This is a genomic window from Nonomuraea sp. NPDC049378 (assembly GCF_055586745.1).
The window spans coordinates 14,035-64,346 of record NZ_JBVJHP010000040.1 but is presented as its reverse complement, the minus strand read 5'-3'; the positions used below and the strand labels follow the sequence as shown (position 1 = coordinate 64,346).

Below are 50,312 nucleotides of genomic sequence, written 5' to 3'. Positions count from 1 at the left end.
CATCGAACTCGACATCGCCTATCCAGGCCGCATCCGGTAAAGACCGGCCTCAAGCCATCAGAAACGATCTTTACACACCTGAAGTGACAACCTCCCTCGGACACCTCCGCGTCGCCCTCGGCGACGGCGAACGACCAGATGTTCGGCCCGTTCACGTGCAGGGACAGGTTGGGATTGGTGCGGACGTGGCGGGCCTTGAGCCGGCCGTCCGTGGTGGAAACCCGAATGATCCGCTCGGCGGGGTTCCAGTTGTACAGGACGGTGGAAAGGTGGGGGTGGCCGCTGCGCTTGACGGTGGCAAGGACGCCGAACTGCTGGGCGGCGAGCAGGCTGCTGAGTTCCGCGTCGGTGAGGGTGCGGGGTTCGGCGGGGCCGGAGTTCGTATCGTTGTCGCTCATGTGAATCGAATCCTGTCCGTGCTGGTGGGGACGGTTGGTCAGGCTACGGGGGTGGGCTGGGCCGCCTGCTGGGGAGTGGCGGTGTCGTGCTCGGGCTGGCGCAGGACGAGGAGGGCGACGGTGAAGGCGGCCACGAGCAGGGCCGCGGCGATGGCGAAGGCCACGCGGTAGCCGCCGGTCAGCGCGGCCGCCTGGCTCTGGCCGGCGTCCAGCAACTGCTCGGTGCAGGTGGCGGCCAGCGTGGACAGTACGGCGACGCCCAGGGCCATGCCGATCTGCTGGGTGGTGTTGAACAGTCCCGAGGCCAGGCCCGCGTCGTCGGCCTTGGCGCCGGACATGCCGAGCGCGGTGAGCGCGGGCAGCACCAGGCCGCCGCCGGCGATGAGCAGCATCACCGGGAGCAGGTCGGTGACGTAGTCGGCCCGCACGGGGACGCGGGCCAGCCAGCCCATCGCGCCGAGCAGCAACGCCAGGCCGGCCAGCAGGACCGCGCGCTCGCCGAAGCGGGTGTTGAGCCGGGCCGAGACGAACAGGGAGACCCCGCCGATGGCCAGCGCCGCCGGGAGCATCGCCAGCCCGGTCTCTAGCGCGCCGTAGCCGAGGACCTTCTGCATGTAGAGGGCGACGAGGATCTGGAAGGCGAACATGGCCGACAGTGTGAGGATCTGGACCAGGTTGGCGCCGGACACGTTGCGCGAGCGGAAGATCCGCAGCGGCATCAGCGGCGCCTTGGCGCTCGCCTGACGCAGGACGAAGGCGGCCAGCAGGGCGAGCGAGACCGCGCCGAGGGCGAGGGTGTGGGTGGCGAGCCAGCCGTACTCCTCGACCTTGACCACGGTGTAGATGCCCAGCATCAGCCCGCTGGTGACCAGCGCGGCGCCGAGGACGTCGGCGCCGCCCGCGAGCCCGGCGCCGCGGTCGCCGGGCAGCGCCCGGATCGCCAGGGCGACCGTGGCCAGCCCGATGGGCACGTTGATGAGGAAGATCCAGTGCCAGCTGAGCAGGTCGGTCAGGACCCCGCCCAGAACCTGGCCGATCGAGGCGCCGGCGGCGCCGGTGAAGCTGAAGACGCCGATCGCCTTGGCACGCTCCCTGGCCTCGGTGAACAGGGTCACCAGGATGCCCAGCACGACGGCGGAGGCCATCGCGCTGCCGACGCCCTGCAGGAACCGGGCGGCGATGAGCGTGCCAGGTCCGGTGGCCGCCGCGGCCAGGACCGATGCCGCGGTGAAGACCGCGTTGCCGGCGAGGAACATCATCTTCCGGCCGATCAGGTCGCCCAGCCGGCCGGCCAGCAGCAGGAGACCGCCGAAGGCGATCAGGTAGGCGTTGACGGTCCAGCTGAGGCCGGCGGGGGTGAAGCCGAGGTCTCGCTGGATGGCGGGCATCGCCACGGTCACGATGCTGCCATCGAGGATCGTCATCAGCATCGCGGCGGACAGCACGCCGAGTGCGAGCCAGGGCGATCGGGGTGTGGTGGGTGACATGACGTTTCTCCTGCTCCTTGAGGACAGGAGAGAACATAGCAGATAGTTTCGTTGCAGACTATCTGCTATGGATCGACTTACGCCTTCTGTCGAGCCCGCCGCACGGCCTGCGGAGCCTCCGCGGGGGTGGCCAGGTGTCCGGTGACCAGGCGGTTCATCGCCCTCAAGAGGACTTCGCGCTCATCGTCCGGCAGCGCGCCCAGGACGGCCTTGTGCACGCCGTCGACGATCTCCTGGCTCCTTCTGGCCACCTCCTCGCCCTTCTCGGTGACCGCGATGATCCGCGCTCGCCGGTCGGCACTGGACGGGCGGCGCTCGGCCAGGCCGGCCTTCTCCAGGGCATCGACCGTGACCACCATGGTGGTCTTGTCCATGTCGCCGATCTCGGCGAGCTGGATCTGCGTGCGCTCTTCCTCCAGGGCGTGGACGAGCACGCAGTGCATGCGCGCGGTCAGTCCGATCTCGGCCAGGGCGGCGGCCATCTGGGTTCTCAGGACGTGGCCGGCATGGTCCAGCAGGTAGGACAGGTCCGGTTCTGTGCGGGCGGGCGCCATCGCGGTCATTCGTCCAGCCTAGCAACTAGGTCCATTCCGGATTATCCGCTTCCTTTCCACCTGGCGGCTCGGCGAGCGAACCGCGCCGCTCGGCCACGGCGCCCGCGCGGGCCCCATCACCCGGCGGTGTGGGCGAGGATGGCGGCGGCCAGCTCCTCGTGCACCTCGGGCGGCAGGGTGTGCCCCATGCCCGCAACGATCATCAGCCGCGCCCCAGGGATCTGCTCGGCGATGATCGCGCTGTGGCCCGGCTTGGCCGGCTCGTGGCTGCCCTCGATGACCAGCGTGGGGGCCTTCACCCGATGGAGCACGCCCACCGGCTCGAAGTCGGGCTTGGCCATGGCGGCCAGCCGGTGGTTGGCCACCGCCGACAGGTCGCGGGCCCGGTCGTAGATCCGCTCCTGCAGCCGCCGCGCCGCGTCCTCGTCGAACGGCAGCCCGGTGCCGTGCAGCAGGCGCTGCTCGGCGATCATGCCGTCGATCCGCGCGCGCCGGTCCGCCGGCGGCGGGGCGGCCATCGACGTACGGTAGAACGCCACGAACTCCGCCGTCGGCTCCGGCAGGCTGCCCTCGGGCTGCGGCTGTCCCATCAGGGCCCGCATGATCACCTGGCCCTCGCCGCCGCCGAGCGGGGAGGAGCCGATGACGGTCAGCGAGCGCACCCGCTCCGGCCGCTCCACGGCGACGAACTGGCCGAGCAGGCCGCCCGCCGAGTGGCAGACCAGGTGCGCGCTCTCCAGGCCGTGGGCGTCCATCACGCGGTAGACGTCGTTCTTGATGGCGTCCCACGTGTACGGCTCCGCCTCGAAGTCGACCGTGCCCGACATGCCGGTGTCGCGGTGGTCGTACCGGATCACCCGGCGGCCACCCGCGGTCAGCCGGCCGACGAACTCGTCCGGCCACAGGATGCCCTGCGACATCGAACCCATGATCAACAGGATCGGCGCGTCCGTCCCGGCGCCGAACTCTTCACTCCAGATGTTCACGTTCTGCATGCCTCACAGCATGCCGTCGCCGGCTACAGGCGCCTTCTGTAGAACTACTAGCCGCGCCAGATCCGTACGGGAGCCGATGCCCAGCTTCGGATAGATCTTGTACAGGTGATACTCGACCGTGCGCGGGCTGAGGAAGAGCCGGGCGGCGATCTGCTTGCTCGACAAGCCATCGGCGACCAGGCCCGCGATCCGCAGCTCCTGCGGGGTCAGCGCGTCGAGCACGGCCGCGGGCGGGGCCTGCCCGCTCTCGCCCGCCGCCCGCAACTCCTCCTGCGCGCGCCGCGCCCACGGGCGGGCGCCCGCCCGTTCGAACGTCTCCCACGCTGTCCGCAGATGGGCCCGCGCCTCGCCCGGCCGCTGCGTCCGGCGCAGGCGCTCACCCAGCAGCAGGGCCGTCCTGGCCGCCTCGAACGGGTTGGTGTGCAGCCGCAGCGCCTCGCCGAAGGCGTCCTCGGAGGACTCGACCAGGCCCCGGCAGCGGGCCCGCAGGGCGTGCGACTCGGCCGTGGCGGCGTTCGCCGACCACTGCTCGTACGCGGCCATCGCCACCCGCGCGCCCTCCTCGTCGCCCGCGCCCATGGCGGCCTCGACGCGGTCCGGCGCGGTCCGCCCCACCACGATCGGATGTCCGGCGCCCGGTCCCGCCGCGGCGATGGCGGTGAAACGGTCGTGCGCCGCGGCGTAGCGGCCCAGGCACAGGTCGAGCAGCGCCAGCGCGTACGACGCGACGCCGGCGCGCAGCCCCACCCGGTGGGGGATGGCGATGGCCAGCGCCTCGCGGGCCTGCCGCTCACAGAGTTCCTCCTCGCCCCGCAGCGCCGCCAGCACCGCCAGGTTGGCCAGGTGCGCGGCCACCGTGTTCTCGTACCCGGCCTCACGGGCCAGCTCCAGGCCCTCCTCGGAGACGGCCTGGCTGCGCGCCGGCCGCCCCGCGAAGCGTTCGGCCGTCGCCACGAACTCCAGCACGACCGGCAACTGCCCGCGCATCCCCGACACCCTCGCCACCCGCCCGGCCCGCTCGGCCAGCTCGCCGGCCAGGTCCGGCTCGCCCAGAGCGCTGGCCGCGGCCGCCGCCCACAGGTATCCCGCCGCGTCCTCCAGTTCGCCGGTCCGGGCCAGTGCCCACCGCAGCAGCACCGGCCCGCCCGGGTCGCCGTCCAGCGTCAGGCCGATCCCGGCCACCGTGTTCCGCAAGAACCCCTCGGGGTGCGCCGCCGCCCGCCGGCCGAGCTCGGCCATGGCCGCCGCGTCGCCGACGTACGAGGCCGCCTCCACGGCGTCGGCCAGCATGTCGAGGCTGTCGCCCGCCGCCAGGATCCGTACGGCCTCGGCGGCGTTGCCCGAGTTCAGCTCGAACCGGCCGCGGAGCTGGGCGATCTCCATGGCGAGCGTGCTGTCCCCGCCGGCCCCTTCGCGCGCCTCGGCCAGCAGCGACTCCGCCTGCCCGGGGCGGCCGCCGAGCCAGGCCGCGACGGCGGCGTCCTTCAGGCGGACGGCACGGGCACGCGGCTCGGGGGTCAATTCGGCGGCCCTGGCCAGGGCGGTGGCGGCGGCGCCGTACCCGCCCCGGTCACGCGCCCGCTCAGCCGCGGCCACCAGCGCGGCGGCGACCTGCTCGTCCCGCCCCAGGGCGGCTCCGGCCAGGTGCCAGGCGCGGCGGTCATCCGCGGTCAGCTCCGCGAGGACGGCGTGCACGCGGCGGACGTCGTCGGGGGCGGCCGCCTCGTGCACCGCGGACCGGATGAGCGGATGAGCGAACCGCACGCTCGTGCCCGACACCTCGACCAGTCCGGTCCTCTCCAGCTCCGCCAGCGCGACCCGCCCGGCCCCGGCCTGCGTCCCCGGCCCGGAGGGGAACGATCGGGCCACGTGCGCGCCGGGCTCTGCCGGGTGCCCGGCGAACAGCCACTCGCCGGCGCGCAGGACCAGGCCGAGGTCGGCCTCCACGGCGGCGACCAAGGCGACCAGCCGGGCAGCAGCGGACAACACACTCACCCGATCGCCGAAGAGCCGGCTACCCACGGGCAGGGGGTCGGGCAACGGCTCGCGGCCGGTGAGCTGCGCGGGCGACAGGCGGGCGGCGATCTCGCCCAGGGCGAGCGGGTTCGCGCCGGTCAGCGCGACGAGCTCCCGTTTCACCCGTTCGGGCAGAACGCCGTGGCGGGACTCCAGCAGTTCGGCCGCGGCGGACTCGGGCAGGCCGCGCACCTCCACCGTCAGCGGCACACCCTTGACCGGAGCCTCCCCTCGTACGGCGAACACCATCGCGATCCGTTCGGTCCCCAGCCGCCTGGCGGCGAACAGCAGCGCGTCGGCCGAGGCCCGGTCGACCCACTGGAAGTCGTCGACCACGCAGATCAGCCCGTCCGGCGCGGCCGCCTCGGCCAGCAGCGAGAGCACGCCGGCTCCCACCAGGAACCGGTCGCCGGCACTGCCCGCGGCGAGCCCCAGGGCCGCGCGCAGGGCGTCGCGCTGCGGCTCGGGCAGCGCGCCGAGCGAACCGGCCGCCGGCCACAACACCTGGTGCAGCGCCGCGAACGCGAGGTCGGACTCGGACTCGACGCCGGTGGCCCGCAACACCCGCATCGCACCACCGCGCGCGGCCGCCGCGTCGAGCAGGGCGGTCTTGCCCGCGCCTGCCTCGCCCCGCACCACCACCGCGCCCCCGGACCCGTCACGAGCCCGCGCGATCACCTCGTCGAGCGCGCTGATTTCCGCGGATCTGCCGTAGAGCACGAACACCCACTGTAGGCGGCCCCCACTCCGCGCCGTCCGCGCGGGTCAGTCCTCCAGGGCCTGATAGAGCGTCGTCCAGAAGTCGTTCATCAGGTGCGCCGGGTCGGGGACGGTGTATCCGAGCTGGGTGAGCAGGAGACCGGTGACCTGGTTGGCCGGGTCGGCGTAGGCCGAGGTGCCGCTGCCGCCGTCCCAGCCGAACTGGCCAATGGGCGCGTAGTCGCCGCGGTAGGTGCGTACCGCCATGCCGAAGCCCCAGCCGCCCTGCTGTCCCTGGCCGAAGGCCCCAGCTCGGTGGCCCCTGCGAGCTGCTTGGCGAAACCCTCCGAGCTGGCGGCCAGCGCCCCTCCGCGGTTGAAACGGCTGACGGGTGCCTGGTCGGGGGCGGGTTGGTGCAGGGCAGTCAGGAAGGCGGCCAGGGCGTCGGCCGCCTTCGCGGCTCGCGTGACGGGGGCGTGGTCCGCCGGCTCGACCGGCACCCAGGTGGTGACCATCCAGGGGTGCGGAAACCGCGCGGAGGGCTCGCCGAAGCGCTGGGGGACGGGAACCGGCAGGGGAAGGCGCGGGGTGAGGGCGGGCAGCCAGGTGTACTCGCCACGCAGCAGCTCGTCCGCGTTCCGCGTCGCCCAGGGCAACCGGACGGCGAGGTCGTCACCGAGCCGCCACATCTGGTAGTCCCAGCCCCGCGCGCCGAACCGCACGGGGCGACCGGCCAGGTCGGGATGCTGGTCGCGCAGCAGATCCTGCACGAACTCGGCGGTGATCTCGATCTCGGTGTGGGTCATGAGGGGCAACACTAACCGGAAGTGCGCGCGCGGCCGCCGGGCTCCCGTGGAAGGCGCCCACGAGAGCCCGGGACGCCAGCCGGCCATGCTCCTTGAGCGGGTCCGGCTGGCGGTGAAGGGCTACGTCACCGTCAGTACTCGGCCATCACGGTGAAGGTGAACCCGGCGCTCGTCGTCCGGCGTAGCGGAATGTCGCACTTGACCCGGCGCAGCACCTCGTTCCTGCTGAGGCCGAGCCCTTGGGCGATGAGCCGCTCCGGGCGCACCGGCACCGGATCCACGAAGACGACCTCCACCTGTACGGGCCACCCTTCGTCGAGCCAGGCCGACGAGGTGTCCAGCCGCCAGGCCCCCTTCCAGTCCAGGGTGACGCGGTTGCGCCGGGTGAACGCCGGATCCAGCAGCCTGGCGGCCACCAGCTCCGGATCGTTGGCGTGGTAGCCGTCGAGCTCGGCCGGGTCGAACGACCTGACCGGCGCCCGCTCGTGCACGGTGAGCTTGCTCGTCCGGTCGCAGGACACGCAGCGGACCAGCAGCCACACGTCCAGCAGCTTGGCGTTGGCGTTGACGCGGAACCTGCCCTCGCCGGTGGTGGCCGACTCGGACCGGCAGGCCACGCACCGAAGCGACAGCAGAGGCAGCCTGGTCCGGCGGACGACCCAGGGCAGCACAGTATGAGGTTGTGAAGACATGATCTCTCTAGACCTGACACGAGGCCGATTACGCGCGGCCTCGAACGCTGGAGAACCGGGCGCACATGGGCAGCCCGGCAGAGCCGGCGGCAGGGCCGGCCTGAAGGTGAGCTGAAGAAGGTGTCAGGTCTGGAGAGCAGGCGGGGTCACGCGGTTTTGTCCTCTGTCCTCACTGCGACGGGGTCGCGGGCAACCTATGGGAACGCCGGAGGAACACTCAACCGGTTTTCCCGGCGGTCCCCCCTACCGGTCGGCCGCCGTGTAGGTCGCGATGATCACGCCGCTCTTCATCACCTTGGTGTCGGCCAGGGTCAGCGTGGTCGCGACGTCGCTCAGCGGCCCCGAGATCGACGGGCCTCCCACGAGCACCGGGGTGATCCAGAACCGCACCTCGTCGACCAGGCCCGCCTTGACCAGGGCGTGGGTGACCGTGCCGTAGCCGTACATCAGGATGTTCCTGCCCTCCTGGGCCTTGAGCCGGGTGACCTCCTCGATGAGGTCGCCCTGCAGCACCTCGCTGTTCTTCCACTCCGGGTCGGTGAGGGTGGTGGAGGCGACGTACTTCTTGACGTTGTTGAAGTAGGCCGCGCCGGTGCTCGGGTCGCTCTCGTCCTGGTTGGGCCAGGCGGCGGCGAAACCCTCGTACGTGCGGCGGCCCATCAGCAGCGCGTCGGCCGCGTCCGTCTGCTCGCCGGCGAACGCGGAGGCCTCGTCGTCGAAGTACGGCATCGTCCACGCCGGGTCCTCGATGACGCCGTCGAGGCTGATGTAGGTCGAGTTGATGATCTTGCGCATTCCGGGTCCTCCTGATGCCAGTACGCGTTCCGCCGATCGTGACGGGAGCCGCTCATCTGTGACTCCCATCCTGGAGGAAGCACCTTACGATCCGCTTCAGGTCGCCTTCCGGCAGGTCCCGCCGGACACGCGCCGGCCGGCCCGGATCATGGCCTGATGGCCAGGCAGCAGCCTACGAAGTCCTGGATCACGGGATTGGCGTCGTCGGCGGGGGACCAGGCGACGGCGACCCGCGTGGGGCTGACGCCGGTGACGGGACGGTAGGTGACCCCGGGCCGGGCGTAGAAGCGGGCGGAGGACGCGGGGGCCAGGGCGATGCCGTAACCGCTGGCGATCGCGTTGAGCCACTCGTCCGGCTGGTCGGTGACGGCGCCGACGCTGACCGGACGGCCCTCGCGTTCGCCGGCGGCCAGCCAGTAGTCCCGCCACGGTCCGGTCGCCTCCGGAGCCGCGACGAACGGCTCGTCCCACAGGTCGCGGAAGGGGATTTGCTCGCGGGCCGCCAGCCGGTGGCCTGACGGCAGAGCCACCCAGCGCGGCTCGGTGAACAGCACCTCCACGTGCAGGCTGTGCTGGCCGGGGAACGGCAGCCGCAGCAGGGCGGTGTCGACGTCGCCCTGCGCCAGCCCGGCCGTCGGGTTGGACCAGGCCGCCTGCCGCATCTCGACGCGCCATCCCGGCCGGCGGCGGGCGAAGCCGGCGATGATGTCCTGGGTGGCCTCGTTGGCGGCGCTGGCCAGGAAACCGACCCGCAGCACGCGGGCCGCCCGGGCGGACGCGCTCCGGGTGTCCCGCAGCGCCCGGTCCCAGGCGGACACCAACTCCGGCGCCCGTTCCGCCAGGGTCCTGCCCGGGCCTGTGAGGGCCATGCCGGCCTTCGAGCGTGTGAACAACCGCACGCCGAGCTGCGCTTCGAGCTGCTTGATCTGCTTGGTCAGCGCGGGTTGCGACACGAAGAGCCGTTCCGCGGCGCGGGTGAGGGTCCCTTCCTCGGCCACCGCGATGAAGGAGCGCAGGAGCCGCGTGTCCACATCCATACCATCAGGTTATAGATGCATGTATTGGACGTCCGGCACGGAGCCGGGCAAGGCTGGACACCGACCTGCTGACCATGCCGCCGGAGATACACGTGTTCACCGCCTACGCCATCGTCACCGTCCTCACCGTCGCCGCCAACGCGTGGGCGGCGACAGCGGACTTCATGAAGGCCGGATTCGTCCTCGCCAATTCGGCGCGCGTGAACATCTCGCGGTCCTGGCTGCCGCTGCTCGGCGCGCTCAAGGCCGCCGGAGCCGCGGGGCTGCTGCTCGGGCTGCTGGGCGTCCCGTTCGTCGGCGTCGCCGCCGCCGCCGGGCTCGTGCTGTTCTTCGTGGGTGCCGTCATCGTGCACGTACGCGCCCGCGTGTACGCCGCCATGGTGTTCCCCGGCGTCTTCCTGGCGCTGGCCACCGGCTCGCTCAGCCTCGCCCTCGCACGCTGACGGGCGCGCGGCGGGGTGGACGGGCCGCCGCGGCGGCGATGTTCACCGGGATCCGCCCGAAGATCAGCCCGTGGAACGGCGAGATGCCCCACCAGTAGAGGTGGCCGAGCAGCCCGCGCGGATGGAAGATCGCCCGCTGGGTGTAGTAGGTGCGGCCGCCCTCCTCGCGGACGCCCATTTCCAGCCAGGCCAGGCCGGGCAGGCGCATCTCGGCGCGCAGGCGCAGCAGCCGGCCGGGCAGCACCTCCTCAACCCGCCAGAAGTCGACCGCGTCGCCCACCCGCAGCCGGGCGGGGTCGCGCCGCCCGCGCCGCAGCCCCACCCCGCCGAAGAGCCGGTCGAGCAGGCCCCGCAACTGCCACGCGACGGGCAGGGAGTACCAGCCGTTCTCGCCGCCGACGGCCTCGATGACCCGCCACAGCGCCTCGGGACCGGCGTCCACCTGCCTGTCGCGGCGGTCGATGTAGAGGCTCCCGCCGGTCCAGCCGGGGTCTGTGGGCAGGGGGTCGCTCGGCGCGCCGGGCGTGGACGCCGACGACCAGCGGGTGGCCACGTCGGCCTCCTTGATCTTCTGCAGCGCCAGGGAGACGGCCTGCCGGAACCCGGTCAGCCCGCCCTCAGGGTCGGGTACGTGACGGGCGATGTCGTGCTCGTGGCAGACGGCCTCGGTGCGTACGGACTCGACCAGCGGGCGCGCGATGCCCGCGGGCACCGGCGTGACCAGGCCGACCCAGTGGCTGGACAGCTTGGGGGTGAGCACCGGCACCGGCACGATCACCCGGGACGGCAGCCCGGCCACGGAGGCGTACCCGTGCATCATGTCGGCGTAGGTGAGCACGTCGGGGCCGCCGATGTCGAAGCTCCTGTTCACCTCGCCGGGCACGGCGGCCCAGGCCACGAGGTAGTGCAGCACGTCGCGGATGGCGATGGGCTGCGTGGGCGTGCGCACCCAGCGCGGTGTCGTCATGACGGGCAACCGTTCGGTGAGGTGGCGCAGCATCTCGAACGACGCCGAGCCCGAGCCGATGATCACGGCGGCACGCAGCACCACCGCGGGCACGCCCGACCGCAGGAAGATCTCGCCCACCTCCGCGCGGGAGCTCATGTGCGGGGAGAGCCGCCTGTCGGCGGCCAGCCCGCCGAGGTAGACGACGCGCCGCACGCCCGCCCGCTCGGCCGCCGCCGCGAACGTGCGCGCGGCCAGGCGGTCCTGATCGGCGAACCGGCCGGACGTGCCCATCGCGTGGATCAGGTAGTAGGCGACCTCGATGCCGCGCAGGGCCTCGTACGTCTGCTCGGGGTCGGTGGCGTCCGCCTCGGCGACCTCGGTCCGGCCGGCCCACGGCAGGTCGCGCAGCCTGGTCGCCGAGCGGACCATGCACCGGACGTCGTGACCGGCGGCCAGCAGCTCGGGGACCAGCCGTCCCCCGATGTAGCCGGTCGCCCCTGTGACCAGGCAGTTGGCCATCCGGCGCTCCCTCCTCCGGTTGTCCCTCCGTTTCCCCGCCCGCGTCGTCCTCATGCGTCCGGGCAAGGGTCACGCGCGCGAGCCGTGCCGGGCAGCCGCTGCCCAGACCGCGGCGGGTGTCAGCGGCATGTCGATGTGGTCGACGTCGAGCGCGTCGCACACGGCGTTGACCACGGCGGGCGGGATGCCGATGCAGCCGGCCTCGCCCGCGCCCTTGGCGCCCAGCGGCGTGTTGGGATTGGGCGTGACGGTCTCCAGCAGCGTGACCGGCGGCATGTCGGCGGCTGTGGGCAGGAGGTAGTCCAGCAGGGTGCGCGCGTACGGCATGCCGTCGGCGCCGATGACCGCCTGCTCGTAGAGGACCTGCCCGAGGCCCTGGGCGATCGAGCCCAGACCCTGGCCGTCGACGATCATGGGGTTGACGACCACCCCGTAGTCGTCCGCGGCGACCAGCCGCCGCACGTGGACCGTGCCGAGATCCGGATCGATCTCCACCACGGCCACGTGCGCGCCGTACGGGAAGGCCTGCGGCGGGGCGAAGATCTCGTCGGCGCGCAGCGGGCCGGTGCGGGCGACCAGCTCGCCGAGGCTCAGCCCGGTGATCGGGCCCGTGTCGAGCCCGGCGCCCGGGGCGTCGCCCGCTCCCGGGCATGGCGGCTCCGAGGCACCGGCCAGCAGCCGGCCCTCCGCGTACGAGACGTCGTCCTCCTGCAGGCCGAGCAGGCCGGCGCAGCGGCGGCGCGCGGCGGCGACCAGCGACTCGGCGGCCCGCCACAGCGCCGCCCCGCCCACCTGCATGGAACGGCTGCCGAAGGTGGCGAACCCGTACGGGATCTCGCCGGTGTCGCCTTCGACGACCCGGACCAGGCCGATGTCCACGTCCAGAACCGAGGCCACGACCTGGGCGAACGCGGTCAGATGGCCCTGCCCGGTGGACGTGGACCCGACGCGGGCGATGAACGTGCCGTCCGAGCAGGCTTCCACGCTGCCGAACTCGTCGCTGTCCGGAGGCCCTCCCGAGCGCTCGACGTACGTGGCGATGCCCACGCCGACCGGAGGCCCGCCCTCCCGGCGGCGCCTGGCCTGCTCGGCGCGGATGTCGTCGTAGCCGGCGGCGGCCAGCGCCTGGTCCAGCGTGGCGGCGTAGTCGCCCGAGTCGTAGGTGCGCCCCGTCGGCGTCAGATAGGGGAACTGGCCGGGGTGGACGAAGTTGCGGCGGCGCAGCTCGGCGGGGTCCATGCCGAGCCGGCGGGCGAGCCGGTCCACGGTGCGTTCGAGCGCGTACGCGGCCTCGGGGCGGCCGGCGCCCCGGTACGACGCGGTCGGGGCGGAGGTGGTGAGCACGCACCGGATCCGGGTGTGCACGTGCGGCGTGCGGTAGGCGCCGGTGCTCATCGCCCCGGTCATCATGGGGACGAAGGCTCCGGTGTGCGGGTAGCCGCCGACGCCGGCGTCGACCAGCAGCTCGTACGCGAGGAAGGTGCCGTCGTCGTCGGCCGCCAGCCGTACGCGCTGGTTCTGGCCGCGGCCGCGCGGGCCGGCCAGCAGGGCCTCGGCGCGGTCCTCGCACCAGCGCACGGGCCTGCCGAGGTGGATCGCGAGCAGGGCGGCGACCACGTACTCGGGGTAGGTCTGGCTCTTGGCGCCGAACGCGCCGCCGGTGGCCGGGACGATGACCCGGATCCGCTCCCTGTCCAGGCCGAGCGCTTCGGCGAGGGCGTCGCGCAGGCGGTGCTGAGCCTGGTGGGAGGCCCACACGGTCAGGCCGCCGCCGTCGCCGGGGTCGGCCAGGACGGCCCTCGCCTCCAGGGACGTGGGCAGCAGGAGCTGCTCGCGGTAGGCGGCCTCGACGACCACGGGGGCGGTGGCGAACACGTCGCCGGCCGGCTCGCCGAAGGTGCGCTCGGCGACCACGTTGCCGCGAACGCCGGGCGGCGGGGGTGCTTCATCGGCGGCCGTCGCGTCATCCCCGAACAGCGGGGGTGCCTCCTGGGCGGCTGTCGGGTCGCAGACGGCGGGCAGCGGTTCGAGGTCCAGCCGGACGGCCTCCGCGGCGTCCTCGGCGCGGGCGCGGTTGTCCGCGGCGGTCACGGCCAGCGCCTCGCCCGGGTAGCGGACGCGCCCGGTGGCGAGCAGCGGCCACGGCGGCGCGTCCCGCGCGCCGGGCACGGCACGGGCGGCGAGGTAGGGCAGCTCGGCGGCGGACCACGCGCCGGCCACCCCTTGCTCCTTGAGCGCGGCGGCGACGTCGACGCCGCGGATGAGCGCGTGCGGCACCGGGCTGCGGGTGAAGGCGAGCTCCAGGGTGCCGGGCAGTTCGAGGTCGGCGACCCTGCGGGCCCGCCCGGAGAGCAGGTCGGGGTCCTCGCGCCGCGCAAGCGGCATCCCGATGTACCGCAATGTTTGGACACCCCCGCATTCGGTACCAACGTGGGATATCGGATGCCCGGGATGAGGGATATGAAACCGCCGCAATTCGACTACGTAGCGCCCGCTTCGGTGCCGGAGGCGGTGGCCGTGCTGGCCGAGCGCGGGCCGGAGAGCCGCGTGCTCGCCGGCGGGCAGAGCCTGCTCATCGAGCTGCGCTACCGGACCGAGCGCCCGGCCCTCCTGGTCGACGTCAACCGCATCCCCGGGCTGTCGGACATCGCGGTCGAGGACCGCTCCGTGCACGTCGGCGCGCTGGTCCGGCACGCCCAACTGGAGCGCGCCCGGTTCCGCGACCCGCTCGCCGAACTGTTCCGCCAGGTGGCGCCGTACGTCGCCCACCCGCCCATCCGCGCGCGCGGCACCTTCGCCGGCAGCCTGGCCTGGGCACACCCGGCGTCGGAGTGGTGCGCCCTGGCCATGGCGCTCGACGCCGGGATCGAGCTGGACGGCCCGTCCGGCAGGCGCACGGTGCCCGCCGGCTCGTGGTTCCGCGGCCCCTTCACCACCGCCTGCCTGCCCGAGGAACTCGTCACCGGCGTGCGGCTGCCGCGCCCGCCGGAGGGGACCGCCGCGGCGTTCGCGGAGCACCGCCGCACCCACGGCAGCTTCGCGCTCGCCGCCGCCCTGGTCCTGCTGCGCGTGTCCGAGGGCCGCGTGGCCTGGGTGCGCATCGGGCTCGCCAACGCCGCCGACGTCCCCTTGCGCGCCGTCGAGGCCGAGCGCCTCATGGCGGGGGAGCGGCCGGAGCCGGACCTGCTCGCGCAGGCCGCGGCACGAGCCGCCACGGAGGCCGACCCGGCCGACGAGCCGCACGCGCCCGCCACCTACCGCAGGCACGCGCTGGCCACCCTGGTGCGGCGCTGCCTCGCCCGAGCCGTCGAGAACGCGGGAACACCATGAACGTCGAGCTCACCGTCAACGGCCGCGCCCACCGGCTCGACGTCGAGCCGCGCACCAGCCTCGCCGACGCTCTCCGCGACCGGCTCAGGCTGACCGGCACGACGCTGGGATGCGAGCACGGTGTGTGCGGCTCGTGCACCGTGCTGGTGGACGGCACCGCCATCCGCTCCTGCCTCCTCCTGGCCGTGCAGGCGGACGGCGCCGACATCCGTACGGTCGAAGGGCTCGCGGGCGACGGCGGGCCGCATCCGCTGCAGGAGGCGTTCGCCGCCGAGCACGCCCTGCAGTGCGGGTTCTGCACGCCCGGGTTCCTCATGCTGCTCGCCGGCGCGCTCGCCGAGGAGCCCTACCTGGACCGCGACGAGCGGCGGATGGACGAGGTCCTCGCCTCCAACCTCTGCCGCTGCACCGGGTACGCGGGCATCCGCCGCGCCGCTCGGGCCGCCGCGCGGCGGATGCGCGGGGACGTCACCCCGGCAGCCGATGAACCAGGCTCTCACGAGGAAGGACGCGGCTCCTGGCCGTAGGCGGCGACCTGACCATCCGGGGCATCACCAGGCCGATCACCTGCGGGCCGAAGCCGGTACGGGTTCACCCGGGGCGGCTTCCATGTCACCACCGAGATCAACCGTCCGAGATGGTGCTGCAGAAGAACTGAGCCTTGCCGGTCCGGCCGTCATCTCCGTGCCGGCCTGGAGATCAGGGTGGAGACGCCCGCTCGCGGAAAGCAGCGGCTCAGGCCGCCAGGCTCGATTCGCGGACGACCAGCTCGGTGGCGAGCTCGACGTGACGCGACTCGACCTCCTCGCCGGCGGCCAGGCGCAGGGCCGTGCGCAGGGCGACGGCCCCCATCTCGCGCAGCGGCTGGCGCACGGTGGTCAGCCGCGGCGAGGACATGAAGGCGACGTCCGTGTCGTCGAAGCCGACGACGCTGAGATCTTCGGGGACGCGCAGGCCACGGGCCCTGGCAGCGTGGATCGCGCCGAGCGCGGCCTCGTCGGAGGCGACGAAGACGGCCGTCGGCGCGGGGGAGAGGTCGAGCAGTGCGGCGCCTCCCCGCACCCCGTCGGGATAGCAGTAGCCGGGCGTGACCACGTATCCGGGCAGGACGGGCACGTCCGCGGCCTCCATGGCGGCGCGGTAGCCGTACATGCGGGCCTGGTTGGAGGCCGCGGTGGCGGGGCCGCCGAGGTAGGCGATGCGGCGGTGGCCGAGGGCCAGGAGGTGCTGGGTGGCGGACATGCCGCCGGCGAAGTTGGTGGGGCCCACGCTGGTCACCGAGGCGCCGGGGAGGCCGAGCGGGTCGATGACGACGACCGGCAGTCCGGCCCGTGAGAGCGCGGCGAGCTGTCGCGGGGCCGGCTCCTCGAAGAGGGTGATCACTGCCCGGCGTCCGGCGGTCACGTCGCGGGACCCGGTGGCCCTTCTGGTGACGACGACCGACACGCCTGACGCGGTGCCCGCCTCGATCACGCCCTTGATGATCTCGGATGAGCACGCGCAGAGGTCGTCCACCTGCACCTCGACGATGCCGGGCTCGGTCCGGCCACGCCGCGGCGGGACGTAGCCGTGCTCCTGGAGCAGGGACCGCACCAGGGCCCGGGTGGCCGGTGCGACGTCGCTGCGGTCGTTGAGCACCTTGGACACGGTGGCCACCGACACGCCGGCCGCGGCGGCGACGGTGGCCAGCGTGGCACGTCCGCGACTTGCCTGCATCGACCCTCCCGATATCCGGCATTCACCTTATCTGGCCCAGAGCTGGACATGTGCGCATTAATTCCTGCAGCGGTCGGCTACGCTATAAATGTAGCGATACATTTGTAGCGAAAGGGCGAATCTTGGACGACGTCGTCATCGTGGGCGCGGGCCCGACCGGGCTGATGGCCGCCTGCGAGCTGGCTCTGGCCGGCGTACGCTGCACCATCGTCGAGAAGCGGAACGGCGGGACCGGCGTCACGCGGGCGTTCGGCCTGCACGCCCGCGCGCTGGAACTGCTCGACGCCCGGGGCCTGGGAGACGAGCTGGTCGCGCGGGGAAACCCGCTCGGCACGGTGCACCCCGCCTACGCCTCCCGGGTCGAGTTCGAGCGGCTCGACACGCGCTACCCGATGTTGCTGATCGTGCCGCAGAGCGGCACCGAGCAGGTGCTGCTCGATCGCGCCGCCGAGCTCGGCGTGGACATCGTCAGGAACGCCGGCGTCGTCGGCCTCTCCCAGGACGCCGCGTCCGTACGGCTCGCGCTGGAGGACGGCACCGAGCTGCCGGCCCGTTACGTCATCGGCGCCGACGGCGCCCACAGCACCGTCCGCGAGCTGCTGGACGTGGGCTTCGCGGGCGAGACCTACAGCCTGCCCATGCTGCTGGCCGACGTCCGCATCCCCGGGCCGGGCCTGCCACCCATCACCCAGGTGGGCGCGGCGGGCGCGGTCGTGGCCATCCCGTTCGGCGACGGCTGGTTCCGGGTCGGCGCGTGGCTGCTGGACGGGGACGCCCCGGGCCGGCAGCCGGCCTTCGGGCAGATCCGGCGCGCGTTCGAGGACATCGCCGGCACCGACTACCGGATGAGCGAGCCGCGCTGGTTCTCCCGCTTCGCCGCCGAGCGCCGCCAGGCCCGCGCCTACCGGTCGGGACGGGTGTTCCTGGCCGGCGACGCCGCGCACGTGAACTCTCCCATCGGCGGCCAGGGCATGAACACCGGCATCCAGGACGCCGTCAACCTCGGCTGGAAGCTCGCCGCCGACCTGCGCGGATGGGCTCCGCCCTGGCTGCTCGACACCTACCACGCCGAGCGGCATCCGGTGGGCGCCTCCGTGCTGGCGCTGACCGACCACCTCACCCGGCTGGTCCTGACCGGCTCGCGGCTCCGCTTGCGGATGAACCGGCACGTCATGGCCGCCCTGCTGCACACCGGCCCCGGCCGCCGCCGCATCCTGGGGCTGATGTCCGGGCTGGAGATCGCCTACCCTCCCGGCGACACCGACGCCCACCCGCTGGCCGGCCGCCGCGCGCCCGACGGGCCGACCACCGGCGGGCGCCTCTATGAGGTCCTCCGGGAGGGCCGGTTCGTCCTTCTGGCCTCCGGTGACACCAGCGCCGCACGGCCGTGGGCCGACCGCGTCCGGCGGGTGCGCCCGCTCAGCGGCCTGCGGCCGGAGGCGGCGCTGATCCGCCCCGACGGCTACGTGGCCTGGGCCGGAGAGCGCGACGGCATCCGGCGGGCTCTGGTGAAATGGTGCGGCCCGGCAGGGCACACAGCGGACCACACGACAGACCTCACCGACCGGGGAGACCGACCCGACCGTGCCACGCCCTAACCCTCAGCGCCGCGACCACCTCGCCGCCGCCGCCATCGCGGTGCTCGCGGAGAAAGGCTCCCGCGGGCTGACCCACCGAGCCGTCGACGCCGCGGCCGGCGAGCCTGACGGCACCGCCTCGCGCTACTTCCGCACCCGCGACGCCCTGATGGACGCCATCATCCAGCGGATCGGCCGGCGCCTGTCCGAACGGGTCGACGCCCACGTGGTGCGCCCGCTCGACCCCGCCCACCTGGAAGAGGCACTGGTGAAGGTGCTCACCCTGATGGTGGCCGACGAGCGCGGCGAGCCGCTGGCGCTGTTCGAGCTGCACCTGGAGAGCACCCGCAACCCCGCCCTGCGGAGCATGCTGGCCGATGCCCTGCGCGAGCGGCGCGACCTCATCGTGCGCCAGTGCCGCGCCGCCGGCATCCCCATCACGGAACAGGACGCGATGCTGCTGGAGACGAGCGTCCTCGGCATCCTGTTCACGGCGCTGACCACCGGCGTGCCCGACGACCCCGGCCCGTCGATCCGCGCCGCCGCGCGCACCGTCCTCGACCGCTACACCCGCGGGTGAGCCGTCAGGGCCGGACCGCGCCGGCCAGCCGGCCCCGCCAGTAGCCGTCGAGGTCGACCACCTTGATCACGTCTCCAGTCTGCGGCGCGTGCACCATCTTCCCGTCGCCCGCGTACATCCCCATGTGCCCCAGCCCTTTGCCGAAGAGCAGGTCGCCGGGCTCCACCTCGTCCAGGGGGACGCGGCGGGCGGCGCCCCAGCTCCACTGGCTCCAGGTGGTGCGCGGCAGCTTGACCCCCGCGGCGCGCCAGGCGGCCTGGACGAGACCGGAGCAGTCGAAGGAGCCCGGGCCCGTGCCACCGTACTGGTAGGGCTTGCCGACCTGGGCGAAGGCGAACTCGAGCGCCGCGCGGGCGTTGCCCGAGGCCGCCCCCGTGTACGGGATGCCGGGGCTGCTCGGGTTGCCCTGGTTGTAGGCGCCCAGCCGGCGCAGGAGCCTGGTCTGCTGGTCGACCAGCTTGTCGACCTTCGCCTTCTCTCCGCGTACCTTGTCGCGTGCGGCGTCGGCGTTGCGCAGGACGCCTCTGGCCTGGTCGCGCCGGTCGCGCAGGTCCTTGGCGGCGGCCTCGAAGGCGCGCGCCTTCGCCGCCTCGGCCTGCGCGATCTGGTCGAGGGAGGCCATGGAGCCGAGGACCGCCTCGGGGTCGCTCCGGCCGGTCAGGGCGCTCCAGGCGGGGAAGGACCCGAGCCGGTAGTCGCGGGCGGCCAGCGCGGCGAGGTCCCGGCGCAGGGCGTCGGCCCGGGCCGACCGGCGCCCGAGCTCGGCGTTGAGAGCGTCGTAGGCCTTCTTCGCCTTCTTGTGGGCCTCCGTGGCCTGGTTGTACCGCTCGACCATCTGGTCGGCCCGCTCGTTGAGCTTCACCAACCTGGCCCTGGCCTCGGCGGGAGACGGGTCGGCGGCGGCCGTGCCGGGAGCGCCGAGCATCGTGGACGCCGCCAGCGCGACGGCCGTCGCGGTCCGCCCGGTCCCTGCGGGAACGGCCACTGTGGGCGCCTCCTCACGATCGGCGGGTCATGAGGAGATACGCGGGCGGCCCCGGAGGCGTTCAGCGATGCCGCTCGCGCGCGGTGATCGTGCCGGGCAGCGGGGGTCACAGGTCGCCGCGGCGCCAGGCCTCGATCTCGGCTCGCAGCGCGTGCTCGTCCAGCGCTGACGGACGGGCACCGTCCATCCACCGGCGCAGGAGCGGCGCGAGGCCGGCCAGCTGGGCGGGCTCGACCTCCTCGTGCACGATGAGGTACGCGACCAGCGGCCCCGCGACGGGATGGCCGGCGTCGCAGCGGGCGCACAGCACCACCTCGCGGACGCCCCTGACCGGCCGCCCCGAGGCGTTCGTCCAGCCGTGGGGGACGCGCAGCACCGCCAGGACCTCGCCGGTGCGGCAGCGCGGGCAGGCTGCGCTCGGCGTCACCGGGCTCATGCCGCGCCGATCGAGCCGGCCCCCAGCAGCGCCTTGACGTCGCCGTAGAACGCCGGCTCCGCGGCGACGCTGAAGGGTTCGAGGTTGAGCAGCAGGTCCTTGCGGCCCTGGCGGTGCAGGCGCACGTGTACGGGCGCCCGTCCGGGATGGGCGGCCAGGATGTGCTTGAACTCCCGCACCAGCCGCTGGTTCAGGCGCGTCTCCTGGATCGAGATGACGACGGGGGAGGCGGTGTTCGCGGTGGAGACGTCAAGGAGGGTGATCTCCTCGCCGTAGATGCCCATCGTCTCGTCGCGGACGTTGATGCGGCCCCTGACGGAGATCACGCGGTCGTCGGCCAGCAGCTCGCCGTACAGCGTGTACGTCTTGGGGAAGATCAGGCACTCGACGGCGGCGTCGTGGTCCTCCAGGGTGACGATCGCCCACGGGTTGCCCTGCTTGGTGACCTTGCGCTGCAGGCCCGAGATGATGCCGCTGACGCGGGTCACGCCCTCCTGCCGTTCGGAGGCGAGCAGGCCGGCGATCGTGACGTCGCGGTGGGCGTCGAGGACGCGCTCCGCGCCGTCGAGGGGGTGGCTCGACACGTACAGCCCGAGCATCTCGCGCTCGTACGCGAGCAGGGTGGCCTTGTCCCACTCGCCGTCGGGGATCGCGACCGAGAACGCGCCGGCCTGGCCCGGCTCGCCGAACAGCGAGTCCTGGCCCTGCGCCTCGTTGCGCTTGAGGTCGATGACCGCGTCGATGGCCTGCTCGTGCACCGCGACCAGGGCCGCGCGGTCGTGCCCCAGGCTGTCGAACGCGCCGCTCTTGGCCAGCGACTCGATGACGCGCTTGTTGCAGACGACGGTCGGCACCTTGGACAGGAAGTCGTTGAAGCCGGTGTAGCGCCCCTTGGCGGCGCGGGCGGTGACGATCGCGTCCACCACGTTCGCCCCGACGTTGCGGACCGCGCCGAGGCCGAAGCGGATGTCGGAGCCGACCGCGGCGAAGTCGAGGCGGCTCTCGTTGACGTCGGGCGGCAGCACCTTGATGCCGAGCCGCCGGCAGTCCGACAGGTAGACGGCCATCTTGTCCTTGTCGTCGCCGACGGAGGTGAGCAGCGCGGCCAGGTATTCGGAGGGGTGGTTGGCCTTGAGGTAGGCGGTCCAGTAGGAGACGAGGCCGTAGCCGGCGGTGTGCGACTTGTTGAACCCGTAGCCGCTGAAGGGCACCAGGACGTCCCAGACCGCCTTGATCGCCTCGTCGGAGAACCCTCGGCCGCGCATGCCGGCCGAGAACGTGTCCCACTCGGCGTCCAGGACCTCCTTCTTCTTCTTGCCCATGGCCCTGCGCAGCATGTCGGCGCCGCCGAGCGAGTATCCGGCGAGCTGCTGGGCGATCGCCATGACCTGTTCCTGGAAGACCACCAGGTGGTAGGTGTCGCCGAGGATGGGTTCGAGTGCCTCCCCCAGCTCCGGGTGGATGGGCTCGACCCGCTGCTTGCCGGTCTTGCGCAGCGCGTAGTTGGTGTGCGCGTTCATCTCCATCGGGCCGGGCCGGTAGAGCGCGTTCACGGCCGCGATGTCGGTGAACGTCGTGGGCTGCATCAGCCGCAGCAGGACCCGCATGCCGCCGCTGTCCAGCTGGAACACCCCGAGCGTGTCGCCCCGGGCCAGCAGCTCGTACGTCGTGGGGTCGTCGAGCGGCACGTCGTGGATGTCGATGTCGATGCCCTTGTTGGCGCGCACGTTCGCGACGGCGTCGCCGATGACGGTGAGGTTGCGCAGGCCGAGGAAGTCCATCTTCAGCAGGCCCATGTCCTCGGCCTGCGTGAACGGGAACCCGGTGATGACGGGGCCGTCGGCCTTCGGCTTGACCAGCGGCACCACGTCCATCAGGGGTTCGGACGACAGGATCACGCCGGCGGCGTGGACGCCGGTGCCCCGGGTGAGGTTCTCCACGCCGGTCGCGGTGTCGATGACCCGCTTGACGTCGGGGTCCTGCTCGTACATCTGGCGCAGCTCGGCGGCCTCGCCGTGGCGGGGGTGGCGGTCGTCGTGGATGGCGGCGAGCGGGATCTCCTTGCCGCCGTTCGCCGCGGGGAACGCCTTGGTGATGCGGTCGCCGAGCGCGTACGGCAGGCCCAGCACGCGGCAGGAGTCCTTGATGGCGGCCTTGGCCTTGATGGTGCCGAACGTGACGATCTGGCAGACGTGCTCCTCGCCGTACTTGCGGGTGACGTAGTCGATCATCTCGTCCCGCCGCCGGTCGTCGAAGTCGAGGTCGACGTCGGGCATGGTGACGCGCTCGGGGTTGAGGAAGCGCTCGAAGATCAGCTTGTGCTCGATGGGGTCGAGCTCGGTGATGCCCGTGCAGTACGCGACCATCGACCCGGTGGCCGAGCCGCGGCCGGGACCGAGGCCGATGCCGTTCTCGCGGGCGAAGCGGCAGATGTCGGCGACCACCAGGAAGTAGCCGGGGAAGCCCATGGTGTCGATGACGGACAGCTCGTAGTCGATGCGCTCCAGCACGTCCTGGGACGGCTCGCCGTGGTAGCGGCGGCGCGCGCCTTCCAGGGCCTCCTTGCGCAGCCAGCTCGACTCGCTCTCGCCTTCGGGGACGGGGAAGCGCGGAGTCAGGTCGCGGTGGGCGAACACCTCGCCGTAATCGCCGATCCGCTCGGCGATCAGCAGCGTGTTGTCGCACGCGCCGGGGACCTCGGCGTCCCAGAGCGCACGCATCTCCCCGGCGCTCTTGACGTAGTAGCCGCTGCCGCCGAAGCGGAACCGGTCGGCGTCGGCGAGCCGTTTGCCGGTGCCGATGCACAGCAGCGCGTCGTGCGCCTGGGCCTGGCTCTCCGTCACGTAGTGGGAGTCGTTGGTGGCCAGCGGCGGCAGGCCGAGCGTCCGGCCGAGCCTGAGGAGGTCGTCGCGGACCCGGCGCTCGATGGCCAGGCCGTGATCCATGAGCTCCAGGAAGTAGTTGTCCTTGCCGAAGACGTCCCGGGAGCGGGCGGCGGCCTCGACGGCCTGGTCGTACTGGCCGAGACGGAGCCGGGTCTGCACCTCTCCGGACGGGCAGCCGGTGGTGGCGATGATGCCCTGGCCGTGCTCGGCGAACAGTTCATCATCCATACGCGGATATTTCTGCACGTGTCCTTCGAGCCAGGCCCGCGACTGCAGCCGGAACAGGTTCCGCAGCCCCCGCGCGTCCGCCGCCCACATGGTCATGTGCGTGTACAGGCCGCGCCCCGAGACGTCACCACCCTCGCCGGTGTCGTCGTTCGACCTGCGCATGGCGAGGTTGTCGCTGTAGAACACCGGCTGCCGGCGGCGCCGCGAAGCCGGGGCGACGTAGGCCTCGATGCCGATGATCGGCTTGACGCCCGCCCTGCGCGCCGCGTGGTAGAACTCGTACGCGCCGTGCACGTTGCCGTGGTCGCTCATGGCCACGGCGGGCATGCCCTGCCGTGCCACCTCGTCCATGAGCAGGCCGACCTTGGCGGCTCCGTCGAGCATGCTGTACTCGGTGTGCACGTGCAGATGGACGAAAGATCCCACAGGCCGGGACTCCTTGTGGTTGTAGGCTCGTACGCGACCCGAGCATTCGACCCGAGGGCAGGAAGGGTTGTCCAACAATCAACACGCCGATTCGCCACAACCAGAGGTTGTGGCAGAGCTGGATCTCGGCGCCGTGCGCGCCTTCGTCGCCGTCGTCGAGGACCGCTCCTTCAGCGAGGCCGCCGTCCAGCTGGGCATCAGCCAGCAGGCCATCTCCAAACGGATCGCGCGGCTGGAGTCAGGCCTCGGCCTGACCCTGCTCTTCCGCTCGCGCAACGGGGCCGCGCTCACCGAGGACGGCAGGGCGTTCCTCCCGCACGCGCGGGCCCTCGTCGGGCTGGCCGACCAGGCGGTGGAGGCGCTGCGCGGCCGGCGCCGCGCGCTGCGGATCGACGTGCTCGACACGCGGCTCTCGGCCTCCGTCGACCTGGTCAGGGCGTTCCACCAGGCCACCGAGAAGGCCGACGTCGAGATCATCACCTCCAACGGGCTCAGGTCCGCACGCGGCGCGCTCGCCCGCGGGTCCGTCGACGCCGCCTTCGCCCGCGCCAACGGACCTCTGGATGAGCACCTGCGGCACGTGCCGGCCTACCTGGAGCCCGTGCACCTGCTGGCCGGCCGTGACCACCCGCTGGCCGGCCTCCGGGAGGTGGAGGTCGAACGGCTCGCCGGCTCGACCATGTGGATGCCCGGCAACGTCCCCGGCAGCGAGTGGGCCGACTACTACCGCCTGCTGGGCGAGGCCTTCGACATCCCGATCGACGACAGCGGGCCGGATTTCGGCTGGGAGTATTTCGTGGAGGAGATCGCCTCCGGCGGACGTATCAGCCTCGTGGGGCTGGCGTGCCGGCTGCCCTGGAACCCGCGTGTCGTCCAGATCCCGGTCGTCCGGCCCGCCCCCGTCTATCCGTGCTCGCTGCTCTTCCACCGGCAGAACCAGCATCCGATGCTGGCCCGGCTCGTCGACTCCGTGCGCACCGGCTTCCGCCCCTACGACCCCGGCCGCCAGTGGCTGCCCGAACCCGACCGTGCCGCGTTCTCCCAGCGTTGATCGCAGGTGGTGGCGGACGCCCGCACGCCCCCGGTGGCCCCGCCGCCGGACCCGCGTCAGATCCAGCCGGCCTCGGTCGCGATGCGAATGGCGTCGACGCGGTTCCTGGCGTTGAGCTTGGTGACGATCTTGGTGAGGTAGTTGCGCACGGTCCCCACCGACACGTGCATGGCGGCCGCGATCTCCGGCGGCTCCGCGCCGTCCGCGGCCAGCCGCAGCACCTGGACCTCCCGCCCCGACAGCGGCATCTCGCCGACGTCCCACGCGGTCAGCGCGAGCTGCGGGTCCACGATGCGCCGCCCGGCCGCCACCTCGCGTACGGCCTGGGCCAGCCTGTCGGAGGGCTGGTCCTTGAGCAGGAAGCCGGAGACCGACACCGAGAGCGCTCGGCGCAGCGTGCCGGGGCGGCCGAGGCCGGTGAGGATCAGCGTGCGGCAGGTCGGCAGCTTCGCGTGGAGTTCCTCGGCCGCGGACAGGCCGTCGAGCACCGGCAGGTCGACGTCGATGATCGCCACGTCGGGACGGGTCTCCAGCGCCATGGGCACGATCTTGTCACCGGTGTCGACCTGGGCCACCACGGTCAGGTCGTGCTCCAGGTCGAGCAGTGCGGCCAGCGCGCCGCGCACCATGTGCACGTCCTCGGCGAGGAGGATCTTCAGCGACAACAATGCCCATTCCCCTTGTTCACGCCCCAGCGGTAACGAGGGTCCCCGCCATCGTGCGACCGGGTGCGGCGCCACACGCCGAAATGCCGCTATCCGCCATCGGATCAGGCCACAGGTCCAACCGTCTGCCCCCGAATCGTACTCATCCTCGGGGAAGAGGCAATGCCGCCGGCTCCTTACCCTTAGTCAGCCCTGCTGTCAACCCGCGAGCTGAGAGCCCCGGCGGGCGCGGTGGCGACCAGGCGGAACGTCCCGTCGTGCGCCTCGACCGAGAGCCGCCCGCCGATCGCCCGCAACCGCCCGGCCAGATCGCCCAGGCCGGTGCCGCCCTCCAGCAGGGGGACCGGGCTCTGCCTGGCGCCGTCGTTGGCGACGCTCAGGCGCACCTCACGCCCGTCCCCGTCAGCCGTGATCCGGCACCCGGCGCCGTCGCTGTGGCGCAGCACGTTGGTGACGGCCTCGCGCAGCACCATCGCGAGCACCGCGTCGAGCTCGTCGGGAATCGTGTCCGCGGCGATGTCCACGCGGGCGTCGATCCCGGCCGCGGTCAGCGTGGACAGGGCCGAGTCGACCTCCGCGGCCAGCGACATGTGCCGGTAGCCGCTGGCCACCGAGCGCACGCCCGCGACCGCCCTGCGAGCGATGTCGAGCACGTCCGCGATCTCCGACTTGGCCCGCCCGGCGAGCCGGGGCAGCAGGCGGAAGGCCAGCTCCGACTTCACGGTCATCGCCGACAGGTCGTGCCCGAGCAGGTCGTGCAGGTCGCGGGCGACCCGCAGGCGCTCGCGCGTCACCGCCATCCTGGCCAGCTCGCCGCGGGCCTGGTCGACCTGCTTCACCAGGCCGGACAGGGAGCTGACGCCGAACACCACCAGCCCGGTCAGCAGCGTGGAGATCGTCAGATAGGCGCTCCAGTCCAGCGGCTCGCCGTAGGCCAGCGACAGCAGGAGCACGCCGGCGCCGGCCGCCGCGTACAGCGCCCACCGAGGCCATCCGGCCAGCGTGAGCAGCAACGACCCGGCCAGGAAACCGCCCATCGACCCCCATGGCATGGCGATCCACACCAGCGGCAGCACCGTGACCACCGCCTGCAGCGCCAGCATCCCCGCCCGGGCCCGCACCGGCCACGAGCGCGAGTCACGCAGCGACATCACGATCTGCGCGCCGACCAGGACGGCGACGCACCCCACGGCGCCGGCCAGATCCACCGGCGGCTGCTCCAGCGCGAGCACGTTGATCACGAGCAGCACGCCGTATCCGGCCAGCACCACGACGGTGACCAGCCGGGCCACGCGCAGGTGCCACGGCTGCGAGGCCACCTCGCCTGACGGGGCGGCCTCGCCCGGCGGACGTTCGGCCGTCCCCGACCGCAACGGCGCCTCCGCCGTCAACGCGAACCACCCGTGCTCGACCCGGACCGCCTCCAGCGTGCCGCCGATGGCCGTCAACCGGGCCTCGAGGTTGCCCAGCCCGGAGCCGTTCGCATACGGTGCCGCACCGGGTGACGGCTCGGCCCCGTCGTTGGCCACGCGCAGCCGCACCCGGCCGTCGTCCACCGCCACCTCGATCACGCAGCGCTGCGCCTTGCTGTGCCGCAACACGTTGGTGACGGCCTCGCGCAGCACGACCGCCAGCACGGTCTCCAGCCGTTCCGACAGGCCCTCGACGGAGCTGTGGACCTGCACCCGCATCTCGGCGGCCGCCAGCATGGACTCGGCCGAGGCCAGCTCGGCGGCCAGCGACATGGGCCGGTAGTCGCCCACCACCGCCCGGACGTCCGCCAGCGAGCGGCGGGCCACCTTCAGGACGTCCTGGAGCTCCTCGCGGGCCCGCTCGGCGGCGGCGGGCAGCAGCCGGTAGGCCAGCTCGCTCTTCACCGTCACCGCCGACAGGTCGTGTCCGAGCAGGTCATGCAGGTCGCGGGCGACCCGCAGGCGCTCCTTGACCACGGCCATCCTGGCCAGCTCGCCGCGCGCCGCGTGCAGCATGTCCACCAGCGACGCCAGGGAGCTGACGGCGTACACCATGAGCCCGGTCAGCAGCGTGAAGTACGCACCGTAGAACAGGCCCACCGCGTCGACCTGTCCCGGCGACAGGGCGAGCAGCACCCCGCCGCCGACCAGCGCGTAGAGCGCCCAACGGAACGGACCCGTCACGGTCAGCAGCATGGATCCGGCAAGGAAGCCGGCGATGGTCCCGGCCTGCGGGCCGACCCAGAGAAAGGGGGCGAACGTCACCACCGCCTGGGCCGACAGGGTCGCAACCCGCGTCCGGGCCGGCCACGCCAGGCTGTCGCCCGTCGAATGCGCGAGCTGCAGCAGGAACAACACGGCCAGGCACAGGCCGAAAACCGCCAGGCCCGCCCCGCGCAGACCGTCGACCCAGACGAAGAACGAGACGTTGGCGACGTAGCCGAGCAGGACCGCGATCGTCACCGCCCGCGCCATGCGCAGCGCGCCGAGCCCGCCCGTCCTGAGCTCCACCTGTGACCTGGGAACCAGCCGTGCCAGCCAGCGCTGCGCGAAACCGGACTGTCCAGCCATCGACTTCTCCTCCGAAGCCCGACGGGGCCCCCTCGTCGGCAGCCGGGGTCCGCACGCAATGTACAACAGATCCACGATCAGGTCAGCATGGCCCGCGCCCTGGCGGCCCAGTCGTCGTCGTTGACCGCGTACCGCTCCGCCGGTCCTTCGACGTCGGGCCCCGCGTGGTGGCCGATGACGAACCCGCCGACGCTCGACTCCACGCGCCAGTCGAGGCCGAACACGCGGGGCGCGGTGTCGGTGTCGCCGATGTCCATCCGGCAGACGGACAGCCTCATGGCGGTGCTGACCAGGGAGAGCGTCTGGCTCAGCGCGCCGACGTTCTTGAGCACCAGGGCATAGCTCATCCCGTCGTACTTCCACGACACCCTGCGGAAACGCGCGGTGATGAAGAGGAGCGCGGACGGCGTGCCCGCCAGGTTGGCCGCCACCCTGCCGGTCTGCAGCAGCTCGTCCGCGCCTGCCGGGTCGGCGGGGATCGGTTCGAGCCGGTGGCCGAAGGGGTCGTAGTGGAAGACGCCGCGCGGGATGCCGGCGCATCTGTCGATGATCGCGTACAGCTCCAGCTCGTAGCGGCCTCCGCTGCTGGCGTAGGGGCGGTCGCTGGTCGCGGTGGCCGAGCTCTCCAGCGACGAGCCGATCAGCGCCCGCACCCTGGCCGCGCGGTACAGCAGCTCGCCGAGCTTCTCCGCCGTCAGCGGCCGCCCGGCGTGGCGGTGGCCGGGCTCTGCGGCCTCGACCGCGGTGGTCAGCTGCGGGTCCGCCGCGACCAGCCGGTCCCAGGCGGGACGCGGCAGCGAGATGGCGGCCTCGGCGGAGCCCGGCTTCACCACGGGCTCGACGGCCCGCTGCTCGCCCAGGGGATAGGTCGCCCCGAAGTCGTGATCGTGCCGGCCGAGCGTGGAGCGGGTGTGGAACATGAGGTCGAACGGCGACCAGGCGACCAGGGCGGGGTCGCAGTCCTCCGCGAAGCGCACCGGCTGGAACGGATCCCCTTCCTCGGCCTGCACCGCCATGCCCGCGGCCATCAGGTAGGTGATCACCGAGTCGGCCGCCTGCTCGGCCGGTACGGCCGGCCGCATCAGCTCGCCGAGCTGGGCCATGGCGTCGGGCCGGTGCAGGATGACCCGGTGCAGCGACAGCGGGGACTCGATGGAGCAGTGGTTGCCGTCGGTCCGGATCAGCGCGAACCTGGACAGCCGGACCGGGTGCGCCGGCGGCGTCTCCGGGAGCCGGAAGCGCGCCTGCTGGGTGAGCGGGATCACGGAGATCAGCGGCTGCTCCTGGTCCAGGCCGAACGAGCGCACCACGAGATGGTGCAGCCGGTCGAGCAGCGCGGCCAGTTCCCGCCTGTCGGGGTCCTCGAGGACCACGTTGCCCAGGGAGATCGGCCCCAGGCTCATCCGCCGCATGGCCTCCAGCACGGCGGGCCTGGGGCTCGGCAGTGTCGTGTCCTCCCAGCGGCTGTGCACCACCACGACACTGCGTTGAGGCACGGGCTCGATGTACACGTCCTCGCGGAAGGACCACAGGGGGAAGGGCCCTCTGGACATATCGCTACTCCATACTCGGGTGGCTCACAGGAACAACGGGATGGGATTGAGGTCCTCGTACGCGGTGGGCGCGGCAAGCCGGCCGAGGCGGACCGGCACGTCGTAGAGCCGGCCGGGGGCGAACCGCGCCCAGAAGTGGCGCAGGCCGGGGACGATGACCTTGACCACCGGCATGCCGATGTCGGGGCGTGTCTGGTCGAGGACGAGAACCTCCAGGCCCTGCCTGCGGGCCAACCCGAGCAGGTGCTCGATGTCGTCGCGCAGATCCTCGCGCGGGGTGTACGCATAGTCCGTCAGGTCCTTACAGGGCCCGCGCCCGCCGGGGCGCAGGTAGGGCTGGTTCTTCGTGGTCGCCGTCCGCCACCAGTGCTGGATGTGGTGGTCGGCCGGCCCGTACCCGCTGCCGTCGGCGCGGGCGCCCACCACGGACGGCAGCAGCTGCCCCAGCTCCGTCAGCGCGCGGCGCGCCGCCACCCGCGGGTCGAAGTGGGCGCCGAAGCCCAGCATGACGTCCTCGGCGGGCTTGTCGACGCGCCGGGAGACCGCCGCCATGACCGGCACGCCCAGGTCTGAGGTGATGTCGAGGACCCAGAGCTCGCGGGCGAGACCGCGGTAGCGCCGCTGGAGGCCGCCGATCCACGGGTCGTCGAACGAGTCGAGGTCCACGGCGGGGTGGCTGGTGCGGTTGTACCACCACAGTGCTACCCCGTCGCGCTCGACCAACTCGAGGAAACCCTGGACGATCGCGTCCTCGACGCTGGCGCCCGCGGCGTTGCCGTTGGAGTCGGCGCGCAGCGACGCATGGCCGTTCCTGGTGAAGTAGAGCAGGTCGGTGGGGAGCAGGCGGTGGCGGTTCGCGGTGAGCGACCAGACCGGGGTCCAGTCGATGACCTCCGCGGCGTCGAAGGGTTCGGGGACACGCTGGAAGGCCATGTTCGCCGCGTTCCAGGCGTCGCGGCCGAGGAACTGCCGGTGGTGGAAGAGCTGGCACGCGTCGGGGTGGACGGCCCGCTCCGAGCCCAGGTCGCGGTAGCTGCCCCGCACCGTGGGCTCGTCGCCGAGCCGCGCGCCGCAGTAGCGCTCCACCGCCTCGCACAACGCGCCGACCCTGGCTTCGAGGTCGGTGCTTCCCTTGCCGCCGCTCTGCTGGCGCAGGCCCATCCTGATCGCCGAGAGGCTGTCGTCGGCGAGGGCGAGGTTGGGTCCTGACAGGTAGCAGTGCACGAAGGAGGGGCTGCGGGGGTCGCGCTGGATCTCCTCGGTGATGCCGGTGACGGGGTCGGCCAGGTGCCGGTAGCGCTCCCACACCTGCTCGGGGGCCAGCGCACGGTGCCCGTTGCCGCCGGCGGCCGTCTTGTCCCTGGAGACGACGGCCACGGGTCCGGCCACGCGGGCCGCGACGAGGCCGGCGTCGCCGCAGGCCGGGCACTGCGGGCGCCGGTCCACGCGGTGGCGCCCGCTCTGCAGCGACATGGTGTCGAGCGTCCACACGGCGTTCTGCCGCTCGCCGCGCGAACCGGCCAGCCACTTGACCGTCTCCAGCGCCGCGAGGTGCAGGCCCAGCGCGCGGGTGAGCGGCAGCGAGGCCTCCGGCGGGGCCACCAGGTCGCTCAGCGTGTCGCGCAGCCACCGCTCACCGCGCCGGTGCCCGCGCAGCCTGGTCGCCAGGCACGACCAGCAGGCGCCCGTCCCCGGCTGGAAGACCGGGCCGATCCACAGGTCGGCGCCCGTCGGCTTGGCCAGCAGCCAGGGCCGGCCGTCCGCCAGCATGCTCGCGTTGACCCGCTCGAGTTCGGGGTCGAGGTAGTCGTCGCAGAGCACCAGGGAGAAGGCCGCGGGCGCCTCGCCGACGGTGACGTCCATGGACCGCAGGGTCTCGGCCGCCTGCCCGGCGTCGGCTCCGCCCAGCGCGAGCAGCCGGACGGTTGCCCGCGCCAGGTTCGAGACGGCCTGGTCGGCGTCCATGTGGGCCAGGTCCCAGTACGCCTCGGCCGCGGCGTCGCCCGGGACGGCGGCGGGCCGGCGCGGCCCGACCAGGTTGGCCCGCGCCAGCTTGCCGAGGAGCTGTTCCAGCTCGACCGGCGAAAGTCCTCCGTGCTCCTGCACCTCGGCCAGGCTGCGGCTGCCGTCCAGCAGCGGGGCGAGCGCCTGGATCCGCGGCCCGGAGAGCGCGATCGTCTTCCGCGCCGAGGTGAGGTAGACGGCCTCCCCGGGAACGGTGGTCGCTCGCAGGTGGCGTTTGAAGCCGATCAGCGGAGGATTCGCCCGGTTCATGATGGTCACCCGGTGTAGGAGGGAAGCGCGTAGAAGCCGGGGGCGGGGTGGTCGAGGTCCTCGATGCGGACGAGCTCCTCGGCGTCCGTCCAGGTGGCCATGGCGTAGCCGGTGACGTGCCGGTCGGTACGGTCGAGTGTGGTGGTCATCGCAGCCCTCTCGAGGTCAGGTGTGGTGTTCCGACGCACCAAAGTCTGGAGCGGCGGCCCCGGCGGGCATAGTTTCCGCGTCACTTCCGGAGCGTGAAAGATTCACACTCCGCCCGTGGCCATATGTGTAGGCTTCTCGGATTTTCTCGACCTAGGCTCGCCGCATCCGTATCGAAAGATTGGGGGAGACGTCATGCGACAGCTCCGGATCAGCAGGTCGCAGAGAAAGCGCTCGATCCGCCGGTCGAAGGGCAGCATCTCTCTCGACCTCGACACGCGCACCCCGGGCGGCGTTCGGCTGCCGTACTGACCTGCGGAGATGCCGCCGCCGGCGGCGGCCCGTCGAGCGGGGTCCGCCAGGGGAGGTGGTGTGGACGGATGAACCGGGAATCTCCGGGAGCCGGCCACACCGCTCCCGGCGGTTTCCACTTTCAGGCTTGAGAAAACGGTAATTCGCTGGAACGGAAGGGAAAATGTATCACGATCTGCAGATAAACCGCCTGAGGGCTCTGGTGACCGTCGTCGACCTCGGCGGTTTCCGGCGGGCGGCGGAGGCGTTACACGTGACCCAGCCCGCCATCAGCCAGCAAATCCGCCAGCTCGGCAACCTCGTCAAAGGGCCCATCTTCGTCTCCACCGGGAGGGAGCTGCGGCTCAGCCACCAGGGCGAAGAACTCCTCGGGTACGCCCGCAGGATCGTCTCGCTCAACGACGAGGCCGTCGACCGGTTCGTCCCGCCCGCGGGGAACGTACGGGTGTCGATCGGCATCGGCGACCAGCTCGCGGAGGCGCTGCCCGACATCCTGCGGCTGCTCACCCGGGGCATGCCGCACGCGCAGGTCGGCGTGCGAACCGGATTGAGCGAGTCGCTGGAGAGCCAGGTGATCAGCGGCCAGCTGGATCTGGCGCTGCTGTTGCAGCCGCGTTCGGCGCGCGCCTCCGCCACCGGGTACGAGCTCGGCCGCATGCGCATGGACTGGTTCGGCCAGCCGGCGCACGGCGAGGGGGCGGCGCTGCCGCTGACGCTCTTCACCGAGCCGTGCACGCTGCGCAGCCGCATCCTGGAGGCGTTCGACGCCTCCGACGTTCCGTGGCGGGTCGCGTACGAGGGATCGGAGCTGGTCGGGTTACGCGCGGCGGCGAAGGCCGGGCTGGGCGTGGCCTGCCTCATCGCGAACGGCGACGAGTTGTGGGGCCTGCCGCGCACGGTCAGGTTGTCCCTGCCGGACCCGCCCGGCCCCATCCCCGTGACCCTGGCCGTCTCCACCGGAGCGGCGACCCCCGGCTTCGTCAAGATCGCCAGAAAGGCCCTCCAGAACGCGCTGCGCGGCTACCCGTTCGCCCGGTGAACCCTCTCACCGGGCCGGGACCCGTACGAGCAGCCACCCTGAAAATCACGTGAACCAGCGCCCCCGCGCAAGAAGAATGCAGTGATGCGCACCCTTTACGCCATCACCCATCCGGAGGCGACACACCACGTCGAGGGAATCGTCGGCGGTTGGCATGATTCGCAGCTGACGCCGGCCGGACTCGGCGCGGCGGCCTCCGTCGCCCGGGCGCTGCGGGGCCGGATCCCCGACGGCGCCGACGTGGAGCTGTTCTCCTCCGATCTGCGGCGCACCCGGCAAACGGCCGAGAAGGTCGCCGAGTTGTTCGGCGTCGAAGCGATCCTGGACCGCCGGTTGCGGGAGAAGTCCTACGGAGAGGCAGGGGGAAAACCGCAGGCGTGGCTGGACCAGCGCTTCGTCCCGCCGCCGGCGGACGGGGAGCGGCTGGAACACGACGAGGGCGTGCAGGGTGCCGAGACCAGGGCGGCGCTGGCGCGGCGCGTCTACGCGGCCATGGACGAGATCGTGCGGCGGCCGTGTGAACACCAGATCATCGTGACGCACGGTGGGTCGCTGACGTTCGTCGTGGCGTCCTGGATCAAGATGCCGATCGAGGCGGTCGGCCATGTCAGTTTCCGAGCGCCGTCCGGCAGCATCACCACGCTGCGCGAGGACGACTTCTACCACAACCGCACGGTCTACCTCGGCGACACCCGCCATCTCGGCTCCGGCGAGCCCCGCTGACCTCTCCCTGGCCCGCTCTCCCCCGAGTCCGCCGCCGGTGGTGACGGTCACGGTGTCGTCATCTCTCGTTCGGTGACCCAGCTCGTGACCGCCTTCGCCAGCACCGCCCTGGCCCTTCTGAACTCCGCCGCGTCCAGCCGCTCGCCACGGGTGTGGTCGAGCGCGGCGTCGCCGGGACCGTAGGCGACCATGGGGACGTCCTGCCAGGTCGCGGCGAGGGTGTTCATGGCGCTGCCGCCTCGCCTGGCCAGGAACCGCGGTGTCGCCCCCGTTTCGCGGAAGGCGCGTGAGAACGCGCTCACCAGCGCGTTCGTCCTGGGCGTGAGCACGCCCGGCGTGGCGGCGAGCACCTCCACGCCTGCCGGGTCGGCGACCAGCCGTACCAGCGCGACCAGGTTCTCGACCGGCGTGTCCCGCGGCACGCGTACGTCGAAGACGGCCTCGCCCTGCTGCAGATGTCCGGCGTTGACCGCGTGGATGGCGAGGACGGCCATCAGGGCCTTCGGAGAGGCGTCCGCGATGGCGTCGCGGAGCCGGCCCAGCAGGTGCACCATGCGCTCGCCGGTGGTGACGACGCCGGTGCCCGCGGTGTGGCCGAGGGGTTCGGTGACGCTCAGGCGGACCTTGAGCTGGCCGTGGTTGCCGACGGTCAGCGTTTCCGCGCCGCTCGGCTCGCCGATGATGACGGCGCCGGCCGGATAGTGGTCGCGGACGAAGGACGTGCCGCGCGCGGTGTTCGCCCTCTCGACCGCGCCGACGACACGGACCTGCGCGTGGCCGGGCACGTCCATCCCTGCCAGCGTCTCCAGGAACGCCACCAGGCTGCCCTTGGCGTCCACGCAGCCGCGGCCCGAGAGGACCTGGCCGTTCCAGTGCACCGGCCAGCGGTGGGCGACCGTGTCGAGATGGCCGAGCATGAGCATCCGCTCGGGTCCTGAGCCGCGGGTCGCGACCAGGTTGCCGGCCTCGTCGATCTCGGCGTGGACGCCGTGCTCCGTGCACCAGTCCACGAGGAACTCCGCGAGCTCCCGCTCGTCGTACGAGACCGAGGAGATCTCCACGGTCCTGGCGAGCAGCGACAGGTCGGCGGCCGGCGCGGGAGCGCGCCAGAAGCGGGTGCCGGACGCGGGCGACAGGATGTGCGGCCCGGTGATCGCGACGTCCGCGGTGCCGGACAGCGCGATCTCGGCGGCCCGCACCTTCTGGCGCATGCGGCCCCGCGCGTACGCCTGGCCTTCGCCGCGGGTCGCGTGCTGGATCCGGCCGGCCGGGTCCGCCGGGTCGGCGAGCAGGCCGGCCGTGCCGGTGACCAGGCGCAGGTGGTCGGCGTCCAGGGCGTTGGCCAGCTCTGCGGCGAGCACGTCGGCGTCCACGCTGAGCGGCGTGCCGCCCGTGGCGTCGGAGACCGGCGGAGCCAGGCACACGACGTCGAACACCTCGAGCAGCCGGTTGACGCCGTCGACGTCCACCGCGCACACCGTGCCGGCGCGATGGTCGCGCACCACGCACGTCCGGCCGTCGATCTCCGCCCGTACCGGCGGGTTGGCCAGGGCGGACACCAGGGCGCCGGTCTGCGCGACCGCGGCGAACACGCGCAGGCCGCGCTCGGAGAGCGCGCGCCGCACGCGGGGCAGGGTCACCTGCTCGTAGGCGGCGACGATGTGCGGGATCTCGGCGGGCGGGCAGTAGCGCACCTCTCCTCCGCCCGTGCGCATGGTCCGGACGAGCCGGCCGATGTCAGCGTAGTGCCGGGCGATCCCGGCCGTGCCGCCCGCGACGAGCAGCAGCCTGGCGCCGCGGGCGCGCAGGCCGGCGACCTCGTCGAAGAGCTTCTCGTGGTCCAGACCGGCACTTCCGATCTTGATGACGTACAGGGCCGCCCTGCGGGTGCCGGCGACGTGTCCTGGCACGGACATCTTCGGCTCCTCTTCGCCTGATGCCACGGAGGGGTCGCCTCCGCCGGCAAGCAGCACCGTTCCGGTGGTGGACGGGTTGGGTCGCCGGCGGGGAACTCGTCGTCCACAGGAACGCATGATTACTACGCGAGCATAAGCGGCAAAATGGGGATGTTTCCGCAGTTCAGCAGAAGGATTGCTTATGCCGGAACAGTCGCTCCCTTATCACGAGGGATCAGCGTCTTGGAGGCCTGCGAAGGCTTCAGCGAGTGGCTGCATTCCGGCCGGCACGGAGTGATCGCCGGCAACGACCCCATCGAGATCTCGCGGGCAGGCCACCTCGGCCAGCGGGTGTGTCCCGTTTCCGGTCATGGGGTGAAGCGGTAGCCCATGCCGGGTTCGGTGATCAGGTGAACCGGGTGGGCGGGGTCGCGTTCGAGCTTCTTGCGAAGCTGGGCCATGTACTGGCGCAGGTAGTGGGTTTCCTTGACGTGTTTGCTGCCCCATACTTCGGCCAGCAGGTAGCGCTGGGGGATGAGCTTTCCGGGGTTGCGAAGCAGGATTTCCAGGATGTGCCATTCCGTGGGGGTGAGCCGTATGCCTGGCGAGACGGTCTTGCGGGTCAGGTCCACGGTGTGGTCGCCTATTTCGATGCTGGCCAGCTCGGCCTCGTGGACGGCAGCTCGGCGGGTGACGGCGCGGATGCGGGCGAGGAATTCGTCGATGCCGAACGGCTTGGTGACGTAGTCGTCGGCTCCCGCGTCCAGGGCTTCGATCTTGTCGGCGCTGCCGGCCCGGCCCGACAGGACGACGATAGGGATCTTGGTCCAGCCGCGCAGGCCGTGGATGACGTCGATGCCGTCCATGTCGGGCAACCCGAGATCGAGTACGACCAGATCGGGATGCCATTCGGCGGCTTCACGCAGGCCGGAGCCGCCGTCGGCGGCGACCGCCACCTCATAGTGGCGGGCGGCCAGGTTGATGCGCAGTGCGCGCAGGATCTGCGGCTCGTCGTCGACGACGAGGATCTTGGTCATGGAGTCACCGCCCGGAGCCGATCGGCATTCTGATGATCATCGTGAGACCGCCTCCTGGCGTCTCTTCGGGAACGAGGGCACCGCCCATGGCCTCGGTGAGCCCGCGTGACAGCGCGAGGCCGAGGCCGACGCCGGTGCCGTTGTCGCGGTCGCCGAGCCGCTGAAACGGCAGGAAGACCCGCTCGTACGCCTCGGGCGGGATGCCGGGGCCGCGGTCGATGACGCGGATCTCCACCTGGTCGTCGTGCCAGCTGGCGGTGACCAGGACCTGCTGCGCGGGCGGGCTGTAGCGGACGGCGTTGCTCATCAGGTTGACCAGCACTCGTTCGAGCAGGGCCGGGTCGGCGAGGATCTCGGGCAGGTCGGCGGGGATGTCGCCCTCGACCCGGTCGCGCAGCGGCCCGAGGTCGTCGATGGCGTGGGGGACGACCTCTTCCGGGGCGAGCGGCTGGAGGGAGATCCCGAGCGCGCCGGCCTGCAGGCGGCTCATGTCGAGCAGGTTCTCCACCAGCCGGTCCAGCCTGGCCAGGGACTCGTCGGCGGTGGCCAGCAGCTCCTCGCGATCCTCCGCAGACCAGTCGACGTCGTGGCTGCGCAGGCTCTCGACGGCGGCTTTGGCCGCCGACAGCGGGGTGCGCAGGTCATGGCTGACGGCCGCCAGCAGCGCGGTGCGCATCCGGTCGGCCTCGGCCAGCGGCTTGGCCTGTTCCGCCTCCCGCTGCAGACGTTCCTGGCGCAGCGCGACGGCCGCCTCGGCGGCGAACGCCTCCAGCACCCGCCGATCGCTGGCATCCAGCAACCGTCCCCGGGCGGCGAGCACCAGTCGGTCACTGATGGTCACGTCGGTATCCGCGGCGGAAGGGGTGGTGCAGGGCGCGGAGCCGGAGGTGGCGATGATGCGCCAGGCGTCGCCTTCGAATTGATCGTCCAGCGTGGGCTCGCCAACGCGTTCGAGCAGGGTGACCGAGTCCAGGGCGAATGTCTCGCGCAGTCGCCCGAGCAAGGAGGACAGCGCCGCCTCGCCGCGCAGCACGTGCCCGGCGAGGGTGGACAGCGTCGCGGCGTCGGCGCGGGCACGGGCCATCTCCCGGGAACGCCGGGCGGCCAGGTCGACGATCGCGCTGACCGCGGTCGCCATCAGGACGAACACCACCAGGGCGAGAAGGTTCTCAGGGTCCTCAATGGTCCAGGTGTACAGGGGAGGGGTGAAGAACCGGTTGAGCAGGAGGAAGCCGCCGACCGCCGCGGTGATCGCCGGCCAGGTTCCACCGATCAGCGCGATCCCGATGACCAGGCTCAGGAACAGCAGGATCTCGGTGGGCAGCGAGAGCACACCGCGAAGCGGGGCGAGCGCGGCGGTCAGCAGCGGCAGGCCCGCCACCGCGACCACCCAGCCGGCCAGCCTGCGCTTCCTGGTGAGCGCGGCCCGGGAGCGCTCGGGGTGGCGGCGGCCCTTCTTGGCCTCCTCGTGGGTGACCAGGTGGACATCGATGGAGCCGGACAGGGCCGTGGTCTCGACCCCGACGCCACGGGAGAATATCTGGGCGAAGCGCCCCCTTCTCGACGCTCCCAGCACGAGCTGGGTGGCATTGACGCCGCCGGCGAAGTCGAGCAGGGCGCGCGGGATGTCGTCGCCGACGACCTGGTGGTAGGTGCCGCCCATGCTTTCGACCAGGGCGCGCTGGCGGGCCAGGTTGGCAGGGTCGCCGCCGTCCAGCCCGTCGGCGCTGGTGACGTGGACGGCCAGCAGGTCGGCCCCCTTCGTGCGGGCGGCGACGCGGGCGGCCCGGCGTACCAGCGTGTCGCCTTCCGGGCCGCCGGTAAGCGCCACCACCACGCGCTCGCGCGCCTCCCACGTGCTGTCGATGCCGTGGTCGGCGCGGTAACGGTCGAGCTGCTCGTCGACCTTGCCGGCGACCCAGAGCAGGGCGAGTTCCCGCAGCGCGGTCAGGTTGCCCACCCTGAAGTAGTTGGACAGCGCGGCGTCCACCTTCTCAGGGGCGTAGACGTTGCCGTGCGCCAGGCGGCGGCGCAGCGCCTCAGGTGACATGTCGACCAGCTCGATCTGGTCGGCTCGCCGCACCACCTCGTCGGGCACGGTCTCGCGCTGCGGGATGCCGGTGATCTCCCGCACGACGTCGTTGACCGACTCCAGGTGCTGGATGTTCACCGTGGAGATGACGTCGATACCGGCGTCGAGGATGTCGTCGATGTCCTGCCAGCGCTTGACGTTCTTCGAGCCGGGCACGTTCGTGTGGGCCAGCTCGTCGATCAGCGCCGCCTTCGGCGCGCGGGCGATGACGGCGTCCACGTCCAACTCACCGAAGGTGGCCCCTCGGTAGACCAGCGTCTTGCGGGGGATCACCTCCAGGCCCTCCAGCAGGGCGGCGGTGCGGGAGCGGCCGTGGGTCTCGACGAACCCCACGACCACGTCCCGGCCGCGCTCACAGGCCCGGCGGCCCTCGCCGAGCATCGCGTACGTCTTGCCCACCCCGGGGGCCGCCCCCAGGTAGACCCGCAGGCGACCCCTTTTCATGAGCGGTCGAGCGCGAGGTTGAGTTCCAGCACGTTCACCGCCGGCTCGCCCATGAAGCCGAGCGCCCGACCGACGGTGTGCCGCTCGATGAGCTGCTCGACCCTGGCCTGGTGGAGACCGCGTTCCTTCGCCACGCGCGGCGCCTGCAACTCGGCATAAGCGAGCGAGATGTGCGGGTCGAGGCCGGAGGCGCTCGCCGTGACCGCGTCGGAGGGCACGGCCGGGGTTCCCGCGTTCCCTCTGACCGTCACGGTCTTCCCGGCCGCGTAGTCCTCGCCCGGCCTGGCGCACTCCACCTTCACGCCCTGGTACGCGGTCACGAACGGGGTGGCCGGACAGGCCTGGTTGACGCTCACGGCACGGTCGGAGAACACCTTGAGCACCGCGCCCACCCCGTCCGCGGTGCAGTACGGCCGGGCGCCGCTGACGCCCTCCAACGCGCCGACCGCCTTGGACCGAGCGCACACCTGGGTGAGCAGCGACCGCTTACCCTCGTCCGGTTCGCCCTCCTCGTCCTTGGCGCCGGGCACCGGCAGCACGTCCACGACATCCTCAGGGCCCAGATTGCCGGCGCTGGTCGAGGTGGGATCGTAGCCGTCACCGGCCGCCGACGGGCGGGACTGGAAGTACCTGCGGATGGGGTCGCCGTCGGCGTCGGTGAAGGACTGGCCGATGAGCGCGCTGCCGATGATCTTGCCGTCCTTATCGATGATCGAGCCGTTGGCGTTCCCGTTGAACAGTGCCTGGGCCACGCCGGTGGCGGCCAGCGGGTAGATGAGGCCGGTGACCGCCGTGAGCACGAGCAGCGCGCGCAGCGCGGCGAGGTGCCGGCGGACCCAGCTGGGCATGCGGTCCATTTATGACATCCCCGGAAGAAACTGAATCAGAAGATCGATGAGTTTGATGCCCATGAACGGCACCACGATGCCACCCAGGCCGTAGACGTACAGGTTGCGCGACAGCAGTTTGGAGGCGCTGGTGGGCCGGTAGCGGACCCCGCGCAGCGCCAGCGGGATCAATGCGATGATCACGAGGGCGTTGAAGATGACCGCCGACAGAATCGCCGACTGGGGGCTGGCCAGGCGCATGATGTTGAGCGCGTCCAGGCCCGGGTAGACCGCCGCGAACATCGCCGGGATGATGGCGAAGTACTTGGCGATGTCGTTGGCGATCGAGAACGTCGTCAGCGCGCCCCGCGTGATGAGCAATTGTTTACCGATCTCGACGATTTCGATGAGCTTGGTCGGGTTGGAGTCCAGGTCGACCATGTTCCCGGCCTCCTTGGCGGCGGAGGTGCCGGTGTTCATGGCCACGCCGACGTCGGACTGAGCCAGGGCGGGGGCGTCGTTGGTGCCGTCACCGGTCATGGCGACCAGGCGGCCCCCCTCCTGCTCCCGTCTGATCAGCGCCAGCTTGTCCTCGGGGGTGGCCTCGGCCAGGAAGTCGTCCACCCCGGCCTCGTCGGCGATGGCCTTGGCGGTCAGCGGGTTGTCGCCGGTGATCATGACGGTGCGGATGCCCACGCGGCGCATCTCGTCGAAGCGTTCGCGCATGCCGGCCTTCACCACGTCCTTGAGGTGCACGACGCCCAGCACCCGGCCCTTCTCGGCGACGACCAGCGGGGTGCCGCCGGAGCCGGAGATGCCGTCCACGATGTGCCCGACCTCGTCCGTGGGGTGGCCGCCGGCGTCGCGCACCCACTTCATGACCGCGGTGGCCGCGCCCTTGCGGACCTCGCGGCCGTCCAGGTTCACCCCGGACATGCGGGTCTGCGCCGTGAACGGCACCCACTCGGCGTGGGCCAGCGCGCCCGGCTGGCGCTCGCGCAGCCCGTAGGCCTGCTTGGCGTAGACCACGATGGAGCGCCCCTCGGGGGTCTCGTCGGCCAGGCTCGACAGCTGTGCGGCCTCGGCCAGTTCGGCCTCGCTCACCCCGTCCACCACGACGAACTCCGACGCCTGCCGGTTGCCCAGGGTGATGGTGCCGGTCTTGTCCAGCAGCAGCGTGGACACATCCCCTGCCGCCTCGACCGCGCGGCCGGACATGGCGAGCACGTTGCGCTGCACCAGGCGGTCCATGCCGGCGATGCCGATGGCCGAGAGCAGCGCGCCGATCGTGGTGGGGATCAGGCAGACGATCAGCGACACCAGCACGATGCCGCTCACCCCGTCGCCGGTCAGGGCGAGCGAGTCCGGCACGCCGGGGTTGATGGACTTGGAGTAGACGGCCAATGGCTGCATCGTGGCGGCGGCGACCAGGAAAATGATCGTCAGGGCGGCGAGCAGGATGTTGAGCGCGATCTCGTTCGGCGTCTTCTGCCGGTTCGCGCCCTCCACCAGAGCGATCATGCGGTCGACGAAACTCTCGCCGGGTTTCTGCGTGATCCGCACGATGATCCGGTCGGACAGCACCTTCGTGCCACCGGTCACCGCCGAACGGTCGCCGCCGGACTCGCGGATCACCGGCGCTGACTCGCCGGTGATGGCCGATTCGTCCACCGACGCGATGCCCTCCACCACGTCGCCGTCGCCGGGGATGATCTCCCCCGCCTCGACGACCACGAAGTCGCCCTGCCTGAGTTCGGGCGCGCCGACCACGTCCCACTCGGCCGAGGTGCGGCTCTTGAGCCGTCGGCCGGTGGTGTCGCGCTTGGTTGCCCGCAACGTGGCGGCCTGCGCCTTGCCTCGCCCCTCGGCCACCGCCTCGGCCAGGTTGGCGAAGACGACGGTCAGCCACAGCCACACCACGATCGCCCAGGCGAACCACGAGGGATCGCCGATCGCCAGGACGGTGGTGAAGACCGCGCCGATCTCGACGATGAACATCACCGGGTTGCGCCACATGGTGGCCGGGTTGAGCTTCTTCACCGCGTCCGGCAGCGATCGGATCATCTGCTTGGGATCGAGCAGCCCGCCGCCCACCTTTCCACCCTTGGGTGCGGGGGTACGGCCCGGAGCCTGCACTGTCGACGTGGACATGGCTAGCGAATTCCTTCTGCGAGCGGCCCGAGCGCCAGCGCGGGCAGGAAGGCGAGGGCGACCAGGATGATCGTCACGCCGACGACCATGCCGACGAACTGCGGCCGGTGGGTGGGCAGCGTGCCCACGCCCGCAGGAACGGACGCCTGCTGGGCCAGGGATCCGGCCAGCGCCAGGGCCAGCACGATGGGCAGGAAGCGGCCGAGAGCCATGCACAGTCCGAGTGTGCTGTTGTGGAACGGGGTGTTCACGCTGACCCCGGCGAAGGCGGAGCCGTTGTTGTTGGACGCCGAGGTGTAGGCGTAAAGGATCTCCGAGAGGCCGTGCGGGCCGCTGTTCAGCATCGCTGCCCGTCCCGTCGCGGTGGCCATCGCCACCGCCGTACCGACCAGCACCAGCGCCGGGGTGATGAGGAAGGAGAGCGAGGCGAGCTTGATCTCGCGGGCGCCGATCTTCTTGCCCAGGTATTCAGGGGTGCGGCCGACCATCAGCCCGGCCGCGAAAACGGTGATCACGGCGAGGATCAGCATGCCGTACAGGCCCGCGCCGACGCCGCCGGGAGCGATCTCGCCGAGCAGCATGTTGAAGATCAGCATGCCGCCGCCGAGCGCGGTGTAGGAGTCGTGGGCGGAATCGACCGAGCCGGTACTGGTCAGGGTGGTGGAGGAGGCGAACATGGCCGAGTTCGACACGCCGAAGCGCGCCTCGCGGCCCTCCATCGCCGTCCCGACGGCCTGCGGCACTGTGCCGCCCGCGCTCATTTCGGCCCAGTTGGTCAGCGTCACGCTGATCATGAAGATGCTCGCCATCACCGCGACGATGGCGTAGCCCTGCCGGTTGTCGCCGACCATCCGGCCGAAGGTGCGCGGCAGTGAGAACGAGATCACCAACAGGAGGAAGATCGTCAACCAGTTGGTCCACGATGTCGGGTTCTCGAACGGGTGGGCCGAGTTGACGTTGAAGATGCCGCCGCCGTTGGTGCCCAGGTCCTTTATCGCCTCCTGTGAGGCGGCCGCGGCCGGGGTGAACGTCTGCTCCCCGCCTGTCAGCGTCGTCCACGTGCTATGACCGGCGAACGTCTGGATCGTGCCACCGGCCACCAGTGCCAGCGCCGCGACGAAGGCGATCGGCAGCAGGATGCGGATCGTGCCGCGGACCAGGTCCGTCCAGAAGTTGCCCAGCGTGTCGCTCTTCGTGCGGGCGAGCCCGCGCACCAGCGCGATCGCCACCGCCATGCCGACCGCGGCGGAGACGAAGTTCTGCACCGCCAGGCCCGCGGTCTGCACCACGTGGCCCATCGTGGACTCGCCGGAATAGGCCTGCCAGTTGGTGTTGGTGACGAAGCTGACCGCGGTGTTCCAGGCCAGCGCCGGCTCCACCGGCTCCATGCCCAGGGACAGGAAGAGGTGGTTCTGCAGCCGCTGCAGGCCGTACAGGAACAGGATCGACACCAGCGAGAACGCCAGCACGCTACGCGCGTAGACGCCCCAGCGTTGCTCGCTGCCGGGTCGCACGCCTATCAGCCGGTAGATCACCCGCTCGACCCGCGAGTGCTTGGTGCCGGTGTAGACGCGGTACATGTAGTCGCCCAGCGGCCGGTGGCACAGCGCGAGAGCGAGCAGCAGGGACGCGACGAACAAGATCCCGGCCAGAGTCGGGGACATCAGACCCGCTCCGGGAACAGCAGGGCCGCGACCGCGAAGACCACCAGGCCGGCGATCACGACCAGGCCAGTGGCGTTGACGGCGTTCACAGCCGCTCCGCCGCCTTCACAACCAGCCCGAGGATCACGAAGACCGCGATCGTCAGGCCGACGAAGATGACGTCTGTCATCCTCACTCCTCAGTTGGGTGATAGGTGTTTCGCCCGCCGGAGCGGGCGGCGTTAAGGCAAGCAAATCCCGGAATTTCAGACGTCTTGTCGTTCTTGACGGGTTTTATACGACTAGAGCCCGATAATTGACGCCATTGCTACGCCCGGGCGTGCGCCGGGCGATCAGCGGATCCCGCGATGATCTCGCTACCGGCGCCCGTGCGGCTGGGCAAGGTCAGAGCGTTGACCTGATGCTTCCGGGTCACCCCGCAGCGCGGCGCACGGTCGGGCCCCAGCCCCATGAGGTGGTGAGCACGGTGACGTCGATGGGCGGTGTGAGGTCAGGGCGGGCTCGGGCGTAGCGGCAGAATCCGGCCCGAGCCGCCCCGAAGAGCTGTCCCGACCGTCGGGCGATCAGCCGATGACGAAGGGGAGGCGCGCGGCCAGGTCTCCCAGCTCGGATTTCTCCGCGTCGGCCGGGGCACGCCGCCCGGTGCCGACCAGCAGCGCGTCCTTGTCGGAGAACGACGCGGGGAACGCGGTCCCGGCGATCTTCTCCAGCATCTCCCTGGACCGGGCGAGCCCTTCCGCGGGGGGCTCCTCCGCGTCGGGCAGGTGCGCGATCAGGTCGAGGTGGTGCAGCGTCCACTCCAGGACGTACGCGGCCAGGTAGTCGCCCGCGGTGAGGACCATGTCCTGGGTGGCGACCCGCCGGCGCGGGTCGGCGAGTTCGGCTGCGCGGCCGGCGGCGGAGCCGACGTCGTCGAGGTGGAACTTCAGCAGCCGCGGCTCCTCGTACGCGGCGGCCAGCCGGACGATCAGCGCGTCGAGCGGGTCGTCACCGGTCGGCGGCGTCGAACCGACCTTCCAGTAGGTCACCGCGTCGCAGGTCGGGTCCTTCTCCGCAGGGGTCACGAGCGTGATCAGGACGTCCTGGGCGTCGATGATCAGGTGACACGCGAGGTCTCGCACGAGCCAGCCGGCGCAGCCGGACGGCCGGGCGAAGTCCTTGTCGGGCAGGCCGGCGACCGCCATGCGCAGCGCCGTCCAAGAGCGCGAGAAGAGATCCATGCCGTCACCGTAGTGCGGCGCCGCGAAGGCCCGCAAACGCCTCGTGCAGGGCAGCGCGGCCACCCGGAAGGTCAGGCGCTCACGGCCTCATCGAGGCCAGGACCTCCAGCGCCCAAAGCGCCCATCAACTGACTACTTTGTCCGCTCCTCACGTAAGGAGGGCCACGCACCGACGGGCAGCAGTTCCGGGCGTTTGGCGGTGCGGTGGTCACCGGAGGAGCGGCCGAGCAGGCGCCGGCCGGCCCAGGGGCCGAGGAAGCCGGCGACCCAGCGCAGCTCCGTGCCCGCGGCGCGCCACCAGGGCGGGGCGGGCACGGGCGGCAGGGGATGCGTCCATGCGTCGCTGCTGCCGGCCAGCTCCAGCGCGTGGGCGACCGCCGCGGCGATGCGTTCGTGCCCGAGCGGGCTGGCGTGCAGCCGGTCAGGGCTCCACAACCGGGCGTCCGTGACGACCGGGTGGTGCGCGGTCTCGGCGACGACGACCCCGTGGCGGCGGGCCGCGGCGCGGATGCGCTGGTTGAGCGCGGCGGCCCGCGGGCTGAACGGGCGGGCGAGCGGGGTGATCCGCGCCAGGTCGGGGAAGGTGACGGTGGCCACGCGGGCGCCCTGGGCGGTGAGCGCGGCGAACATCGCCTCCAGGTGGCCGCCCACGTCGTCGGCGTCGAACCTGGGCCGGAGCAGGTCGTTGACCCCGGCGACGACGGTGGCCAGGTCGGGGCGCAGGGCGAGGGCCGGTTCGAGTTGTTCGGCGTGGACCTGGGCGGCCACGCGCCCGCGCACGGCCAGGTTGGCGTACTGGAGGCCGGGAACGGCGGAGGCGAGCTGCTCGGCGAGCCGGTCGGCCCACCCGCGCAGGCCGTTGACGTCGTCGCCGTCGCCGAGCCCTTCGGTCTGGCTGTCGCCCAGGGCGACGTAACGCAGGTGGTCACCCTCGCGCATGCGCCGTCCGCCTCTCTTCCAGGATCGCCGCGCTCCGGCGGCACCAGTCACGGTTGCCCTGCTCGAACGCGATGCCGCGCAGGCACGTCAGGTAGGGGCCGACGCGTTCGCCGTGGCGCAGGAACTCCTCCTCGCTCATGCCGCCGCGCAGCTTCCGCAGCAGGCCGCCGAGCAGCTCGATCTTGGCGTCGGCGAACGCGGCCCGCTCCGCGAGCTGCTCGATGAGCGTGCCGGCGGCGACGTGGTCGGCGGCCTGGACCTTCACGAGCAGGTCGTCGCGGATGAACGAGGGTTTGTTGGCGGTCGCCGCGAACCGCTCCAGCTCGGCCAGGCCGGCGTCGGTCACGGTGAACAGGCGCTTGTTGGGCCGGGTGTCCTGCACCACCTCCCGTCCGCTGACCAGCCCGTCGCGCTCCAGCCGGGCGAGCTCGGCGTAGAGCTGCTGGGGAAGGGCGTGCCAGAAGTTGGCCACGCCCAGGCCGAACGCCTTGGCCAGCTGGTACCCGCTGAGCTCCTCGTCCAGCAGTGCCGCCAGCACGGCGTGCCGCAAAGCCATCGCGACGTCCTCCTCTTCCCGTACGGACACCGCCATGATAGTCAAGAAACTGACTATTCGCCTTTTTTACTAGGAAGGACGGCCATGACCGCCGCCGACCGTTTCAGCGCCGCCGTCGAGCGGCGCGATCTCACCGCGCTGGACGAGCTGTTCACCGACGACGTCCGCCTCTACAGCCCGGTGACGTTCACCCCCTTCGAGGGCAAGCCCGCCGTCCTGGGACTGTTCGGCGTGCTGCTGCGCGTCTTCGAGGACTTCCGGTACGTCGGCCGGCTCGACGGCGCCGCCCAGACCGGCGTCGGCGGCGCCGAGACCCCGTCGATCGTCCTGGTCTTCCAGGCCACCGTACGCGGCAGGCAGATCCACGGCATCGACCTCATCCACCTGGACGAGGCCGGCCTGATCAAGGAGTTCACGGTGATGGTGCGCCCGAAGTCCGCGGTCGAAGCGCTGGGTGAGGCGGTCCTCGACGGCCTCGTCGCCGACGGCCTCGTACCGGCGCCCTGAGCCGCCGGGCGCCGGCCGGCCGGCGCGGCCGTCGTCCCTCCCCGCCCGCCGCCCGGCCGTCGCCGACGTGCCGGTGTCCTTCTCGAACCCGCCCGCGACCCCGCCCGCGATGATCCCGATCGCCTGGCGCACGGCCTCGGCCTGCGCCGGGGCCAGCCCGTCGAGGAACGGCTCGAGCAGCGCCGGATCCCACCCGTGCGCGCCCAGCCCGGAATCGGCCAGCAGGTGCTCCATGCTGTAGCCGGCGAGCGAGCGGGCCAGCGGCGCGATCCTGGGGTCGCCGGGCTCGGCGTCGGCCAGCTCGTCCAGCCTGCGGTAGAACTCGTGCCCGATGGCCGTCACCTCCGGATCGGCGGCCAGCGACTCCAGCTGCGTGAAGGCGCTGCTCCTGCCGGGCTCGCCGGCCACGCTGTCCATCAGCACCAGCAGCTCGCGGTCCCAGGCCGCCGCCTTCGACTCGGGCAGGCCCACCACGCGCAGGAACGCCACCAGATCGGGCGAGGCGACGTCGTCGGGGTCCAGCGATCCCGACTCGGCCCGCCTGAGCACCTCCGCCAGCTTCGCCCGCCGCTCCCGGATCTCCCTTTCCTGCCTGGCCAGATCCGCGTCGATCTCGGTCAGGACCTCGGTCAGTTCCCTCGACCGGTCGTCGGCGATCACGTCTCGTGCCTCGTCCAGGCTCAGCCCGAGCTGGACCAGACGGCGGACGCGGGCCAGGGCGACGGCGTCGCGCATGCCGTAGTGGCGGTAGCCGTTGGCCAGCCGCGGTGGCTCCGGCAGGACGCCCTGTTGGTGGTAGTGGCGCACCGTCCGGGTCGACACCCCGAGCAGCGCGGCCAGCTCTCCGATCCGCATGCCCCCAGTAAAGCCGGTGACCCCGGGCCGAGGCCCACCGGCCACGGCGGAAACCATATCGGCGGCCGGTACGTCTGAATAAATGAGTGGCACCCGCCGGCGCCCGCCGGTTAATGTTTTCTCAGTCGAGATCGGAAACGTCAGGAAAGGCCAGTCATGCGATACGCGGTCACCACTCTGGAGCAGGAACGGCGCAGCTGCCGCCGGCTTGTGGTGCTCGGCTGCGGGCTGGCCGGGCAGGCTTCTGGATAAATTCTCGCCACGCGCATCCAGAGGCCGCCGGATCCCATCGGGCGGCCTTTTCTCTTGTCCATGCCCGCATACGGGCCGACGCCCTTTGACAATTTCATGAGCGCATCACGCCGCAGAGGCCGAACGGGTAAGGCAGCTGGCTTCCACCCAGCAGGACGGGGTTCGAGACCCCGCTGCGGCTCCACGCGTCCGTAGCCCAACGGGAGAGGCGCCGGCCTCAGGAGCCGGGTGTTGCGGGTTCGAATCCCGCCGGACGTACGAACCTCGGCGCATGTCGAGGCAGGCCCCGTTGGTCTAGCGGTCAGGACGCCCGGCTTTCACCCGGGAGAACACCGGTTCAAATCCGGTACGGGGTGCTACCACTATGTTTTTCCGGCCCTATAGCTCAATGGAGAGAGCGCCGGCCTACGAAGCCGGGTCCGTTGCAGGTTCGAATCCTGCTGGGGCCACTCAGCCAGACCACGGCCTGTAGCTCAGGTGGTCAGAGCGCCGGTCTTACAAACCGGGCGTCGCAGGTTCGACTCCTGCCGGGCCGACCTCGATTCTCCTCGCGCGAGCTGGGCATAGGGGAGCCCACCCGGCTGTAAACCGGGCGCTTCGGCTGTGGCGGTTCGACTCCGTCCTCGCGCACGATCCGCCTCGACGCGATGGGGGCCGAGGCGGGCCCGGCGCAGTCCGCGGGTGCGGAGGTAGGCCTGCAAAGCCGTCCGTGCGAGTTCGACTCTCGCCTGCGTCTCCACCGGTCGCCGCCGTGCGGCTTGACAGTGTCATGAGCATATGGGCGTAATGATGGCCGCGTCGCGTGTCGCCCGCCCGAGGACGCAGGGCGGCATGGAGGCGCCGGATCCAAGGGGATGACGCCGTGACCAGCCGCAACATCGGTGCTGCCTGAGCACACCGCCCCCGCGCGTCGCCCCATGCCTCAGGTGGTGTCCTGACCCGCCCGTGCCGGCATGCCGTGCGGGGGTTCTTCCCTGCCCTCACCACACCCGCCTGGAGCGATAACCCAGCATGCCCATCGACTTGAACCAGCAGATCATCGACGAGTTCCGTGCCAACCAGGGCCAGGTCGGCGGCCCTTTCGAAGGAGCCAGGCTGCTCCTGCTGACCACCGTCGGCGCGAAGTCGGGCGAACGGCGTACGACGCCGCTCGGCTACCTGCCCGACGGTGACCGCGTCATCGTCATCGCCTCGGCCGGCGGCTCGCCCAGGCACCCGGCCTGGTATCACAACCTGCTCGCCGACCCTGAGGTCACCGTGGAGGACGGCATCTTCGCCTACCCCGCGACGGCGGTCGTGCTGGAGGGCGAGGAACGCGACCGCGTGTTCGCGCGAGCGGTGGAGGCCGACCCCGCGTGGGGGGCGTACCAGGACAGGGCGGGCAGGGACCTGCCGGTGGTCGCGCTCGTCGAGCGCGACGCCGGGCCGCCCGCCGGCTCTCTGGGTGACGCGCTCAAGAAGGTGCACGACGCCTTCCGCAGGGAGCTGGCGCTGATCCGCGGGGAGGTCGCCGCCTCGGGCCCGCGCCTGGGCGCGCAGCTGCGGGTCAACTGCCTGACCCTGTGCCAGGGCCTGCACGTGCACCATGCGCGCGAGGACGGGTTCATGTTCCCGGCGCTGGAGGACCGCCATCCGGAGCTGGCCCCCGCGCTGGAACGGCTGCGCGCCGAGCACGTGGTCGTCCAGCGGCTCCTGGATCGCCTGCGGGCCGTGCTGGCGGCCGACGACCTCGCGCCGCGGGCGCTGCTGGCCGAGGTGAACCGCCTCACCGAGGAACTGGAGGCGCACCTCGACTACGAGGAGGAGCAGCTCATGCCGCTGCTCAGCTGACCGGGACCGCCGTGCACGCCCGTACCGCCTTCTCCGGCTGGCCGGGACCGCCGTGAACAGAAGCGGGGGGGGGGGGGGGGCCCCCCCCCGGGGGGGGTTGCGGCCCACACCGCCCCCCCCCCCACACCGGCCGGGAGGGGATTCCCCCCCCCGCGCTCTTAAACACCGTTGGCGGCATCTCGCC

40 protein-coding genes, 7 tRNA genes and 2 pseudogenes are annotated in these 50,312 nt (G+C 72.0%); 17 read left to right on the top strand and 32 right to left on the bottom strand.

Annotated features, from left to right (window positions below):
• From ACZ6SA_RS47705 to ACZ6SA_RS47660, 10 genes and pseudogenes are all read right to left on the bottom strand, one after another.
• A partial coding sequence (locus ACZ6SA_RS47705; RefSeq protein ID WP_465835980.1) for a pyridoxamine 5'-phosphate oxidase family protein occupies nucleotides 1-398 on the bottom strand: 398 nt, incomplete at its 3' end.
• Nucleotides 399-436: 38 nt separating this feature from the next.
• Nucleotides 437-1,885 (bottom strand): MFS transporter, encoded by a 1,449-nt coding sequence (locus tag ACZ6SA_RS47700; protein ID WP_465835978.1) that lies wholly within the window; start codon nucleotides 1,883-1,885, stop codon nucleotides 437-439.
• A gap of 77 nt (nucleotides 1,886-1,962) precedes the next feature.
• Entirely contained in the window at nucleotides 1,963-2,448 is a 486-nt protein-coding gene (locus tag ACZ6SA_RS47695; RefSeq protein WP_347648199.1) for a MarR family winged helix-turn-helix transcriptional regulator, read from the bottom strand.
• 107 nt (nucleotides 2,449-2,555) lie between these two features.
• Nucleotides 2,556-3,434 (bottom strand): alpha/beta fold hydrolase, encoded by an 879-nt coding sequence (locus tag ACZ6SA_RS47690; RefSeq protein WP_347648198.1) that lies wholly within the window; start codon nucleotides 3,432-3,434, stop codon nucleotides 2,556-2,558.
• 3 nt (nucleotides 3,435-3,437) lie between these two features.
• Nucleotides 3,438-6,170 carry a helix-turn-helix transcriptional regulator gene (locus tag ACZ6SA_RS47685; RefSeq protein WP_465835975.1) on the bottom strand — a complete coding sequence of 911 codons (2,733 nt, stop codon included), beginning with the start codon at nucleotides 6,168-6,170 and terminating at the stop codon, nucleotides 3,438-3,440.
• A gap of 45 nt (nucleotides 6,171-6,215) precedes the next feature.
• Nucleotides 6,216-6,416, bottom strand: coding sequence for a hypothetical protein (locus ACZ6SA_RS47680; RefSeq protein WP_465835984.1), 201 nt, complete (start codon nucleotides 6,414-6,416; stop codon nucleotides 6,216-6,218).
• Between the two features lie 143 nt (nucleotides 6,417-6,559).
• Nucleotides 6,560-6,838, bottom strand: a pseudogene (locus ACZ6SA_RS47675) (phosphotransferase); the annotation flags it as partial.
• A gap of 248 nt (nucleotides 6,839-7,086) precedes the next feature.
• On the bottom strand, nucleotides 7,087-7,626 hold the full coding sequence (locus tag ACZ6SA_RS47670) for a DUF1062 domain-containing protein (protein ID WP_465835973.1): 540 nt from the start codon (nucleotides 7,624-7,626) through the stop codon (nucleotides 7,087-7,089).
• A gap of 264 nt (nucleotides 7,627-7,890) precedes the next feature.
• The gene (locus ACZ6SA_RS47665) at nucleotides 7,891-8,442 is read right to left on the bottom strand and encodes a dihydrofolate reductase family protein (protein WP_465835971.1); all 552 of its coding nucleotides are present in this window, start codon (nucleotides 8,440-8,442) and stop codon (nucleotides 7,891-7,893) included.
• A gap of 146 nt (nucleotides 8,443-8,588) precedes the next feature.
• The gene (locus tag ACZ6SA_RS47660) at nucleotides 8,589-9,479 is read right to left on the bottom strand and encodes a LysR family transcriptional regulator (RefSeq protein ID WP_465835969.1); all 891 of its coding nucleotides are present in this window, start codon (nucleotides 9,477-9,479) and stop codon (nucleotides 8,589-8,591) included.
• Nucleotides 9,480-9,553: 74 nt separating this feature from the next.
• On the opposite strand from ACZ6SA_RS47660, the gene ACZ6SA_RS47655 reads away from it, so the two are divergent.
• Nucleotides 9,554-9,922 carry a DoxX family protein gene (locus ACZ6SA_RS47655; protein ID WP_465835967.1) on the top strand — a complete coding sequence of 123 codons (369 nt, stop codon included), beginning with the start codon at nucleotides 9,554-9,556 and terminating at the stop codon, nucleotides 9,920-9,922.
• Here the strand turns inward: ACZ6SA_RS47655 and ACZ6SA_RS47650 are convergent.
• A complete protein-coding gene (locus ACZ6SA_RS47650) occupies nucleotides 9,900-11,390 on the bottom strand; it encodes an SDR family oxidoreductase (protein WP_347648190.1) in 1,491 nt (496 codons plus the stop codon). The two genes, ACZ6SA_RS47655 and ACZ6SA_RS47650, sit on opposite strands and share 23 nt — an antisense overlap.
• Nucleotides 11,391-11,459: 69 nt before the next feature.
• Nucleotides 11,460-13,775, bottom strand: coding sequence for a xanthine dehydrogenase family protein molybdopterin-binding subunit (locus ACZ6SA_RS47645; protein ID WP_347648189.1), 2,316 nt, complete (start codon nucleotides 13,773-13,775; stop codon nucleotides 11,460-11,462).
• A 75-nt stretch (nucleotides 13,776-13,850) separates the two neighbouring features.
• Between ACZ6SA_RS47645 and ACZ6SA_RS47640 the strand changes: the two genes are divergently transcribed.
• Nucleotides 13,851-14,720: an FAD binding domain-containing protein gene (locus tag ACZ6SA_RS47640; RefSeq protein ID WP_347648188.1), complete on the top strand. Its 870-nt coding sequence runs from the start codon at nucleotides 13,851-13,853 to the stop codon at nucleotides 14,718-14,720.
• Nucleotides 14,717-15,247: a (2Fe-2S)-binding protein gene (locus ACZ6SA_RS47635; RefSeq protein WP_347648187.1), complete on the top strand. Its 531-nt coding sequence runs from the start codon at nucleotides 14,717-14,719 to the stop codon at nucleotides 15,245-15,247. Before ACZ6SA_RS47640 ends, ACZ6SA_RS47635 begins: the two co-directional genes overlap by 4 nt.
• A gap of 208 nt (nucleotides 15,248-15,455) precedes the next feature.
• Here ACZ6SA_RS47635 and ACZ6SA_RS47630 read toward each other — a convergent pair whose 3' ends face one another.
• Nucleotides 15,456-16,436, bottom strand: a complete 981-nt coding sequence (locus ACZ6SA_RS47630; protein ID WP_347648186.1) for a LacI family DNA-binding transcriptional regulator — start codon at nucleotides 16,434-16,436, stop codon at nucleotides 15,456-15,458.
• 122 nt (nucleotides 16,437-16,558) lie between these two features.
• Here ACZ6SA_RS47630 and ACZ6SA_RS47625 point away from each other — a divergent pair, with 122 nt between their 5' ends.
• Complete coding sequence (locus ACZ6SA_RS47625) at nucleotides 16,559-18,034, top strand: FAD-dependent oxidoreductase (protein WP_465835963.1); 1,476 nt, start codon at nucleotides 16,559-16,561, stop codon at nucleotides 18,032-18,034.
• The gene (locus tag ACZ6SA_RS47620; RefSeq protein ID WP_465835961.1) at nucleotides 18,021-18,593 is read left to right on the top strand and encodes a TetR/AcrR family transcriptional regulator; all 573 of its coding nucleotides are present in this window, start codon (nucleotides 18,021-18,023) and stop codon (nucleotides 18,591-18,593) included. Before ACZ6SA_RS47625 ends, ACZ6SA_RS47620 begins: the two co-directional genes overlap by 14 nt.
• A 4-nt stretch (nucleotides 18,594-18,597) precedes the next feature.
• On the opposite strand, the gene ACZ6SA_RS47615 is transcribed toward ACZ6SA_RS47620, so the two are convergent.
• From ACZ6SA_RS47615 to dnaE, 3 genes are all read right to left on the bottom strand, one after another.
• On the bottom strand, nucleotides 18,598-19,578 hold the full coding sequence (locus ACZ6SA_RS47615) for a C40 family peptidase (RefSeq protein ID WP_465835959.1): 981 nt from the start codon (nucleotides 19,576-19,578) through the stop codon (nucleotides 18,598-18,600).
• Between the two features lie 106 nt (nucleotides 19,579-19,684).
• Nucleotides 19,685-20,005 carry a DUF6300 family protein gene (locus ACZ6SA_RS47610; protein ID WP_347648182.1) on the bottom strand — a complete coding sequence of 107 codons (321 nt, stop codon included), beginning with the start codon at nucleotides 20,003-20,005 and terminating at the stop codon, nucleotides 19,685-19,687.
• 5 nt (nucleotides 20,006-20,010) lie between these two features.
• Nucleotides 20,011-23,553, bottom strand: coding sequence for a DNA polymerase III subunit alpha (gene dnaE, locus ACZ6SA_RS47605; protein ID WP_465835956.1), 3,543 nt, complete (start codon nucleotides 23,551-23,553; stop codon nucleotides 20,011-20,013).
• A 109-nt stretch (nucleotides 23,554-23,662) separates the two neighbouring features.
• Here dnaE and ACZ6SA_RS47600 point away from each other — a divergent pair, with 109 nt between their 5' ends.
• Nucleotides 23,663-24,604, top strand: coding sequence for a LysR family transcriptional regulator (locus tag ACZ6SA_RS47600; protein ID WP_347648180.1), 942 nt, complete (start codon nucleotides 23,663-23,665; stop codon nucleotides 24,602-24,604).
• A gap of 56 nt (nucleotides 24,605-24,660) precedes the next feature.
• Here ACZ6SA_RS47600 and ACZ6SA_RS47595 read toward each other — a convergent pair whose 3' ends face one another.
• From ACZ6SA_RS47595 to ACZ6SA_RS47575, 5 genes are all read right to left on the bottom strand, one after another.
• A complete protein-coding gene (locus tag ACZ6SA_RS47595) occupies nucleotides 24,661-25,269 on the bottom strand; it encodes a response regulator transcription factor (RefSeq protein ID WP_443152749.1) in 609 nt (202 codons plus the stop codon).
• 182 nt (nucleotides 25,270-25,451) lie between these two features.
• Complete coding sequence (locus ACZ6SA_RS47590; protein ID WP_465835953.1) at nucleotides 25,452-27,812, bottom strand: sensor histidine kinase; 2,361 nt, start codon at nucleotides 27,810-27,812, stop codon at nucleotides 25,452-25,454.
• 77 nt (nucleotides 27,813-27,889) lie between these two features.
• Nucleotides 27,890-29,365, bottom strand: coding sequence for a SagB family peptide dehydrogenase (locus tag ACZ6SA_RS47585; protein WP_465835951.1), 1,476 nt, complete (start codon nucleotides 29,363-29,365; stop codon nucleotides 27,890-27,892).
• 24 nt (nucleotides 29,366-29,389) lie between these two features.
• Nucleotides 29,390-31,639 carry a TOMM precursor leader peptide-binding protein gene (locus ACZ6SA_RS47580; protein ID WP_465835949.1) on the bottom strand — a complete coding sequence of 750 codons (2,250 nt, stop codon included), beginning with the start codon at nucleotides 31,637-31,639 and terminating at the stop codon, nucleotides 29,390-29,392.
• A gap of 5 nt (nucleotides 31,640-31,644) precedes the next feature.
• Complete coding sequence (locus tag ACZ6SA_RS47575) at nucleotides 31,645-31,788, bottom strand: hypothetical protein (RefSeq protein WP_465835947.1); 144 nt, start codon at nucleotides 31,786-31,788, stop codon at nucleotides 31,645-31,647.
• Between the two features lie 473 nt (nucleotides 31,789-32,261).
• On the opposite strand from ACZ6SA_RS47575, the gene ACZ6SA_RS47570 reads away from it, so the two are divergent.
• Nucleotides 32,262-33,137 carry a LysR substrate-binding domain-containing protein gene (locus ACZ6SA_RS47570; RefSeq protein WP_347648174.1) on the top strand — a complete coding sequence of 292 codons (876 nt, stop codon included), beginning with the start codon at nucleotides 32,262-32,264 and terminating at the stop codon, nucleotides 33,135-33,137.
• An 84-nt stretch (nucleotides 33,138-33,221) separates the two neighbouring features.
• Nucleotides 33,222-33,860, top strand: coding sequence for a histidine phosphatase family protein (locus ACZ6SA_RS47565; protein ID WP_465835945.1), 639 nt, complete (start codon nucleotides 33,222-33,224; stop codon nucleotides 33,858-33,860).
• A gap of 47 nt (nucleotides 33,861-33,907) precedes the next feature.
• On the opposite strand, the gene ACZ6SA_RS47560 is transcribed toward ACZ6SA_RS47565, so the two are convergent.
• From ACZ6SA_RS47560 to ACZ6SA_RS47515, 10 genes are all read right to left on the bottom strand, one after another.
• The gene (locus ACZ6SA_RS47560) at nucleotides 33,908-35,776 is read right to left on the bottom strand and encodes a M20/M25/M40 family metallo-hydrolase (protein WP_347648166.1); all 1,869 of its coding nucleotides are present in this window, start codon (nucleotides 35,774-35,776) and stop codon (nucleotides 33,908-33,910) included.
• A gap of 347 nt (nucleotides 35,777-36,123) precedes the next feature.
• The gene (locus ACZ6SA_RS47555) at nucleotides 36,124-36,792 is read right to left on the bottom strand and encodes a response regulator (RefSeq protein ID WP_347648165.1); all 669 of its coding nucleotides are present in this window, start codon (nucleotides 36,790-36,792) and stop codon (nucleotides 36,124-36,126) included.
• Between the two features lie 4 nt (nucleotides 36,793-36,796).
• Nucleotides 36,797-39,328 (bottom strand): DUF4118 domain-containing protein, encoded by a 2,532-nt coding sequence (locus ACZ6SA_RS47550; RefSeq protein ID WP_465835942.1) that lies wholly within the window; start codon nucleotides 39,326-39,328, stop codon nucleotides 36,797-36,799.
• Entirely contained in the window at nucleotides 39,325-40,185 is an 861-nt protein-coding gene (locus ACZ6SA_RS47545; protein WP_465835940.1) for a potassium-transporting ATPase subunit C, read from the bottom strand. Before ACZ6SA_RS47545 ends, ACZ6SA_RS47550 begins: the two co-directional genes overlap by 4 nt.
• A complete protein-coding gene (gene kdpB, locus ACZ6SA_RS47540; protein ID WP_465835938.1) occupies nucleotides 40,186-42,306 on the bottom strand; it encodes a potassium-transporting ATPase subunit KdpB in 2,121 nt (706 codons plus the stop codon). It lies immediately after the preceding gene.
• Nucleotides 42,307-42,308: 2 nt separating this feature from the next.
• On the bottom strand, nucleotides 42,309-43,970 hold the full coding sequence (gene kdpA / locus ACZ6SA_RS47535) for a potassium-transporting ATPase subunit KdpA (RefSeq protein ID WP_465835936.1): 1,662 nt from the start codon (nucleotides 43,968-43,970) through the stop codon (nucleotides 42,309-42,311).
• Nucleotides 43,970-44,059 (bottom strand): K(+)-transporting ATPase subunit F, encoded by a 90-nt coding sequence (locus ACZ6SA_RS47530; protein WP_465835934.1) that lies wholly within the window; start codon nucleotides 44,057-44,059, stop codon nucleotides 43,970-43,972. The genes kdpA and ACZ6SA_RS47530 overlap by 1 nt, the downstream gene beginning before the upstream one ends.
• A 473-nt stretch (nucleotides 44,060-44,532) precedes the next feature.
• Nucleotides 44,533-45,189, bottom strand: coding sequence for a maleylpyruvate isomerase N-terminal domain-containing protein (locus tag ACZ6SA_RS47525; RefSeq protein WP_465835932.1), 657 nt, complete (start codon nucleotides 45,187-45,189; stop codon nucleotides 44,533-44,535).
• A 132-nt stretch (nucleotides 45,190-45,321) separates the two neighbouring features.
• The gene (locus tag ACZ6SA_RS47520) at nucleotides 45,322-46,128 is read right to left on the bottom strand and encodes an SGNH/GDSL hydrolase family protein (protein ID WP_465835930.1); all 807 of its coding nucleotides are present in this window, start codon (nucleotides 46,126-46,128) and stop codon (nucleotides 45,322-45,324) included.
• Complete coding sequence (locus tag ACZ6SA_RS47515; protein ID WP_443152860.1) at nucleotides 46,115-46,720, bottom strand: PadR family transcriptional regulator; 606 nt, start codon at nucleotides 46,718-46,720, stop codon at nucleotides 46,115-46,117. Before ACZ6SA_RS47515 ends, ACZ6SA_RS47520 begins: the two co-directional genes overlap by 14 nt.
• Before the next feature lie 48 nt (nucleotides 46,721-46,768).
• Here ACZ6SA_RS47515 and ACZ6SA_RS47510 point away from each other — a divergent pair, with 48 nt between their 5' ends.
• Nucleotides 46,769-47,191, top strand: a complete 423-nt coding sequence (locus ACZ6SA_RS47510; protein WP_465835982.1) for a nuclear transport factor 2 family protein — start codon at nucleotides 46,769-46,771, stop codon at nucleotides 47,189-47,191.
• Nucleotides 47,192-47,854: 663 nt separating this feature from the next.
• Here ACZ6SA_RS47510 and ACZ6SA_RS47505 read toward each other — a convergent pair.
• Nucleotides 47,855-48,046 (bottom strand): annotated as a pseudogene (locus tag ACZ6SA_RS47505) (MerR family transcriptional regulator); the annotation flags it as partial.
• A gap of 361 nt (nucleotides 48,047-48,407) precedes the next feature.
• Between ACZ6SA_RS47505 and ACZ6SA_RS47500 the strand changes: the two are divergent.
• From ACZ6SA_RS47500 to ACZ6SA_RS47465, 8 genes are all read left to right on the top strand, one after another.
• Nucleotides 48,408-48,482, top strand: a tRNA-Gly gene (locus ACZ6SA_RS47500).
• A 1-nt stretch (nucleotide 48,483) separates the two neighbouring features.
• Nucleotides 48,484-48,556: transfer RNA gene (locus tag ACZ6SA_RS47495), tRNA-Leu, on the top strand.
• A gap of 25 nt (nucleotides 48,557-48,581) precedes the next feature.
• Nucleotides 48,582-48,654, top strand: a tRNA-Glu gene (locus tag ACZ6SA_RS47490).
• Between the two features lie 18 nt (nucleotides 48,655-48,672).
• A tRNA-Arg gene (locus ACZ6SA_RS47485) sits at nucleotides 48,673-48,747 on the top strand.
• Between the two features lie 13 nt (nucleotides 48,748-48,760).
• A tRNA-Val gene (locus tag ACZ6SA_RS47480) sits at nucleotides 48,761-48,834 on the top strand.
• A gap of 14 nt (nucleotides 48,835-48,848) precedes the next feature.
• Nucleotides 48,849-48,928: transfer RNA gene (locus tag ACZ6SA_RS47475), tRNA-Tyr, on the top strand.
• Between the two features lie 37 nt (nucleotides 48,929-48,965).
• Nucleotides 48,966-49,037 (top strand) — tRNA-OTHER (locus tag ACZ6SA_RS47470).
• A 272-nt stretch (nucleotides 49,038-49,309) separates the two neighbouring features.
• Entirely contained in the window at nucleotides 49,310-50,128 is an 819-nt protein-coding gene (locus tag ACZ6SA_RS47465) for a nitroreductase/quinone reductase family protein (protein ID WP_465835928.1), read from the top strand.
• Nucleotides 50,129-50,312 lie beyond the last annotated feature (184 nt).

Excerpts from the sequence above, each read along its gene's own strand:
- ACZ6SA_RS47700 (WP_465835978.1), bottom strand. The coding sequence starts at position 1,885 with ATGTCACCCACCACACCCCGATCGCCCTGGCTCGCACTCGGCGTGCTG.
- ACZ6SA_RS47695 (WP_347648199.1), bottom strand. The coding sequence starts at position 2,448 with ATGACCGCGATGGCGCCCGCCCGCACAGAACCGGACCTGTCCTACCTG.
- ACZ6SA_RS47690 (WP_347648198.1), bottom strand. The coding sequence starts at position 3,434 with ATGCAGAACGTGAACATCTGGAGTGAAGAGTTCGGCGCCGGGACGGAC.
- ACZ6SA_RS47680 (WP_465835984.1), bottom strand. The coding sequence starts at position 6,416 with ATGGCGGTACGCACCTACCGCGGCGACTACGCGCCCATTGGCCAGTTC.
- ACZ6SA_RS47665 (WP_465835971.1), bottom strand. The coding sequence starts at position 8,442 with ATGCGCAAGATCATCAACTCGACCTACATCAGCCTCGACGGCGTCATC.
- ACZ6SA_RS47660 (WP_465835969.1), bottom strand. The coding sequence starts at position 9,479 with ATGGATGTGGACACGCGGCTCCTGCGCTCCTTCATCGCGGTGGCCGAG.
- ACZ6SA_RS47655 (WP_465835967.1), top strand. The coding sequence starts at position 9,554 with ATGCCGCCGGAGATACACGTGTTCACCGCCTACGCCATCGTCACCGTC.
- ACZ6SA_RS47650 (WP_347648190.1), bottom strand. The coding sequence starts at position 11,390 with ATGGCCAACTGCCTGGTCACAGGGGCGACCGGCTACATCGGGGGACGG.
- ACZ6SA_RS47645 (WP_347648189.1), bottom strand. The coding sequence starts at position 13,775 with ATGCCGCTTGCGCGGCGCGAGGACCCCGACCTGCTCTCCGGGCGGGCC.
- ACZ6SA_RS47640 (WP_347648188.1), top strand. The coding sequence starts at position 13,851 with ATGAAACCGCCGCAATTCGACTACGTAGCGCCCGCTTCGGTGCCGGAG.
- ACZ6SA_RS47635 (WP_347648187.1), top strand. The coding sequence starts at position 14,717 with ATGAACGTCGAGCTCACCGTCAACGGCCGCGCCCACCGGCTCGACGTC.
- ACZ6SA_RS47630 (WP_347648186.1), bottom strand. The coding sequence starts at position 16,436 with ATGCAGGCAAGTCGCGGACGTGCCACGCTGGCCACCGTCGCCGCCGCG.
- ACZ6SA_RS47590 (WP_465835953.1), bottom strand. The coding sequence starts at position 27,812 with ATGGCTGGACAGTCCGGTTTCGCGCAGCGCTGGCTGGCACGGCTGGTT.
- ACZ6SA_RS47585 (WP_465835951.1), bottom strand. The coding sequence starts at position 29,365 with ATGTCCAGAGGGCCCTTCCCCCTGTGGTCCTTCCGCGAGGACGTGTAC.
- ACZ6SA_RS47580 (WP_465835949.1), bottom strand. The coding sequence starts at position 31,639 with ATGAACCGGGCGAATCCTCCGCTGATCGGCTTCAAACGCCACCTGCGA.
- ACZ6SA_RS47575 (WP_465835947.1), bottom strand. The coding sequence starts at position 31,788 with ATGACCACCACACTCGACCGTACCGACCGGCACGTCACCGGCTACGCC.
- ACZ6SA_RS47570 (WP_347648174.1), top strand. The coding sequence starts at position 32,262 with ATGTATCACGATCTGCAGATAAACCGCCTGAGGGCTCTGGTGACCGTC.
- ACZ6SA_RS47565 (WP_465835945.1), top strand. The coding sequence starts at position 33,222 with ATGCGCACCCTTTACGCCATCACCCATCCGGAGGCGACACACCACGTC.
- ACZ6SA_RS47560 (WP_347648166.1), bottom strand. The coding sequence starts at position 35,776 with ATGTCCGTGCCAGGACACGTCGCCGGCACCCGCAGGGCGGCCCTGTAC.
- ACZ6SA_RS47555 (WP_347648165.1), bottom strand. The coding sequence starts at position 36,792 with ATGACCAAGATCCTCGTCGTCGACGACGAGCCGCAGATCCTGCGCGCA.
- ACZ6SA_RS47550 (WP_465835942.1), bottom strand. The coding sequence starts at position 39,328 with ATGAAAAGGGGTCGCCTGCGGGTCTACCTGGGGGCGGCCCCCGGGGTG.
- ACZ6SA_RS47545 (WP_465835940.1), bottom strand. The coding sequence starts at position 40,185 with ATGGACCGCATGCCCAGCTGGGTCCGCCGGCACCTCGCCGCGCTGCGC.
- kdpB (WP_465835938.1), bottom strand. The coding sequence starts at position 42,306 with ATGTCCACGTCGACAGTGCAGGCTCCGGGCCGTACCCCCGCACCCAAG.
- kdpA (WP_465835936.1), bottom strand. The coding sequence starts at position 43,970 with ATGTCCCCGACTCTGGCCGGGATCTTGTTCGTCGCGTCCCTGCTGCTC.
- ACZ6SA_RS47525 (WP_465835932.1), bottom strand. The coding sequence starts at position 45,189 with ATGGATCTCTTCTCGCGCTCTTGGACGGCGCTGCGCATGGCGGTCGCC.
- ACZ6SA_RS47520 (WP_465835930.1), bottom strand. The coding sequence starts at position 46,128 with ATGCGCGAGGGTGACCACCTGCGTTACGTCGCCCTGGGCGACAGCCAG.
- ACZ6SA_RS47515 (WP_443152860.1), bottom strand. The coding sequence starts at position 46,720 with ATGGCGGTGTCCGTACGGGAAGAGGAGGACGTCGCGATGGCTTTGCGG.
- ACZ6SA_RS47510 (WP_465835982.1), top strand. The coding sequence starts at position 46,769 with ATGACCGCCGCCGACCGTTTCAGCGCCGCCGTCGAGCGGCGCGATCTC.
- ACZ6SA_RS47465 (WP_465835928.1), top strand. The coding sequence starts at position 49,310 with ATGCCCATCGACTTGAACCAGCAGATCATCGACGAGTTCCGTGCCAAC.